The organism is Nocardia sp. NPDC049220, assembly GCF_040647855.1.
In the GTDB taxonomy this organism is placed as follows: Bacteria; Actinomycetota; Actinomycetes; order Mycobacteriales; family Mycobacteriaceae; genus Nocardia.
This window is the reverse complement of sequence record NZ_JBEZDA010000009.1, coordinates 115,344-173,014: the sequence shown is the minus strand read 5'-3', so window position 1 is coordinate 173,014 and position 57,671 is coordinate 115,344. Positions and strand designations below refer to the sequence as shown.

Annotated in this window: 54 protein-coding genes and 1 pseudogene; 14 read left to right on the top strand and 41 right to left on the bottom strand. The window is 66.3% G+C overall.

Going from position 1 to position 57,671, the window contains the following annotated elements; genetic code table 11:
- Window positions 1–166: 166 nt before the first annotated feature.
- Window positions 167–1,138, bottom strand: coding sequence for a DNA polymerase III subunit delta (gene holA, locus AB0C34_RS20580; RefSeq protein WP_357075119.1), 972 nt, complete (start codon window positions 1,136–1,138; stop codon window positions 167–169).
- Window positions 1,139–1,323: 185 nt separating this feature from the next.
- Entirely contained in the window at window positions 1,324–2,370 is a 1,047-nt protein-coding gene (locus AB0C34_RS20575; protein WP_357075116.1) for an alpha/beta hydrolase, read from the bottom strand.
- 795 nt (window positions 2,371–3,165) lie between these two features.
- On the opposite strand from AB0C34_RS20575, the gene AB0C34_RS20570 reads away from it, so the two are divergent.
- The 3 genes from AB0C34_RS20570 to AB0C34_RS20560 all read left to right on the top strand — a co-directional run bounded on the left by AB0C34_RS20570 (window position 3,166) and on the right by AB0C34_RS20560 (window position 6,076).
- Window positions 3,166–3,843 (top strand): HEAT repeat domain-containing protein, encoded by a 678-nt coding sequence (locus AB0C34_RS20570; protein WP_357075273.1) that lies wholly within the window; start codon window positions 3,166–3,168, stop codon window positions 3,841–3,843.
- Window positions 3,837–4,871 carry a MerR family transcriptional regulator gene (locus AB0C34_RS20565; protein ID WP_357075113.1) on the top strand — a complete coding sequence of 345 codons (1,035 nt, stop codon included), beginning with the start codon at window positions 3,837–3,839 and terminating at the stop codon, window positions 4,869–4,871. Before AB0C34_RS20570 ends, AB0C34_RS20565 begins: the two co-directional genes overlap by 7 nt.
- Window positions 4,872–5,062: 191 nt before the next feature.
- Window positions 5,063–6,076, top strand: a complete 1,014-nt coding sequence (locus AB0C34_RS20560; protein WP_357075110.1) for an aldo/keto reductase — start codon at window positions 5,063–5,065, stop codon at window positions 6,074–6,076.
- Window positions 6,077–6,443: 367 nt separating this feature from the next.
- Here AB0C34_RS20560 and AB0C34_RS20555 read toward each other — a convergent pair whose 3' ends face one another.
- The 16 genes from AB0C34_RS20555 to AB0C34_RS20480 form a co-directional block, all read right to left on the bottom strand.
- The gene (locus tag AB0C34_RS20555) at window positions 6,444–6,977 is read right to left on the bottom strand and encodes a hypothetical protein (RefSeq protein WP_357075107.1); all 534 of its coding nucleotides are present in this window, start codon (window positions 6,975–6,977) and stop codon (window positions 6,444–6,446) included.
- 371 nt (window positions 6,978–7,348) lie between these two features.
- A complete protein-coding gene (locus AB0C34_RS20550; protein ID WP_357075104.1) occupies window positions 7,349–7,696 on the bottom strand; it encodes a hypothetical protein in 348 nt (115 codons plus the stop codon).
- A gap of 529 nt (window positions 7,697–8,225) precedes the next feature.
- A complete protein-coding gene (locus AB0C34_RS20545) occupies window positions 8,226–8,450 on the bottom strand; it encodes a hypothetical protein (RefSeq protein WP_357075101.1) in 225 nt (74 codons plus the stop codon).
- Between the two features lie 102 nt (window positions 8,451–8,552).
- Window positions 8,553–11,468 carry a ComEC/Rec2 family competence protein gene (locus AB0C34_RS20540; RefSeq protein WP_357075099.1) on the bottom strand — a complete coding sequence of 972 codons (2,916 nt, stop codon included), beginning with the start codon at window positions 11,466–11,468 and terminating at the stop codon, window positions 8,553–8,555.
- Entirely contained in the window at window positions 11,465–12,469 is a 1,005-nt protein-coding gene (locus AB0C34_RS20535; RefSeq protein WP_357075096.1) for a helix-hairpin-helix domain-containing protein, read from the bottom strand. The genes AB0C34_RS20540 and AB0C34_RS20535 overlap by 4 nt, the downstream gene beginning before the upstream one ends.
- Before the next feature lie 115 nt (window positions 12,470–12,584).
- Window positions 12,585–12,809 (bottom strand): IclR family transcriptional regulator C-terminal domain-containing protein, encoded by a 225-nt coding sequence (locus AB0C34_RS20530; RefSeq protein WP_357075270.1) that lies wholly within the window; start codon window positions 12,807–12,809, stop codon window positions 12,585–12,587.
- Between the two features lie 590 nt (window positions 12,810–13,399).
- The gene (locus AB0C34_RS20525; RefSeq protein WP_357075093.1) at window positions 13,400–14,242 is read right to left on the bottom strand and encodes a DegV family protein; all 843 of its coding nucleotides are present in this window, start codon (window positions 14,240–14,242) and stop codon (window positions 13,400–13,402) included.
- Window positions 14,243–14,245: 3 nt separating this feature from the next.
- Window positions 14,246–15,793 (bottom strand): diglucosylglycerate octanoyltransferase, encoded by a 1,548-nt coding sequence (gene octT, locus AB0C34_RS20520; protein ID WP_357075090.1) that lies wholly within the window; start codon window positions 15,791–15,793, stop codon window positions 14,246–14,248.
- On the bottom strand, window positions 15,783–16,481 hold the full coding sequence (locus AB0C34_RS20515) for a histidine phosphatase family protein (RefSeq protein ID WP_357075088.1): 699 nt from the start codon (window positions 16,479–16,481) through the stop codon (window positions 15,783–15,785). The genes octT and AB0C34_RS20515 overlap by 11 nt, the downstream gene beginning before the upstream one ends.
- Before the next feature lie 22 nt (window positions 16,482–16,503).
- A complete protein-coding gene (gene rsfS, locus AB0C34_RS20510) occupies window positions 16,504–16,917 on the bottom strand; it encodes a ribosome silencing factor (RefSeq protein WP_357075085.1) in 414 nt (137 codons plus the stop codon).
- A gap of 28 nt (window positions 16,918–16,945) precedes the next feature.
- The gene (gene nadD / locus AB0C34_RS20505; RefSeq protein WP_357075267.1) at window positions 16,946–17,584 is read right to left on the bottom strand and encodes a nicotinate-nucleotide adenylyltransferase; all 639 of its coding nucleotides are present in this window, start codon (window positions 17,582–17,584) and stop codon (window positions 16,946–16,948) included.
- Window positions 17,585–18,266: 682 nt separating this feature from the next.
- Entirely contained in the window at window positions 18,267–18,536 is a 270-nt protein-coding gene (locus AB0C34_RS20500) for a hypothetical protein (protein WP_357075082.1), read from the bottom strand.
- Complete coding sequence (locus AB0C34_RS20495; protein ID WP_357075079.1) at window positions 18,533–18,877, bottom strand: cupin domain-containing protein; 345 nt, start codon at window positions 18,875–18,877, stop codon at window positions 18,533–18,535. The genes AB0C34_RS20500 and AB0C34_RS20495 overlap by 4 nt, the downstream gene beginning before the upstream one ends.
- A complete protein-coding gene (locus AB0C34_RS20490; protein ID WP_357075076.1) occupies window positions 18,874–19,560 on the bottom strand; it encodes a DUF2848 family protein in 687 nt (228 codons plus the stop codon). The genes AB0C34_RS20495 and AB0C34_RS20490 overlap by 4 nt, the downstream gene beginning before the upstream one ends.
- A 23-nt stretch (window positions 19,561–19,583) precedes the next feature.
- The gene (locus tag AB0C34_RS20485; protein ID WP_357075074.1) at window positions 19,584–20,513 is read right to left on the bottom strand and encodes an ABC transporter substrate-binding protein; all 930 of its coding nucleotides are present in this window, start codon (window positions 20,511–20,513) and stop codon (window positions 19,584–19,586) included.
- Complete coding sequence (locus AB0C34_RS20480; RefSeq protein ID WP_357075071.1) at window positions 20,513–21,997, bottom strand: 4-hydroxyphenylacetate 3-hydroxylase N-terminal domain-containing protein; 1,485 nt, start codon at window positions 21,995–21,997, stop codon at window positions 20,513–20,515. Before AB0C34_RS20480 ends, AB0C34_RS20485 begins: the two co-directional genes overlap by 1 nt.
- A gap of 164 nt (window positions 21,998–22,161) precedes the next feature.
- Between AB0C34_RS20480 and AB0C34_RS20475 the strand changes: the two genes are divergently transcribed.
- Window positions 22,162–22,980 (top strand): carbon-nitrogen hydrolase family protein, encoded by an 819-nt coding sequence (locus AB0C34_RS20475; protein WP_357075068.1) that lies wholly within the window; start codon window positions 22,162–22,164, stop codon window positions 22,978–22,980.
- 45 nt (window positions 22,981–23,025) lie between these two features.
- Here AB0C34_RS20475 and AB0C34_RS20470 read toward each other — a convergent pair whose 3' ends face one another.
- The 11 genes from AB0C34_RS20470 to AB0C34_RS20420 all read right to left on the bottom strand — a co-directional run bounded on the left by AB0C34_RS20470 (window position 23,026) and on the right by AB0C34_RS20420 (window position 31,966).
- Window positions 23,026–24,594, bottom strand: a complete 1,569-nt coding sequence (locus AB0C34_RS20470; RefSeq protein ID WP_357075065.1) for a UbiD family decarboxylase — start codon at window positions 24,592–24,594, stop codon at window positions 23,026–23,028.
- Window positions 24,595–24,610: 16 nt separating this feature from the next.
- Window positions 24,611–25,387 (bottom strand): ABC transporter permease subunit, encoded by a 777-nt coding sequence (locus AB0C34_RS20465; RefSeq protein WP_357075062.1) that lies wholly within the window; start codon window positions 25,385–25,387, stop codon window positions 24,611–24,613.
- A complete protein-coding gene (locus AB0C34_RS20460) occupies window positions 25,384–26,208 on the bottom strand; it encodes an ABC transporter permease subunit (protein ID WP_357075059.1) in 825 nt (274 codons plus the stop codon). Before AB0C34_RS20460 ends, AB0C34_RS20465 begins: the two co-directional genes overlap by 4 nt.
- Window positions 26,205–27,056, bottom strand: coding sequence for an ABC transporter ATP-binding protein (locus AB0C34_RS20455; protein ID WP_357075056.1), 852 nt, complete (start codon window positions 27,054–27,056; stop codon window positions 26,205–26,207). The genes AB0C34_RS20460 and AB0C34_RS20455 overlap by 4 nt, the downstream gene beginning before the upstream one ends.
- Complete coding sequence (locus tag AB0C34_RS20450) at window positions 27,053–27,760, bottom strand: isochorismatase family protein (protein WP_357075053.1); 708 nt, start codon at window positions 27,758–27,760, stop codon at window positions 27,053–27,055. The genes AB0C34_RS20455 and AB0C34_RS20450 overlap by 4 nt, the downstream gene beginning before the upstream one ends.
- Before the next feature lie 22 nt (window positions 27,761–27,782).
- Complete coding sequence (locus AB0C34_RS20445) at window positions 27,783–28,511, bottom strand: isochorismatase family protein (protein WP_357075050.1); 729 nt, start codon at window positions 28,509–28,511, stop codon at window positions 27,783–27,785.
- Window positions 28,508–29,389, bottom strand: a complete 882-nt coding sequence (locus tag AB0C34_RS20440) for an ABC transporter substrate-binding protein (protein WP_357075047.1) — start codon at window positions 29,387–29,389, stop codon at window positions 28,508–28,510. The genes AB0C34_RS20445 and AB0C34_RS20440 overlap by 4 nt, the downstream gene beginning before the upstream one ends.
- A gap of 329 nt (window positions 29,390–29,718) precedes the next feature.
- Window positions 29,719–30,270 (bottom strand): MarR family transcriptional regulator, encoded by a 552-nt coding sequence (locus AB0C34_RS20435; RefSeq protein ID WP_357075045.1) that lies wholly within the window; start codon window positions 30,268–30,270, stop codon window positions 29,719–29,721.
- 16 nt (window positions 30,271–30,286) lie between these two features.
- On the bottom strand, window positions 30,287–30,790 hold the full coding sequence (locus AB0C34_RS20430; RefSeq protein WP_357075042.1) for a hypothetical protein: 504 nt from the start codon (window positions 30,788–30,790) through the stop codon (window positions 30,287–30,289).
- Entirely contained in the window at window positions 30,787–31,383 is a 597-nt protein-coding gene (locus tag AB0C34_RS20425; RefSeq protein WP_357075039.1) for a UbiX family flavin prenyltransferase, read from the bottom strand. Before AB0C34_RS20425 ends, AB0C34_RS20430 begins: the two co-directional genes overlap by 4 nt.
- A 1-nt stretch (window position 31,384) precedes the next feature.
- A complete protein-coding gene (locus AB0C34_RS20420) occupies window positions 31,385–31,966 on the bottom strand; it encodes a flavin reductase family protein (RefSeq protein ID WP_357075037.1) in 582 nt (193 codons plus the stop codon).
- Window positions 31,967–32,564: 598 nt separating this feature from the next.
- Between AB0C34_RS20420 and AB0C34_RS20415 the strand changes: the two are divergent.
- Window positions 32,565–32,726: pseudogene (locus tag AB0C34_RS20415) on the top strand (IS1380 family transposase); the annotation flags it as partial.
- A 211-nt stretch (window positions 32,727–32,937) separates the two neighbouring features.
- A complete protein-coding gene (locus AB0C34_RS20410; RefSeq protein WP_357075034.1) occupies window positions 32,938–33,627 on the top strand; it encodes a DUF4272 domain-containing protein in 690 nt (229 codons plus the stop codon).
- 161 nt (window positions 33,628–33,788) lie between these two features.
- On the opposite strand, the gene AB0C34_RS20405 is transcribed toward AB0C34_RS20410, so the two are convergent.
- The 3 genes from AB0C34_RS20405 to AB0C34_RS20395 all read right to left on the bottom strand — a co-directional run bounded on the left by AB0C34_RS20405 (window position 33,789) and on the right by AB0C34_RS20395 (window position 37,479).
- Window positions 33,789–35,216 (bottom strand): VWA domain-containing protein, encoded by a 1,428-nt coding sequence (locus AB0C34_RS20405; RefSeq protein WP_357075031.1) that lies wholly within the window; start codon window positions 35,214–35,216, stop codon window positions 33,789–33,791.
- A gap of 3 nt (window positions 35,217–35,219) precedes the next feature.
- Window positions 35,220–36,101, bottom strand: a complete 882-nt coding sequence (locus AB0C34_RS20400; protein ID WP_357075028.1) for a MoxR family ATPase — start codon at window positions 36,099–36,101, stop codon at window positions 35,220–35,222.
- Between the two features lie 94 nt (window positions 36,102–36,195).
- Complete coding sequence (locus AB0C34_RS20395; protein ID WP_357075264.1) at window positions 36,196–37,479, bottom strand: glutamate-5-semialdehyde dehydrogenase; 1,284 nt, start codon at window positions 37,477–37,479, stop codon at window positions 36,196–36,198.
- A 113-nt stretch (window positions 37,480–37,592) separates the two neighbouring features.
- Here AB0C34_RS20395 and AB0C34_RS20390 point away from each other — a divergent pair, with 113 nt between their 5' ends.
- The 6 genes from AB0C34_RS20390 to AB0C34_RS20365 all read left to right on the top strand — a co-directional run bounded on the left by AB0C34_RS20390 (window position 37,593) and on the right by AB0C34_RS20365 (window position 45,791).
- Window positions 37,593–38,471: a ribokinase gene (locus AB0C34_RS20390; RefSeq protein ID WP_357075026.1), complete on the top strand. Its 879-nt coding sequence runs from the start codon at window positions 37,593–37,595 to the stop codon at window positions 38,469–38,471.
- Between the two features lie 38 nt (window positions 38,472–38,509).
- Window positions 38,510–39,883 carry a glutamine synthetase family protein gene (locus AB0C34_RS20385; protein ID WP_357075023.1) on the top strand — a complete coding sequence of 458 codons (1,374 nt, stop codon included), beginning with the start codon at window positions 38,510–38,512 and terminating at the stop codon, window positions 39,881–39,883.
- A gap of 1 nt (window position 39,884) precedes the next feature.
- Window positions 39,885–40,967 carry an amidohydrolase family protein gene (locus AB0C34_RS20380; RefSeq protein WP_357075020.1) on the top strand — a complete coding sequence of 361 codons (1,083 nt, stop codon included), beginning with the start codon at window positions 39,885–39,887 and terminating at the stop codon, window positions 40,965–40,967.
- A gap of 90 nt (window positions 40,968–41,057) precedes the next feature.
- The gene (locus AB0C34_RS20375) at window positions 41,058–42,281 is read left to right on the top strand and encodes an RtcB family protein (RefSeq protein ID WP_357075018.1); all 1,224 of its coding nucleotides are present in this window, start codon (window positions 41,058–41,060) and stop codon (window positions 42,279–42,281) included.
- 154 nt (window positions 42,282–42,435) lie between these two features.
- Complete coding sequence (locus AB0C34_RS20370; protein WP_357075015.1) at window positions 42,436–43,365, top strand: alpha/beta hydrolase; 930 nt, start codon at window positions 42,436–42,438, stop codon at window positions 43,363–43,365.
- A gap of 302 nt (window positions 43,366–43,667) precedes the next feature.
- Entirely contained in the window at window positions 43,668–45,791 is a 2,124-nt protein-coding gene (locus AB0C34_RS20365) for a DEAD/DEAH box helicase (protein WP_357075012.1), read from the top strand.
- A gap of 195 nt (window positions 45,792–45,986) precedes the next feature.
- On the opposite strand, the gene AB0C34_RS20360 is transcribed toward AB0C34_RS20365, so the two are convergent.
- The 7 genes from AB0C34_RS20360 to AB0C34_RS20330 all read right to left on the bottom strand — a co-directional run bounded on the left by AB0C34_RS20360 (window position 45,987) and on the right by AB0C34_RS20330 (window position 53,782).
- A complete protein-coding gene (locus tag AB0C34_RS20360; protein ID WP_357075009.1) occupies window positions 45,987–47,063 on the bottom strand; it encodes a nucleoside-diphosphate kinase in 1,077 nt (358 codons plus the stop codon).
- Window positions 47,064–47,233: 170 nt separating this feature from the next.
- Entirely contained in the window at window positions 47,234–47,878 is a 645-nt protein-coding gene (locus tag AB0C34_RS20355) for a hypothetical protein (protein WP_357075006.1), read from the bottom strand.
- A 41-nt stretch (window positions 47,879–47,919) separates the two neighbouring features.
- Window positions 47,920–48,837, bottom strand: a complete 918-nt coding sequence (locus AB0C34_RS20350) for a diiron oxygenase (protein ID WP_357075003.1) — start codon at window positions 48,835–48,837, stop codon at window positions 47,920–47,922.
- A 371-nt stretch (window positions 48,838–49,208) separates the two neighbouring features.
- On the bottom strand, window positions 49,209–49,487 hold the full coding sequence (locus AB0C34_RS20345) for a PqqD family protein (protein WP_357075001.1): 279 nt from the start codon (window positions 49,485–49,487) through the stop codon (window positions 49,209–49,211).
- Window positions 49,484–50,242, bottom strand: a complete 759-nt coding sequence (locus AB0C34_RS20340) for a nucleotidyltransferase domain-containing protein (protein ID WP_357074998.1) — start codon at window positions 50,240–50,242, stop codon at window positions 49,484–49,486. Before AB0C34_RS20340 ends, AB0C34_RS20345 begins: the two co-directional genes overlap by 4 nt.
- A 20-nt stretch (window positions 50,243–50,262) precedes the next feature.
- Entirely contained in the window at window positions 50,263–52,464 is a 2,202-nt protein-coding gene (gene asnB, locus AB0C34_RS20335; protein ID WP_357074996.1) for an asparagine synthase (glutamine-hydrolyzing), read from the bottom strand.
- Between the two features lie 46 nt (window positions 52,465–52,510).
- On the bottom strand, window positions 52,511–53,782 hold the full coding sequence (locus AB0C34_RS20330; RefSeq protein ID WP_357074993.1) for an MFS transporter: 1,272 nt from the start codon (window positions 53,780–53,782) through the stop codon (window positions 52,511–52,513).
- A 937-nt stretch (window positions 53,783–54,719) separates the two neighbouring features.
- Between AB0C34_RS20330 and AB0C34_RS20325 the strand changes: the two genes are divergently transcribed.
- Together AB0C34_RS20325 and AB0C34_RS20320 are read left to right on the top strand one after the other, a co-directional pair.
- Complete coding sequence (locus AB0C34_RS20325; RefSeq protein WP_357074990.1) at window positions 54,720–55,763, top strand: nucleoside-diphosphate kinase; 1,044 nt, start codon at window positions 54,720–54,722, stop codon at window positions 55,761–55,763.
- Window positions 55,738–57,066, top strand: coding sequence for a hypothetical protein (locus AB0C34_RS20320; RefSeq protein WP_357074987.1), 1,329 nt, complete (start codon window positions 55,738–55,740; stop codon window positions 57,064–57,066). The genes AB0C34_RS20325 and AB0C34_RS20320 overlap by 26 nt, the downstream gene beginning before the upstream one ends.
- Before the next feature lie 37 nt (window positions 57,067–57,103).
- Here the strand turns inward: AB0C34_RS20320 and AB0C34_RS20315 are convergent, their stop codons facing one another.
- Entirely contained in the window at window positions 57,104–57,412 is a 309-nt protein-coding gene (locus AB0C34_RS20315) for a hypothetical protein (protein WP_357074985.1), read from the bottom strand.
- Window positions 57,409–57,648 carry a DUF6364 family protein gene (locus tag AB0C34_RS20310; protein WP_357074982.1) on the bottom strand — a complete coding sequence of 80 codons (240 nt, stop codon included), beginning with the start codon at window positions 57,646–57,648 and terminating at the stop codon, window positions 57,409–57,411. The genes AB0C34_RS20315 and AB0C34_RS20310 overlap by 4 nt, the downstream gene beginning before the upstream one ends.
- Window positions 57,649–57,671 lie beyond the last annotated feature (23 nt).

Genomic DNA, 57,671 nt, shown 5'->3' with positions numbered 1-57,671 from the left:
AACCCGGGACGCTTCGACCGAGCCGAGCCGTGTGACCAACCGGCCGGATCGAGCAAGACGGACGATAGTCGAGCCCCGCAGAACCCACGCGATTGGATGACCATCACCCGATCCGACAGTTACCCAGGCGAACCCCGCCATCGCGGCGTGGTTTCTGCGATCCGGATCAGCCTGTGCCGTGTAGGTCCAGGATCCGGGTGAGGGCACGTTCGAGGGCGTAACCGGCGTCGGCGGCACCTCCTTTGACGTCGGCGTTGAGGGCGGCGACCACGTGGAGGGCCGAACCGATGGTCGCGGGAGTCCAGCTGCGGGCTTGGGCCTGGGCCTTTTTCACTTTCCACGGCGGCATACCGAGCTGCTGGGCCAGTGCGAACGGGTCACCACGGCCGGCCGAGCCGACCCGCGCGATGGTGTGTACAGAATCGGCGAGTGCGTCGGCGAGCAGGACGTGCGGGACGCCACGGTCGTTCGCCCAGCGCAGTGCCTCCATCGCGCCAGGGCGATCCCCCGCCACGGCAAGCTCGGCGACGTCGAACCCGGACACTTCGGCTTTGCCCGAATAGTAGCGGCGCACGGCCGCGACATCGACCTTGCCGCCGGTGTCGGCGGCCAGCTGCGCGCACGCGGCCGCCAGCTCACGCAGCTCCGAGCCCACCGTCTCCAACACGACCTGCACGACCTCGCCGGACACCCGGACCCCGGCACGCCGGAACTCGCCGCGGACGAACTCGACTCGCTCGGTGGCCTTGGTCAATTTGGCGCACTCATGGGTGACCGCCCCGGCCTTCTGCAGCGCGGGCACGAGAGCCTTGGCCCGTCCGCCGCCGGAGTGCAGGACAACCAGCACCACCCCGTCGGGCGGGTCCTGTGCGGCCTCGGTGATCACCGCGACCGCGTCTTTGCCCGCCTCGGCCGCCGATTCGAGCACGATCACCCGGTCCTCGGCAAACAGTGAGGGGCTCAGTAGTTCAGCCAGCTCGGCGGTGCTCGCATCCCCGGCACGCAGTCGGTCCACCGGTACCGCGTCAGCGTCCGGCGCCGACGCACGCACCCGCGCGGTCACCTCCCCCAACGCACGCTCGATCAGCAGTTCTTCTTCTCCGAGCACGAGGTGGAGCTGCGCCGGCCGCTCAGTCACGACGGCGCCTTTCCGAAACTCGACGTCGTCGCGCCCGAGGGCCTTGCCTGGATGGTTCGCTCGCAGCGCTCGCTCACGGCCTGATCCTACGATCCCCGACCGACACGATTCGCCGAGTACCCAGCGCCCGTGTCGAGCAGTCGACACGCTGTGTGTCGACGAGCCGTGAAAGGACCGCAGCGCGGCTACGCGCTGCCGGTCTCGATCCAATTGTTGATCTTCTGGAAGGACGATGGCGCCGACGGGTGCAGTGGCAGGTTATGGGCGGTACCCGGCACGACGAGAGCATCGAAATCCGCGGCGCCGCTGTAATAGGGAGCCTCATTCGCCACAATCGAATCCGCGGTCTGACAACTCACCACCAAGTTGCAGAAGATGTCGTCGTTCGCGCCCATGACGATCAAGACCGGCGCAGTGATCGAGCGGGCCGAGCTGAGTGCCACCGGCGCCAACAGCGCGGTAGCCGACTCACTCACTTCACCGACGGTCGCCAGATCCTTGTTGCTTTCGTCGTAGGCGATCACCGTGGAGTCGGCGGTTTTCGGATCGTAGAAGGCGGGGCCACGCCGATCGGGCACGGTGGTGAGATATCCGGGGTCGAGGCCCTTTCCGGCAAACTTGGGATCGAGCGCCGCCGGATACAGGCTGGCAAAGAACGCGGTCGAAGTCAGACCCACGGCAGGCAGATGAATTATTCCGGTCACGACAAGTCGGTCCAGATCGTGCCAGCGAGACGCCTCGTTCGTGAGCGTGACCGAGCCCAGCGAATGTCCCGCGCCGTTCACCTGCGAATAGCCCTGCCCGCGAACCCAACCGATCAACTGGTGCAGCACATAGGCGTCGCTGGATACCGTGAGCGCCGAACTCGCCGGACGGCTACTGGATCCGGTGCCGAGCCGGTCGAAATTGAACGTTGCTCGACCGGCTGCCAAGGTGAGATCGACGTACGAATCCGCCTGCGGGTCTTGCGGCCAATCCCAATACGTCCGGTTGTAGGTGGCGCCGGCTACGAGCACGTCGATTCGATGCTCGCCGGGAGCCCACGCGCTCGGCGTACAAAGTGTCGCGGCGACGGTATTGTCCTGTGGCCCACCGTCGGACAGCGCAACGGGAACAGCAATATCCCGGCAGGTACCGGGCTTATCGCTCGCCGCCGAAGCCGGCGCCGCCGTGACGAGAAAAGTGGATGCGAACACAGCAGCGGCCGCAACGGCCACGCGGCGGAAATTCATAGCACCTCATCGAGGTCGAAATCTGCGGAAAAACCGAACTCGGCTGACATCGTCAATCGCATACATCCGTGTTCGGCGTTCTGCATCGTATGTTGCCGACCGGTCGAGCACAATGCCTCGCGGACCGCTTCCACCGTTAGCCGACTCGGCCGCATTATCGGGGCGATCCCGCGCACCGAAGCCGCAGTTCGCCAGGATTTCTCGATGAATATCGGTGATGGCGCGGCATTTCACGACCTTCACCATCGGCGCGGGTGTGAAGGACGAGGCCGCCACGTCGGTGCTGCGACGCACCACCGACGAAACCACCAAATGAGCAGGTGCACGACAGCGTCGATGTCACAACGACATTCGCGAACGTGCTATGAACACCGCTGTCTACCAATACCGCACCGCCACCATGCTGACCTTCCCGGTGAGCGCCGCCATGATCGGCAGCGTGACCACCAACGCCGTGCGGACACCGCACGATCGCGGCCAGCACCCCTGGCACGCGGCCAGTCGGCCGAGGTGGGTGCCAACAGGATCAGGCCAGCGGTCGCGACCACCGACATCGCGCAACCCGCGCTGACCGCGAGCCCAGGCGACAGTGCAGGCAGCGCGCCGACTCCTGCCAGAGCATGGCCCGGCAGATCCCGCACCGGGAGGTGACGTTCCATCATCGCTACGCGAACTGCGTTAGACGGGCCAGGTCACCGATGCGATCGTGAATACAGCGATGTCGGCGGCGGCTCACTGGCGAACTTGACATTGTCACTGTGACAAGGCGTTCACTGGCGGTCGGAGGTGGTACCCATCAACGCGACACACAGGAACCCGCAGAACACGCGACTACTCGACGCCTTGGCCGCGCAGAACTCATCGACTCGGCTCGCGGCCGCCCTGGCAGTCGGCACGCGTCCCGAGCCCGATTTCGTCGATGTGCTGGTAGAACGCTGCGCGATAGAGCCGGACTTCTTCGTGCGGGACATGCTCACGTGGGCGCTGACCCGGCTGCCGACGGAGATCACGGTTCCGAGACTGCGCGCGGAACTCCGTTCCGAGCGTGCCCAGGCCCGCAGCCAAGCGCTGCACACGCTGTCCAAGATCGGGGACAGGAACGCATGGCCCTCGATCACCCGGTCATTGCTGCATGATGCCGACGACCAGGTCGCGCGCAGCGCGTGGCGCGCTGCCGTTCTCCTCGTGCCCGACGGCGAGCAGGCAGAGTTGGCCGCGCAGCTCGCTACGCAATTCGGCCGCGGCGACCGGGAGGTGCAACTGAGTCTGAGCCGTGCCCTCGTCGCGCTCGGCACCGTGGTCGAGCCGGTCCTGCGAGCGGCGAGGGCAAGTCACGACCCAACGGTGCGTGCGCATGCGAGCGCCACAGAGCGACTCCTGTTCGACCCGGATGCCGGATTCGACCTCGCCGTCGATGAGGCGAGACGGGTCCTCGCGCTCGGTCCGGACCGGGAGGAGGAAACGGCGTGCTGATCGGCGAGGTGGCGCGCCGCTCGGGGGTCAGCGCGCGGATGCTCAGGCACTACGACTCCCTCGGGCTGGTACGACCGACCGGCCGCACCGTGGGTGGCTACCGGGAGTACTCCCCCGAAGACATCCGGCGGATCTTCCATGTGGAGGGGCTGCGGTCACTGGGGCTGTCGCTGAGCCAAATCGGACGCGCACTCGACGATCTCGAATTCACCCCGTCCGCACTGGTCGGCCACCTTATCCGAAAGACCGAGGAACGACTGAACCGGGAGCGAGAACTCCTCGAGCGGCTCCGCACAGTCGATGCGGCCGAGCCCTCCGGTTGGCCGGACGTCCTGCGCATCGTCGAGTTGCTGCACGGACTCGGTTCGCAAAGTGCCGACCGGCGCCTGCGCACCGTCCTCGCCCCGGCCGAGGACGTGCCGGTGTCCGCCGCGCTGCTGGCCGAGGCAGTTCTCACCGAATCCGACCCGAACGTTGCCGGGGCACTGCGGTGGGCCCTCGCGCGCGCCGGCGGCGACGCGGTGGCGAGTTTGGCCTCAGGCATGACCTCGGAGGAGGTCGACGTCCGTCGGCGCGCGGTGCTGGCGCTCGCCGAGCTATCTGGCGACGAGGCAACCGCGGCGCTCACGGACGCGCTCGAGGACGCGGACACGACAATCCGCACACGTGCTGCTCTCGCACTGGGTGCGCGAGGCGTGCCCCTGGCTGTACCGGCACTCGTCGGCACGGTGGTCGAGGGCCCGAACGATGTCGAGGCGGCCGAGCTCCTGGGAACGTTGGCGCGGGATGCGCAATGGGCAGACCGGATCCTGAGTGCGCTGGTCGACGAACTCGCCGCACACACCGCCGACTCGGCGGTGCGGCGACGACTGACCCAGGCCCTCGCCGAGCTACCAGGGACCATCGCGCTCGACATCCTGCGGCACCTGGCCGATGACGACGATCGGGCGGTGGCTCTGCTCGCCTCGGCGCTGGTGGAAACGCTCGAAGAACAGCCGGAGGGGAACAGCCCCGGCCACCTCGGTTAGTGCCCCGACCAGCGCGCCGTAGTGGATCACGGCACGGTTGGCGAAGCGACCTCGCCGAACGTCTGATCGATCACCCGCGTGGTCGGATGTCGCAGCCGATCAGGCCAGCCGCACTTTCGGCTGAGTTACATTGGTTCGAGCAGGACGAGTGGAAAGGTCAGGTCAAGAGGGTCTGTCACACGGAGGCGCCGATGCGTTTCAGTGAGTTCCTTCCCAGCCCGCTCGGATTCGGCACGGCCCCGCTGGGCAACATGTATCGCGCGATCCCGGCGGATGAGGCAGCCGCAACCCTGGACGCCGCGTGGGAACAGGGCGTGCGGTATTACGACACCGCCCCGTTCTATGGCGCGGGTTTGGCGGAGCAGCGGCTCGGCGAGCTGCTGTCCACCAAGCCCAGGGATTCTTTCGTCTTGTCCACAAAGGTCGGGCGCGTCATCTACGACGGGGTGGAGAGCCCGAATGCTCGTGATCTCGGTGAGAAGGGCGGGCTTTTCGAACACGGTCGTCCCAACAAGATGGTGACTACCTACACGTCCGATGCCACGGAGCGGTCGATCGAGGACAGTCTGAAGCGACTGGGTGTCGACCGATTGGACATCGTCACGGTGCATGACATCGCTCAGGACTTCCATGGCGACGCCTGGTTACAGCAGTTCGAGGTCGCACGCACCGGAGCTTTCCGCGTTCTGGACCGGCTGCGGGATGAAGGTGTCATCAAGGCATGGGGCACCGGGACCAACCGCACCGAACCAGTAGAACTGACGATTGCCTTGGACGAACCACGCCCGGACGTGTTCCTGCTGGCAGGCCGATACACGCTGCTGGATCACGAACATGCTTTGGAACGACTGCTGCCGATGGCCGCCGCGCAAGGCTTGGAGATGATCGTCGGCGGGCCCTACAACTCCGGGGTGCTCGCGGGCGGATGCCATTTCGAGTACCAGACGGCATCGGCCGAGATCGTCGATCGGGTCCGGCGCATCACGGAGACCGCCGACCGGCACGGCATCAGTGTGAAAGCAGCCGCCCTACAGTTCTCGCTCGCCCACCCGGTCGCAGTCGCCACCATTCCCGGAGCGTCGCGGCCCAGCCGAATCGCCGAGGACCACGCTGCCGTACGAGCGGATATTCCGGCGGCGTTCTGGGCCGACCTTCGCGCGTCCGGACTGATCAGCCCGGACGCCCCGACCCCGCGCGGCGTCTGACCACTGCCGGCTCGATCTGCGTCCCGCACGGCATACGATGCGGTCAGCGAGTCCGAGTTGGCCGATCTGATCACCAGCATCTTTAGCAATTGCCTCGACGGTGTGAGCAAGGCGGTGATGGTACGCGCGTCCTGAGCCTCGGCCTCGGGCATTGCTTGTAGAAGCCGGACACCGCCACCATCTCGGCGGGCGCACGCCACCACCCCCGCGCCCGCAACCAGTCGGCCCAGCTGGGCGCCAACAGGATCAGGCCCGCGGTCGCCACCACCGACAACGCGAAGCCCGCGCCGACCGCTAGTAGCGATCAGTGGTTCTCCGAATACAACGTGTCGCCCGGCGGCTGCCCCGCGAGAGGTGAGCCACGTCGCTATCCGATCGACGGCGACAGCGCCGTGGGTGATCGGATCAGATAGATCGCCCCAGAGTAGACATCGTCGTGCGCGATCTCGTCGTCACTTCGGTAGTACCGGACGAATGCCGAATCGACTGGAATGTCGACGACGCTGCGGGGATCGAATGGATATCGGTGGTCCTCGTCGCGGTCCGACCATTGGCTAAGACTCCCGGCAGGAAGAAGGTAGAGGCCAGGAGGTTCGTTCCGATCGAGATACGTCCGCAGGAAGTCGATTCCGGCGAGCACAGACCTCGGCGAAGGCAACGTCTGTGTCACTTCCAAAGGGAGAACCAGGCAGGCGGCGATACCGGCCCGATTTGGCCAGTCGACCCCGTTACAGAGTGCACCAAAAGCGCTCGCGCTGCTCGCGAGTAACCGGGACGGGTCCCGCATGCTCTCCGCGCTGAGCCCGAAGTCATCGATATGGCGGGAAAACAGGCGCTGATCTGCTGCGGCGGAAACCTCTGTGGCCCACTGCCCGATCGCGTCCAGATCAAGATCTACCAACAACCGACCGTCCGTTCTGCTCCAAACACCGTGCTGGATCATGCCATCGACCGCAATGGCGGGCTACCCGGTTTCGTTCCGACCGAGCACACGCGCCGGAGCCAGGGGCCTGGCAGGGCCGACCGATCGCCCGCCACGAGACGTTCGGTGCGATCGAGATCTCGAGATGTACTAGTCCGGCATGAACCCTGTGACCGCCGAGTCACTGTGAGCGCCTTCGACTTGACGAACTCAGCATCAGACGGCGGTCGTGGGCGCTCTCATCGGCATTTCCGGACGTTGGTGCCGCTCATAGTTCGTTACACAGGTGTCTCGAACCGCTCCCGACCATGTCCAGCGGTAGGACAGCGCCCAGCGGAATGAGCGGACATTCAGCCCGCGCTTTCACGTTCTGCCAGGAATTCATCGAGCAGGTCGAACAGCACCTCGAGGATGCGGGTTTCCTGCTCGCGATTGAGATCGGTGACAAAGTCCCAGTCTGGCAGTGCGATCTGCTTGATCACCCCTGACCAGGCGAAGCTGCTCTCGCGACGAAGGCGGTTGGCGAGCAACCAGTCGCGAAAGCCGTCCAGTCCTTGCCCGCCAGACCGGCGCGCGGCGTAGTCGTAACCGTCGAGGAAGCATGTCACGCCACGAACAGTTGTGAAACCGATGAACATGCCTGGGCGCGCTGCAAACTGCCGCAGGTATTCACGTTCGGTAAGGCTGTTCGGGTCCATCGGTTTCCGCATGTTCGCTCGACCCCGCTCGGCGAAGTGCCCATCGAGGCCCGCAGGATTCTCCATCCCGCTACTTCACCATGCCGACAGTGACCTGAAATAGTGCTGGTCCCCGGCCCAACGCAAATGCACCAACTCGGCATTACCGGACGTTGGTGCTGCTCACTACTCGTTACACATATATTCCAGCCCTCCGCGCTGGACTCGTCGGCCACCCGGCAGATCGTGCCCGCGCAACGTCGCGCCAGCGCTTTGCTTGCCCGGCAGCATGAGCGGACGTCGTCGACGCCCTCGTGTTCCGTATGTGACGATCGATAGATGTCCCGGCAGCACTACCGGGTTGATAGCCGCGCGGTCCCGCCCGGCGAACTCGTACGCGGTCGTCAACTGCACTGGGTAGAACCTGAAACGCCAAGAAGCCGCCCCGGACTCTGTCGGATGAACTGCTCCCCGAAAGTTGGACCGCGAAATTGTGGTCCTGACTTCTGGGGAGCAGTTCAGGAGTCCGGGGCGGCTCTTTTGTGCTTGGTCAGCTGAAGTAGATGAACGTATTCGGTGCCCCAGCCACGAGCGTTCGCGTTGCGCCGAACGCGGTCGTGTAGGCGGCCCACACTGTGTCTCCGCTGTCGAGGTTGATCGACTGCGGTGTGAGTGTGGCTGACGACACGCTGAAACCGATGCTCAGTGTCGCGATGGTGGTCGAGTTCTTGATCAAAGAAGATTTCCCCGGACCACGGCCGACGTTAACAGGCACAGGTTGAATGCTCGCCGCCGCAGATATCCGTCGGAAACGTCGAGTTGCCCGGCGTAGTCAGCCGCTTCGAGATCCGGCTCCGACCCGCCGAGTCACCCGCACTCACCGTGAACTCGCGATGCGCAGGCTTCCTCTGTCCCCGAAGACCGCGATGTCGCCGCGCCGGTCGGTGCGGGCGACCGTGGCGCCGAGGGCGGACAGATCCGCGAGGACAGCAGGGTTCGGGTGACCGAATGTGTTATCGGCACCGACGCTGACGAGGACGAGGCGGGGGCCTACGGCGGTGAGGAATTCTTTTGTGGTTGTGCGTGATCCGTGGTGTGGGAGTTTGAGGATGTCGGCCTGGATGGGAATCCCGGCATGCATCAGCGCGCGCTGGGCCGGCGCTTCGATATCCCCGGTGAGCAGGACGCGACCGACCGGGGTTCGGGCGGTGACGACCACCGAGCGGTCGTTCGCATCGTCCGCTTCGGCTCCGCGAGTGGGTCGCGGTGTATTCCTGGTAGGCGCCAATACCTCGAGTTCGACCGCACCGAAACTCAACACGTGTCCGGCCGACAGCTCCAGTAGTGGAATTCCAGCGTTTCGGGCGGCGGCCACCACCTGCGCCAAGCCGGTCACCGGCGCACGCGGATCGTCCCCGGTTCGGTCCAGCCCCGACCCGGCTCCCGACCCAAGGGAAGGGCACCGACCATGCACCAGCACCGAAGTGTCACCGTCGGTCGTTCGCTGGTACCCCGCGGACATCACCTCGCTGGTGCGTGTCGGTCGATCGCTGACCAGACCCCACCCACTCTCATCGTCAGCCGTACGGTCCTGCCCACCATCGGATCGGCCATCCCTGACTCCTGGCCGATCGGTGACTCGCCCTCGCCGATCCTCCCGGTCATCGATCGCATGATCGTGTGGATCGGCCACTCGCCATTGCGCCGGGGCTGGCTGTACCAGCGACCGTGGGTCACTACCCGTGTGGTCGTCGGTGTCCCACTGTTGAATTCCCGCCGGTATTGCGGGAACGCCTGACGCACATTCGGAGTCACCCGCACGGACCGCGGGACCGTTGGCGGATGAGGAGGCCGGTGGCAATCCGTCGAGTTCGTGCAGGCCAACGGCTATCGCCCCCACCGCACGGTGGCGCAAGGCGCCGGCGAGACCGCCGATATGGTCCGCGTGCGGATGGGTGAGGATGAGTAAAGGGACCTGCGAGACGTGCAGACGATCCAGACAACTTCGGATCGGACGCGGGTCAGGCCCGACGTCGATAACCACGGCGGCGCCGGGACCGACCGCCAGGACGAGGCCGTCACCTTGACCCACGTCGCAGGCTGCGAGGATCCAACCGGTCGGCGGCCAACCGGGATGCCAGATGCGAACCGGGATCAGTACCGCCGCGATGCCGAGCACCGCCGCCGCAGTGAAACGGCGTACGACCCGCGAGCGCAGGGCGGCGACAGCGAAGGCGACGAGGACGCCGGCGATGAGCCCACCCGCCGTACCACTTGTTACCGTGACGGACGCACCCGGCAGACCGGCCGCGTGTTCAGCGACGCGCAGCAACCACCACGTCGGTGGTGTGGCGCACCGCAAGACCAGGTCGGCGAGTGGCGACCAGGCACACGACAGCACCGCACCACCCGCACCGATGACGGTGATCGGCGCAATGACCGGCGCCACAAGAACATTCGCGAGCACCGCGACCAGGCTTATCTTCCCGGTGAGCGCCACCATGATCGGCAGCGTGACCACGAACGCCCCCGCGGACACCGCAACCATCTCGGCGGGCGCACGCCACCACCCCCGCGACCGCAACCAGTCGGCCCAGCTGGGCGCCAACAGGATCAGGCCCGCGGTCGCCACCACCGACAACGCGAAGCCCGCGCCGACCGCTAGTCCGGGTGACAAAGCAAGCAGCGCGATAACGGCGCCGCACAGCGCGGGCAGCGCTTGCTTCCGACGACCGGTGATCAACGCCAACACCGTCACCGCACCCATCGCCCCGGCGCGCAGCACACTCGGGTCCGGGCGCGCAATGACCACGAACATGAGCAGCGCCGCCGACGCGGCAGCCGCGGCGGCCCGTGGACCGACCGTGAGCAACCGCATGGCGAACAACACGATGGACAGCAAAATGGTGAAGTTCGCCCCGCTCACCACGCAGAGGTGTTGCAGCCCCGCGATGTCGAAGTCTTCGCGGACATAGTCGGGCAGTGCCGAGGTGTCACCGACGACCAGCGCGGGCAGCAGTCCTGCCGCATCGGCCGGCAGGGCCCGCACCGCCGCCGCCGCGAAATCGGCGCGTACCGAACTCGCGACACGCTGCCACCACGGCAACCGTCCGATGGCTTTCGGCGGTCCCTGAGCGCGCAGCGTCGCCACCGTGAGGTCAGCTCGCCGTGGCTGGTCCACCCGAGCCCGGAACTCGATCGCCCGGCCGGGCGACACCTGGGCCCACTCCTTTCCCGCCGCCAGGATCACCACCGCACCACCGGCCCGCACGGGCGCATCACCGCGCTGATATTCCCGCAGATTCGCCCGGACCAGCCACTGCCGTCCACCGCCGATGCCCGTGCCGCGCAGCGGTTCCGGATCATCGGTCGGTGACACCACCACGCGCAGCGACAGCTCCGACGCCGTCCGCAACGGATGGGTCGCCACCCGATACTGCCGCCAGGCCGCGGCGGCCGCGAAACCCGCGCCGAGCAGCACGGCTGCCAGCGCTACGATCGCCACGACTCGCCATCGTTCATCTCGGTGGGCGATCGCCCACAGCAGCAGCAACCACAGGCCTATGGCCAGCACCGCCAATGCGGCGGCGAGCGTCACCCCGACCTGCCAGCCTGCTGTCAGCGCCACAATCGTTGCGGCCCAGCAGCACAGGGCCGCGGGCAACAGTCTGGCATCGAGCACCTGCGCGGCGCTGGGATCGTCGCTGACTGCCCGGGAGCGATCGGCGGCATGACCGGACCCGTCGAACTCACCCGAGTACGTATCCGACGTGCCCGTGCGGTCGGCCCTCATATCCGCACCAGGTCGCGCAGACGCGCCAGACGGGCCGGACCGATGCCGTCGACCTCGCCGAGTTGTGTCACGGAGGTGAAGCGCCCGTTGGTGGTACGCCAGGCGATGATGGCGCGGGCAGTGACGGGCCCCACTCCGGGTAGGGCATCGAGGTCGGATTCGGAAGCGGTGTTGAGGTCGACCTTGGCCGCGGGGCTCGAGGGGCGGCCGGGCGCCGATGCCGAGCCGGACGAAGGGCGGTCGCCCGCAGCGATCGTCGCGCTGCCAAGCTGAGGCGGGCTCTGATTCGATCCGGCTGGGCCGACCAGCACTTGGTCTCCGTCCGACAGGCGCTGAGCCAGATTCAAGCCGGTGGTATCAGCGCCGTCGCTCGGGCCGCCTGCCGCGGCGAGGGCGTCGGCGACCCGCGATCCGGTGGGAAGCCGGACCAGACCGGTGCGATGGACCAGGCCGACAACGCTGACGACCAGCTCGGTCGGCACGGCCGGATCGGTGTGCACCAGCGCCGCGCCGGGTTCCGCGGCAGAGTTCGCCGCAGGAACCGTCGTAGGCACTTGCGCGAGGGACGTCGACCGGATCGCGGGCACAGGGGCAACCGATCGCTCGATCGGACGCTCACGGAATGCGACAACCGCCGCGACCATCATCGCGGCCAGCCCGACCAACGCCAGCGTGCGCACACCACGCCGACCCGGATCGAGGCGGACTCCCCGAAACCTCTCCGGCACGAGACGTTTCCGCCAGCCCGGTCCGGCAATCGGCTCATCCAGCCAGTCCGGCGACCGCACATCGCCGACCGCATCATCGACCGCCGGAGCAGGACCCGAGTCGGCAGGCAACTGCTCGAGGTCCCATCGCCCCGGTCTGATCGGTCGACTCCCCGCATCGCCACCCACCCCGTCACCCGGCAAGGCCGAGGCGGCCGCTGTGCTCGTACCGATCCGGGCGGTCAGCGTGCCGAGCCGCCGCCGCACTCGCTCGCGTTCGTCCTGTCGTGACATGGCGGCGACGGTAGTCCCGCCGTGCCCTGGAAGACCGTGTTCGACCAGTGGATTCGATAAACCTGTTGATAACCGCGACGCTGTGGACAACTCCCTCCCGAGCTACTCCGGCACGTCATCGCCTCCAGGCCGGACCCGCTGCCTCAGGCCTCGCGGTGGCCGAGAGCGGCCGAAAGGCGCGCGGCGTCCGCCGGACAACCGGGATCAGACCGCGCATACATTCGGGTGGCATATAAGGCGTCGTGGCCGAGACACTGATGGCACCGACGATGGCGCGTGCGGCGTCACGGACCGGTGCGGCGACACAGTGAATGCCGAGTTCGTTGTCGTCCACGTCCATCGACGCTCCGGCACGGGCGTTTGCCTGCATGCTTGTTGCGTCGCGGATTCTCCCTCGGCGTTGCCCGAAAAAGACCCATCACCGTCGGGCTGCTGTTGACGACAGCGATGATGGGTGCGAACTTCGTCGACTCCACCGCGCTGGTGATCACGTTTCATTCGATCGCGTTCTTCGGCAACGGATTGGCGTCGATCACCTGGTCCCTGGTGTCGGCACTCGCGCCGAAACGCCCTGATCGGGTTGACCGGTGGGATGTTCGACTTCATCGGCAACCTGTCGTCGGTCGCGACACCCATGGTCATCGGCTACCTCGTCACCGACGAGAGTTTCGAACCTGGGTTCCGCTACATGACAGTCGTGACGGTGATCGCCATCGCCTTGTACGTCCTGTTGGTCGGCCGGGTCGAACGCGTCGAAGAACAAGTCGGCGCACCAGCGGCTGTAACCCGTCGACAACCAGCGTCTCGACACATGCCATCGAATCAGGGATCGAGTGCGGTAGCCGCCGTCGCGTGCACCCGGTACAGGGCATGCCGGGCGGCGACCATCGCGGCCACGCACGGGTCCTCGATGAGACAGTTCGGCTCGGATCAGACGCAGGCGCCGGGCAGAACGAGGACGCCGACCGCGCCGAGCCCGAGGTGTACCGCCAGCGTCGGACCGAATTCCGCGACGAAGAGTTCCCGGACGGCCGGGATGAGTTCACGCAGCTGTGTGGCGACGGTGTGTGCCGCCTCCTCGGCGCCGAGGTGTTGCACGGCAACCGAGGCGCCGTCCTCCCCTGCCGCGTCGACCGCCGCCGCGACGAGTTTCGCGTACGCCTTGGAGCGGGTACGCACCTTCTCGCGGAGTTCCAGCCGCCCCTCGACCATCTGCAGGAGCGGCTTGGTGACCAGTTCCGTACCGAAGAAGGCCGCCGACGACGACAGTCTGCCGCCGCGGCGCAACTGCTCGGTACGGTTGACCAGGATGAACGATCGGGCGCGGGTGGAAGCGGCCACCGCCGTGTCATAGACCTCGGCCAGCGACGCACCGGCTCGAGCCCGCCGCGCGGCGGCCAGAACCGGCAGCCCGGTCCCGAGCCCGGCACCCAGCGAGTCGACCAGACGCACCCGGTCGGCGGCTTCCATGTCGCGCACGGCCTGCCGTCCGGCCTCCCAGGTTCCCGACAACTGCCGGGACAGATGCACCGCGACGACACCGTCGCCGCGGCTGCGTGCCAGCGCCTGCTCATATACCGCGCGTAGCTCGCCCGGCGATGCCGCCGAGGTGGTCACGGTATCCGCGGCGTAGTCGATGTCGACCGGATCGACACCCTCCCTGATCGTTCGGTCACCGACCAGGACGTGCAGCGGAGCGACGGCGACTTTCAGCTCATCGAGATGTTCGGCAGGGAGGCTGGCCGACGAATCGGTGACGACCACAACGCCCACGGACTACCGAACCTCCTGCAAGGTCTTCACCATCGCGTTGGCGACAGCGGTGTGCCCGTCCCAGCCCCAGTGGATGCCGTCCGGGTTCGCCGCACCCGAGAAGATGTTGTCGCGCACCGCTTCACCCAGATCGACCAGCGGCACCGAGGTGCGCCCCGACCAAGCCCGCATCGCCTTGACGGCACGATCGCGTCCGGAGTGCACGCGGCCATAGGCATCGCAGTTGTGCACCGAGGGAAGCGCCGCTACAAACGGCAGGTCGGGCCGCAATTGCGTCACCGCGGTGCGCGACTGCTCCAGGTAATCGACACTCACCTTCGGCGGAAGCGCCACGGGACGACCGAGTTTCGCGAGTTTCGGCTGCAACCAGTTATAGGTGGCGCGAACGATGCGACGCAGCGCGGGTGGACGCACGTAACGAATCAGCTCGCGCAGGGCAGTCGGCAGCGGCGAGGGCAGCGTGTCCATCCCGCCGACCGCGAAGACCACCGCGCCCGCGCGCGGCACCGCGGCCCACACCCGCGGATCACCGATCAACGCCCAGTAGGCGTCACGGCAGGTCCAGCCGATCCGGGCGACCAGTTCGACGTCCCAATCCAGTTCGGCGGCAACCAGGTTCGGCCAGATTCGCGGGTCATCGGCGGGCAACCCACCCTGAGGGCCGAAATAGGCGAGCGAGTCGGCGATCACCAGGAGCACCGGGCGCGGGGATTCCCGTACCTCGGTGGGCTTGTCCGCGACCATCGATTCCGCCGCGGGAGCGGCGGACCGAGCCGCGACGGCCTCGGCTTCTGGGATAATCGCGTCGACGACAGTCTCCGCGTCTGCGATGACATCCGTGGCTGCGACGACATCCACGGCCGGGACTTCATCCGTGCCTGCGACTTCATCCGTGGCTGCGACGACACTCACGTCGACGTCGACATTCACACCAGTGGCGGCAACCACGTCGACAGCCGGCTCGGCGTCCGCGGCGGCCTGCGCTGCGCTGGCGATGTCCGCATCGCTCGACTGGGCCGCGGTGGGCGAGCCGACCTCGGTGCCTACGATCCCGGTGGAATCGGTTGCCGGAGTAGCGGAATCGATCGCCGTGGACGACTCGTCCGGCGAGCCGGTCACGGCATGCTGTGCACCGGCTTCCGCGACGACCGACTCGGCGGCGGCAGCGGTTTCGTCGTCGGCCGCATCGGCAGGCGCGCCGGCGTCGTGTCCCACGACACCAGCATCGTCGACACGAACCGCCGACTCCGCTACGGCCACGTCCTGGTCGGTACCGTCGGAACCGACGCCTTCGGCAGACTGCGCAGCAGTCTGCCCGATTACTGCGTCACGCTCCGCGTGCGTCCCGTCGGATTCCGAGCTGGGCGATCGGTCCGCCGCACCCGAGTCCCCAGTCGCACTAGTTGATTTCACCTCGGGCCGGACCTCGGGCTCCCGCCGGGGCGGCGGCGGGCCGCCGAACAACGCGTCGGGGAGGTGCCGTTCGGCCTTGGCCGACACCTTCCGGAACAATTCATCCGGGACCGATCGAATCGGTTCTTCAGAGGACATCGGGTGCTACCTTCGCCGCTGCGTTCCACACATCCAGACGCCAGCCGGGCTGTTCGATACTCGGGCCGTGACTGCTGAGCTGCACCCAGCTGGTGTTGGCCAGTCCTCCGAGGATCGGCCAGTTCTGTGGCGGCAGATCGAGCAGCGCAGCCGTGAGGGAAGCGATCAGCCCGCCGTGCGCCACCAGGATAATAGTCCGGCCGGGCCAGTCCTGCCGCTGGACAAGCAATTCCCGCACGACCGGCAGCGATCGCGCACCGACCTCGAGTTTGCTCTCGCCATTCGGCGGAGTGTATTTCGCGTCGAGCCGCCACGCGACGCGCGCACCCGGGTAGTCGGCATCGACTTCGAGGTGGGTCAAGCCCTCCCAGTCACCGAGGTTGGTCTCCCGCAGTCGAGCGTCTGGGACGACGGACAGCCCGGTATGGTCGGCCAGCGCGGACGCGGTGTCGAAGGCTCGGCGCAGGTCCGAGGAAACGATCGCGATCGCGTTGCGCGAGACCAGTTCGCGGGCCGCCTCTTTGGCCTGCCTGCGGCCCAGCTCGGTGAGATCGGTGTCGATCTGCCCTTGCATGCGGTCGGCGGCGTTCCATTCGGTTTGCCCGTGGCGCAACAGGATCAAGGTGCGCACGCCGGCATATTTGTTCACTGTCTCGCCTCGCCGATGACCGGTCGCACGCCGAACCATGACGCTGTGACGATTCGTTCGCTCACCGGGTATGGTCCTCGACCGCCGCACCCGCGTGTGGCTCCGGCGAGGCGCCGGTGATCCCCTCGACCGGCACGACCGGGCAGTCTTTCCACAAGCGCTCCAGCGCGTAGAAATTGCGCTCATCATTGTGCTGAATGTGCACCACGATATCGACGTAGTCCAGCAGCGCCCAGCGGCCTTCGCGGGTGCCCTCGCGTCGAACCGGCTTATGCCCGGCAGCACCGAGCTTCTCCTCGACGTTGTCGACGATCGCGTTCACCTGGCGCTCGTTGGGCGCGGACGCGATCACGAAGCAATCGGTGATCACCAACTGCTCCGACACATCGAGCACCACCACATCGGAGGCCAACTTCTCGTCTGCCGCCCGCGCCGCGACCTGCGCCATCTCGACCGACTCGCTCGACGCACTCATCCCCGCACCTCGCTGCGCTCGCTCACGCTCAGCTACCTTCCGCTGCTCCGGGCACATACAGGTGCCGCTTCGATATGTATTGCACTACGCCGTCCGGGACCAGGTACCACACCGGCCGGTTCTCGGCGGCGCGGCGACGGCATTCGCTCGACGAGATCGCCAATGCCGGGATCTCGATCATGGTCACGGCATCGGCGGGAAGATCCCGTAGATGCTCCTCGAGATGATCGGTATTGAGTTCATAGCCCGGACGGCTCACCCCGACGAACTTCGCCAGTTCGAACAGTTCCGCCCAATCCTGCCATGTCAAAATACTGGCCAGCGCGTCCGCACCGGTGATGAAGTACAGCTCGGCATCGGGACACTGCGTTTGTATCTCTCGCAAGGTATCGACCGTGTAGGTGACCTTGCCACGGTCGATGTCGGCACGACTGACCGAGAACCGCGGGTTGGACGCGGTCGCGATCACGGTCATCAAATATCGATCCTCGGCCGGACTGACCTGCTTATCCGCCTTCTGCCATGGCTGGCCGGTCGGGACGAAGATCACTTCGTCCAGGTCGAAGCGGTTCGCGACCTCGCTGGCGGCGACCAGGTGACCGTGGTGGATGGGGTCGAACGTACCGCCCATCACACCGAGTTTGCGGCGCCGACCTGTACCGTGCATGACTGCCGAGCTTAGTGGGTCGGCTCCGACCTGCTCGGGGCGGTAAGCGGAGCCGACGTCACCGGTGAACGACTGCCCCACGTCGGCCACCTTGCCCAGGCGGACAGGATGCGCTGGGCGCTCGGCCTCGGGACTGCCCACACGAGCATCCAGGGCCAGGCGATCGCGCTTCCCACGATACCCAGCGACCCGTTGAAATCCAGGTCAGAGGGCACAACAGCACCACCCCCTTATCGGGCTTCCCGATAATTCTGGCGGCCGACTCACCGCCCGCACGCCAGCGGTCCCATCCCTGGGTGCAGATCAGCTCGGCCAGTCGGATTCGTTCGATCGTGGAACCGGACACGGTCCCGGTCGGGCAACGCGACGTCTACCCGATTCGCCCCGGAATTTGCCCGGTTACCGCGCCCGGCCGACGGTTCGATGCCGGCGCACCACAACGGTCGGATACGGGTCGGCGACAGCGGGATCGGAGCTTGTGAGAAGAGCCCTTCGGGCTCCCACCCGATATCCATCCGGCACGCGAATCCCGCCGCGCCCGCGGATATTCCGACCTGAAGACCGATGCGACAGTCTGCACCCGCGAGGCGCCGTCGCCCGGACGGACACCGAGCCTGGGGCCGTCCACTATGCCTTGCAGGACAGGCACTTTCGTGCACCACATCCGCTCGACATCGAGGTTTCACGAACGCTCTGGCCAGCCTTGGGCAAAACGAGTCATTCCCAGCTGTCGGTCGTGGCATAGCACTTCGGGACCTGTCCCGGAATTGGGCGACGGCTCGCTCTCGCCATCGCATTCGCCGGTTTCGCTCGGGCGGCCGCCGGCCAGGGTTATCGGTGCTGGGATGCCGATCTTCGCTGAAATCGACCGCGCCGACACGTTGCACAGCCGCGCATCGCACAGCTCGAACAATGCGTCCGCGGCGATGCGAGGCCCGGCAAGCGGAATCACCGGTAGCGGACCTCGAAGGTGAGGCAGCCCTGGGGACCGCTCGTCCAGGGCCCGTGCGCCATGCCCGGCGGCCGGCACGCGTACTGGCCGGCGGAAAAGATCTGGCCGAGCCGGAGATCCGTCATCTCGCCCTCCAGGATGTAGACCTCCTCCCAGAAGTCGTGGACCTGCACGCCGTTCGGAGTGGTGTCGGTATTGGGTGCGAACCGCAGGATCCGAGTCGCGGTCCCGGATTCCGGGTCGGTCGCGAGGATCCGCTCGGTCAGTCCGGGCACGTGCCCGCTGCACAGGGTGAAGTCCGTCTTCTCGACCGGAGTGAACTCGATCTCGGGCTTGGTCATGCTTTTGCTCCTTCGGCAGTGCCGACATCGACGACGGCGACGCGATAATTCAGTTCGAGTGCCGGACCGCCGGCGGGCCGCAGAGTCATCTCCCAGGAGGCACCCATGACGAAATCCCCACCGATCACCGGAACAGTCCCGCCGAGCAGGACCACGTCGCGGCCGTCATCTCCCGCCGCGAGGTACAGGGCGAGCACCTCCGTCGGGATGCGCAGCGCTCGCAAGTACCCGTCCTGGTAGGGCCGGCCGTCGACGCTGGACCGCACTGCGACGGAATCCCAGTCGAGGTCGGCGGGCAGCGGCAGCACCGTCGGGCCGAGCGGCTTGGGGCAGGCGGCCTTCGAGCCGGCGACGCTCGTCCGCTCCAGCTCGCGGTCCGTGTGATCGGACGCGACGCCGAGATAGAGCCGGCCCCCGGTCCGGACCAGCAACGGTTCCACCTCACCGGAAGTCCCGGCCCCGGTCACGGTGATCTCGTCGGCGACGACGGCCAGCGAGCGGTCGAGCGGGTAGAAAGCGGGCACCGAGTCCGGCTCGGGCACTCCGATCGCGGCGAGTTCGTCGATGTGTTCGCGCACCGCTGCCTCGTCGCGCCCGGTATATCCGGCGACAACCAGGTCGAAGTCGGTCAAGACGAGCGTCTCGTCCGTTCCCGCGATCGCGAGGACAAGTGGTGCGGACATGACGGCTCCTGTCGGGTCGGGCCTCACCGGGATGTTCCGGACGAGAAGAAATCGGTGACCACGACGTCATCGAACGCGACGTCATGCTCCAGCAGGCCGGCGTGCCGGCCGAAAGCGTTGAGGCCGGCGACCGCCTCGGGGGAAATCTCCGTCCCGTACCACGGCGCGTCCCGACGGACGAGTTCGGCGATCAGCCCGGCCTCGCGCGGCGGGAAGAGCCGACGGCCGACCTCGGTGGCCCGCTCCGGGTCATCGGCAAGGACCTGCTGGGCCCGGCCGAGTGCGCGCACGACTGCGGCGACCGCCGCCGGGTCCCGGGCGATCAGGTCCTGAGTGGCGGAGATCGCGGGGAAAGTGAGTCTCGAGCCGAGGCCTCCGTCGCGGCGAGCGTCGACGACCACTGTTCCGGTCCCGGTCGACTCCGCGACCTCTGCGCCCATCCCGTTGGCCCAGAAGGCGTCCACCCGGCCGTCGGCCAGCGCCTCGGCGGCCGCAACGCCGAACGATATCGTCCCCGGCGCGACCCCCGGTATCGGTCCGATCCGCAGGCCCTGCCCGGCCAGGTCCACACCGGAGCGGACGAGCAACTGCCGCAGTCCCTCGTCGACTCCGGGAGCAGCACCGATCCGCAGGTCGAGTAGTGCCTTCAGGTCGCCACGCGCGACGCCGAGATCCGACCGCACCACGAGGAACCAGTACGTGTTGCGGGAGATCGCGGCGACCAGCCGGGCGTTCCGCCAGCCGGGGAACGCGTAGAGCGGGGCATGCGCGGCCCCGGCCAGCAGGTCCAAGCGGCCGTCGCGCAGCGACGTAGCCGCATCGGTGACAGGGAAGACCAGCTCGATCGTGCCTTCGACCCCCTCGTCGGCCAGCAGGCCCAGTTCGACCGCGGCGATCGCGGGGAAATAGGACGGGGAGACGAGGTCCGGTACCCCGATTCGCAATCCTGCCATCAGGCCGCCGATCCGTCCGATGCGATCCGGCCGGACCGGTCGTAGGTACTCATCACCCGGTCCACCAATGCCTCCGCAGCGGCGAAATCGTAGACCTGCGCCATCCGTGTGCGGACGAGGAACGGGGCCCCGGCGTAGAACATCTCGTACTGCTCGTGCCGGCCCGCGAATTCCGAGCCGACCAGATCCCAGACCAACTTGAGCAGTTTGACCCGCTCAACACTGCTCCAGCCCGGTGACTGGACGTAACGCTCCAGGTCGGCCGCGGCCTCTGGGTTGTCGTAGTCGCGGATGTCGGACGGCAGCTGGATGACACCGCCGCCGCACAGCTCGCGGACCATCTGCAGCAACTTCGGGTAGAACTCCGACTGCAGGGTCTGGATGGCGAAGTTGGGCGTGCGGGCGGGCCAGGCCACGCCATGCTCATCGATCTCGCACTCCTGCTCCTGCGCCGCGACCAGCCCGCTGACCATGGCCGCGTGCGCGGCCAACTGGCCGAGCGTGCCGCGGACGGGCGGGAACGTGTCCGAGCCATTCATCGCCGCGACGCGTTGCGCCAGCCCGGTGAGCAGGTCGAGCTTCACCGAGAAGCGGATCTGTGCCTGGTTGTTGCCCAGCAGGTGCGCGGGAGTGCGGTTCCAGGAACCGGAAAGGACATCGCGGTTGCGGAAGACGAAGACCCGCTCCCAGGGCACGAAGACGTCGTCGAGCACGATCAGCGCATCGGTCTCGTCGAACTGGCTGGCCAGCGGGTAATCGAAGACGCTGGTAGCACCTTCGGCGTAGCTGCGCCGCGAGTAGACTTTCAGCCCCTGCGCGCCGAGCGGGATGGCAACCGAAATCGCGTAGTTTTCGTCTCCCTCCCGCAACGGCACGATGCAGGAGAGGATCAGGTAGTCCGAGATCGCCGCACCGGTGCCGAGCATCTGCGCGCCGGCCAGCACAATGCCATCCTCGCGCTCTTCTTTGACACCGGCATAGAGGTGCGGATCAGCCTGCTGGTGAGCGGGCTTGCTGCGGTCGATTTGCGGCGGCACGATTGCGTAACTGCAGTAGAGGTCGTTGTCACGCACGTGCTCGTAGAACGCCGTGATGTTCGCGGCGAACCGATCCCCACCCTCGGCGAAGACGTCCGCCCGCCCGGCCCAGCCGGCGAGGAACCCTGCCACGTGCTCGGGACCCCGGCCCATCAGTCCCGCGGTTGTCTCGGCCGAGAGACGCAACGCGGTGCGCCTGCGCCGCAGGTCGTCCTCGCTGCGCGGAATCAGGAACGACAGATTCACCGGATCGCCGGTGGTAGGCGACGGGTACGTCATGACCTCGCGGTTCGCGGGCGCGTTGGCGTTGTCGTAAACGTTCGCTATCGACGCGACGGCACCGGCGAAAGCCGGGTGCGCGGCGACGTCGGAGACGTACTCGCCGTCGATGAACACCCGACGCCCGTCCTTCAGGCCCGAGATGTAGTCCTTGCCAGACCGGGTCATCGCCCGTCCCTCCTCATTCCAATGAGCAGGTCCTGCCCGCCCGAGATCAATATTCAGCAAGAACAGGCAACCAAAATATCTAAGCTAAGTCAAGTGTTTAGATACTTCATCTATGTCATGCTGTATTCGTCAACGTCGCCGTCACGATCGTCAGGAGCACTCCCATGACCCAGCCTGAGCGCGCTGTCCGCGTCGCGGCCGCCCAGTTCGCGCCGACCACCGATCCGGACGCGAATCTGGATCGCATCGCGCGGTTCGCCAGGGAGGCGGCAGCCGCCGGCGCGCGGGCGCTGGTGTTGCCCGAATACAGTTCGTGGTTCGCACCGGTGCTCGACGAGGCGTTTCTGGCCGGAGCCCAACCGCTCGATGGCCCATTTGTCCGGGCGATCCGCGCGCTGGCCGCCGAACACGATCTGCTGCTCATGGCAGGCATGGTCGAGGCAGCGACCGACCCTGCGGACCGACGCGTCGCCAACACCCTGGTCGCGACGGATGGCCGGTCCCCACTAGTGGTCTACCGCAAGATCCACCTCTACGACGCCTACGGCGCGCGCGAATCCGATTGGATGCGTCCCGGCGATATCGGCGCGCCAGGGACCATCGGGCTGGGAGACCTCACCGTGGGTCTGCAGACCTGCTACGACCTGCGCTTCCCGGAAATCAGCCGGCGGCTGGTCGATGCGGGTGCCGATCTGCTCGCCGTCCCCGCCGAGTGGGTGGCGGGACCGCTCAAGGAAGATCACTGGACCACCCTGTGCCGGGCCCGGGCGATCGAGAACACCTGCTACTTGGTTGCCGCCGACCACACACCGCCGGTCGGGGTCGGCGCCAGCATGATCGTGGACCCAGTGGGCCGGGTGCTTGCCCACGCCGGACAGCATGAGGGGCTCATCACCGCAGACCTCGACCCGGCGGCAGTCGTCGCGGTCCGCGACACCAACCCCGCGCTTCGGCTGCGCCGGTTCACGATGACGCCAGCGTGAACAGTCCGCGCGGGGGCCGCGCTCACGCCCGGCCCCCGCGCGGACTCACGCGCCGTGCAACTTCGCACCGGTCTCCAGATAGCGGCCCAGTACGGCCAATGCCGCCTCTTCGCGGTTCTCCTCCGTCCAATCTCCTAGTTCATAGCCGTGGACGGGGGCGGCGAGATCGAGTGGTCCGAGGCCGAGGTCGTTCCAGCGCCGCACTGCGGCGTCCATGTACGGTTCAGCGGGCAGTGACGTCGGCGGGTACGGGTGCGACCGGGTCGCGTCGATGAGCATGGCCGAACCGCTCGCCACCGGATCCGCACCGAGCGGCAGTGGCATCGACGGGTCGAGCCGGGGCAACTTGTCCCCGAGAACCTTCACGTCATGCGCGGGCTGCGTGCGGAAACTCAGTGCCCACACCACCGACCCGAGATCGGACGGATCGACATCGTCGTCCACCGCCACGATGTACTTACCCATCGACGGCTCGTACCCCGAGGCGGCGTACAGCGCCTGCCACGCCTGGCCCGGTGACGGGTCCTTCATGCGGATGACGAAGAACATGTTGCAGGTTGCCATCTCGTAGAAGGTCACGTCGACGACCGAGGAGATGTTGCAGGACTGCTGCAAGAACCGCCGATAGACGTTCTCGAACCCGATCTTGCGCATCAGCGTGGACTCACTGGGCGGAAACTCGCTGATGAACGCCTGCACCACTGGCCGCTCGCGATGCGTGATCGCGGTCAGCTCCAGCACCGGCGACAACGTGCGCGGGCCCATGTAACCGCTGGCCTCACCGAACGGGCCCTCCGGCTCCAGGTGCGTCGGGTCGATCCGGCCCTCCAGGATGATCTCCGCCGTGGCCGGAACCTCCAGGTCCACTGTCTCGCAGCGTACGACCTCCAGTGGGCGGCCCATCAGCCCGCCCGCGACCGCGTACTCGCTGACCCCGAACGGCACTTTCTGCACGCTGGCGAGGCCGACCGCCGGGACGGCGCCGAGTACCACCGCGACCTCGAGCGGTTTCCCCAGCTTCCGCGCCTTGCGAAGGTGGATGGCGATGTGCTGACTCGGGGTGTCCATCTGCAGGCCCACCACACCCGGCCCCTTGATCATGCCGCGGTAGGTTCCGACGTTGTACTCGCCGGTCTCCGGGTCCTTGGTGACCCAGTACGGCGAGGTCAGGAATGGCGCGTTGTCGAAGCCGGGCGTCGAGATGGGATGGGGAAACGCGTCGACCCCACCCGAGGACACGATCTCATCCCCGAGCAGAATCCGCTCCTTGCACGGCCCGGTCTCGACGATCTCGGGCTCGATCGGCTCGGACAGCGCCCGCTGCCAGACCTCACCGAGCCGGTCCAGATCGGCACCGAGTGCATGGGCGTAGACGCGACGCGACGCTGCGAAGGTGGCGATCGCCACTCCGCCGTCGAACCGCCTGCCCCGGCTATCGGTCACATTCTCGAAGAGGAAGGCCCGGCGCTTCTCCTCCGGCAGTCCGCGGAACTGTAGGCGGACCAGCGGCACCAACTCGGTATCCTTGTCCACCGGTGCGGTGACCCGCACGAGCAGGCCCGACTCGTCCAGTGAATTCAGGTAGTCACGAAAGTCCTCGTACGGGTAGGTCATGTGGTCCTTCCTCGACTCAGGCGACATAGCGACGGGTAGCGCGGGCAACGACCGCGGCCACCAGGTTGACAGCGAGCCCGATCAGACAGGTGACAGCCACCAGCCCGTACACCGTCTCACTCTGGAACTGGGACTGGGCGAGGCTGATCTGCTTGCCGATCCCGTCGACCTGGGTGATCAGCTCGACGACGATGGTGATGATCAGTGCCAACGGGGCGGTGATCTGCAGGCCCAGCACGATACTCGAGCTCAGGGAGGGCAGCACGATCTTGCGGAAGGTCTCGAACCGGCCCAGATGCATTACCCGAGCCGCTTCCAGCCGAGCGACATCGAGCTCGCGAGCAGCCGCGCGAGTGGCCAACAGCACCGGCCACAGTGACGTCACGACCACGACGGCGACCGTCATCGAGCGCGTGTAGCCGATGACCAACACCGCGACCGGCACCATCGCGCCGGCCGGGATCGTCCGGATGAACTCGAAGGTCGGACCGAGGACTCGGTCGGCGACGGGAGCGCGACCCACGCCGACACCCAGCGCAGCCCCGACCACGACGGCGATCACCAGAGCGAGCACGAAACTCAGCAGGGTGGTGAATATCGATGGCCACAGTGCGCCCGCCGTACCGAGATCGCCGAGCGCCGCGAACCAACGGCTCGGTGGGGGGAAGTAGGGATCGTCGGGCGAGACCAGCAGCTGCCACAGTACGAGCAGCACGACCAGTGGCAGCAATCCGCGAAGTGGCGGGATCCCGGACGTGCGCCGCCGCTGGCGCGCCGGTGCCGCGCTACTCACAGCGACCCCGCAAACCGCGGCGCAAGCAGCCGCACCGCGGCGGTGAACAGCGCGTTCAGCGCCCAGCCGACCAGCCCGATCGTGAACAAGTAGGCGAAGACCTGCCCCGGCTGAAAACCGCGCTGCACGAACACGATCCCGAAGCCCAGGCCCTCGGGGTTGCCGAGCATCTCGGCGATCACGGCGAGGGAGACCGCGAGGGCGAGAGCCAGCCGGACGCCGACGAGGATCCGCGACACGGCTGCGGGCAGCACGATGCTGCGCCACACCTGTACCCGGCCGAGGTTGAACGTTCGGGCGGTGTCGATGAGGCCCGGATGTACCCCGCGTACGCCCTCGATCGTGGCGATCAGCACCGGCCACAGGCACACGTACATGATCAACACGAGCTCCATTTCCTGGGAGAACCCGAAGACGAGGAGCGCGATCGGCACGAACGCGATGGACGGTAGCGAACGGAGGACCTCGACGCTGGCCATCGACCAGCGCCAGGCGACTCCGGACAGCCCCAGCCAGACGCCGATCACCACACCGACCGCGGTGGACACCACCCAGCCGATCATGGTGACGCTGAGGGTGTGCCCGATCTGCGCGGCCAAGTCGCCTTGCCCGGCCAGCTCACCGAACGCGCGGACAATGTCCGAGGTCGGCACGAAGTTCTCGAAGGAGCGGAGAACCGTGCGAGCCAGCACCTCCCACAGCACGGCCAGCGCCACCAAAAGCCCGAGCCCCGGCAGGTTGAGCCACCGCCGCCGATGGCGGCGAGCCGGCTGCTCCGGCGCGGCCCCGTCCGAGGGGGCCACCGCGATCTGAGCACTCACCGTGCCGCACCCTTCCGCTCGCCTCGCACTGCGGCGTACAGCTTGTGCCGCAGTCGCAGGTACTCGGCGGACTCCTTGGTGGCGACCTGGTCCCGGTCCGGCCCGAGCGTGCTGCGCAGGTCGTGCCCCACTGCCGACGGCCTACCCTCGAGCACGACGAGGCGGGTACCCAGGTAGGCGGCCTCCTCGATGTCGTGGGTGATGAATACGACCGTCATCGAGGTCCGCGCGTGGATGCGCAGCAGCTCGTCTTGCAGGCCTTCCCTGGTCATGGCGTCGAGTGCGCCGAAGGGTTCGTCCATGAACAATACCCGCGGCCGAACGACCAGCGCCCGCGCGATCTGCACCCGTTGCTGCATGCCGCCCGACAGCTGTGCGGGGTAAGCGCCATGCCGGTCGGCAAGCCCGACGAGTCGCAGCGCCTCCATCGCCCGTTCCCGGCGCACGCCACGATCGCGGACCGTACTCTCCAACGGCAGTTCGACGTTGGCGAGGGCGGACCGCCACGGCAGCAACGACGACGCGTAGTTCTGGAACACCATCACGCCGGCGGACGGCGGGCCGTCCACCGGGATGCCGTCGATCTCGAGCACCGAGCCCTCGGTCGGGGCGACCAGTCCGCCGAGTGCCCGGAGCACCGTCGTCTTGCCGACGCCGGAAGCACCGAGCACACACACGAACTCGCCCGCCTCGATCCGCAGGTCCAGTCCCTCGACGATCCGTCGTGGACCGGTGTCGGTCGGGACGTCGATGCACACATCGCGACACTCGATGGTCACTCCGGTGGTTGCCGAATCCGCGACCGACATCGAATTGGTCGCAGTGACGCGGTGTCTCGGGGCACTCATGCTTGCCCCTTCGCAACTACGCGTAAGTACTGGCAAGCGTCGTCCAACGTAACGACCGAAGCGTACTTTTGGTTCATCTCGTAGAGGTTCACCGCGTGCGAGGTCGGTGCGCGGTCGAAAACGCAATCCTCCACCACCCAGACGCGGTAGCCGTGTGAGAACGCGTCGACGACCGACGCACGCACGCACCCACTGGTCGACGTGCCGCAGACCAGCAGAGTGTCCACGCCGTGTCGCTGCAGGAAAGACGTCATCGGAGTGCCGAAGAACGCCGATGCCTTGGTCTTCTCCAGTACGTACTCCGACTCCAACGGCGCGATCCGCGAGACGATCGGGGCGCCGTAGACGCTCGCGATCTCGTCCGGCCGGGTGCCCTTGACCGAGTCGCCCGCGTGAAACTTGTCGACGACACTGCCCTTGGTATACACGACCGGCACGTCGGTCTCGCGGGCCAGATCGAGCAGCGTTGCGATCGCGTCGATCGCCCCCTCGCCCGCCGGCCCACAGCTCGTCCGGTATTGCTCGATAGCGTCGAGGATGCCCTCGCCGGCGCGGCCGGCGAAGGACTCGACCACGTCGATCACCATGATCGCAGGCCGGCTGCCCGGCTCGAGCAGGCCGCCGAAGCGCGCGGCCTCGTAGATACGGCGTTCCTCTTCGGGAAAGACCGTCCGCCAGTCCGGGACCTGTACAGGGTCTGTCATGGTTGTTCCTCTCGTCCGTGGCTCATGCGCCGGGCCGCAGCGTGGCGAGGTGTTCGAGCACCTCGCCCGTGTCGACTACGTCGCCGTACTTCATGTCGATGTCCAGCAGGGCCGCCCAATGCGGGGAGTCGACCCGGTCGAACGAGGCTTCCCGCGCGACCGTCACCCGGTAGTTATGGGAAAAGCCGTCGACCGCGGTCGCGTAAACACAGCCGCTCGATGTGCCGCCGCATACGATCAGGGAATCGACCCCCCGGGCGATCAGATACGCCGCGAGCCCGGTGCCGGCGAAGATACTCGGCTTGTCCTTGGCAAGCACCAGTTCACCCGCCCGCGGCGCGATCTCGTCGAGTACCTCGTTGTCCCTACTGTCGCCGCCCGTGCCACCGTCCTCGACACCGCGGGTGTTCTTGGCACCCCACAATCCCGGCTCGTACGCGGGACTGGCGGGATCTCGCATCGTGCTGAACACGATCGGCACCGCCGCGGCCCGGGCGGCGGTCAGCAGCTCGCGGATCGGTCCGAGCGCCGCCCACGCCCGGTCACCGCAGGAGCGCCGGTTGACCTCGATCGCGTCGAGTATGGGCAGTGGCTCGGGGCCACAGAAGCTGTAGGTTGCGTCGACGACCAGCAGCGCGGGGCGGGACCCGAAGCCGAGCCGGTTACCGTAGCCGGCCTTCGCGAGTGTTTCCAGCTCCTCGCGCGGAAAGTGCGCCTCCCATTTGCGGATGACATCGGCCGGCCGGGTCATTTCGCCCACCCCGGCAGGACGTCGGCGGGACTCACGCGACCCTTGAAATTCCCGAACTCCCGGAGCAGCTCGATCCAGGTCTCGGTGTCGGCGCCCTGCACCGACGCGAGATCGGCCGCGGTCGTCTGGAACCTATAGTCCGGGATCCGGGTCTTGGCGAGTACCGCCTTGCTGGCACCCGTGTACGTGCCCATCAGCTCCAGGGCATCCGCCTGGTTCGCCGTGATCCAGTCCGCGGCCTGGGCCAGTGCGGTGTTGAACTTCAGTACCGTCTCCTCGTTGGCATCCGCCCAGCCCTTGGACGCGAGGAAGATACCGAGGAACGCCTCGTCGCCGAGCGAGCGGAACGGCGAACCGAGTGAGACTCCACCGTTGGCGACCGTCATGCTCGCGAACGGCTCGATCTCCTCGATGCCGTCGGCCCGGCCCGCCCGAAGGGTGTCCGGCAACTGCGGCACCGTACCGACGACCCAATTGGCCTTGTCCAACGGCGCACCAGCCTGTTTGGCCGCGTTCAGCACCGCGTAGTGGATGTTGCCGGTGAGCGAGAGCGCCCCGAGGTTCTTCCCCTCCAGCTCGGCGTAGGACGTGATGCCGCTGGCGGCCGAGGCGACGAAGTCGGTCTGCGGGTTGGCCTTCGAATCGATCGCGCCGCCGGTGATGTTGGCGAGCGCGATCCGATGGGCGGCAGCGGTGATCAGCGCCGGCTGCGTGCCCATCGCGACGTCGAACTGCCTGCCGAGCGTCGCGAGCTGGTCCGAGATCGAGACGTTCGATACCTGGAAGGTGACCTTCAGGCCCTGCGCCTTGAAGAAGCCCTGTTTGTCGGCGACGACGACCGGCAACGCGGTGCCGGTGGGCGCGATCGCGACTCGCACTGTGTCGGATGGACCGGACGTGCCCGACGATCCGCTCCCACAGGCCGCGAGTGCCGGAACCAGGGCTGCGCCCACGAGGGCCAGAGCGCGTCGCCGCGTCAGGATTCCCCGCGACGCGAGCCTGCCGAACGGCCCAGTGGGTCCTCGGTGCTCCATTGCGTACCTCTCCTCATGCTGGGCGTGTAACACGCCTCACTAATGAGAGAAGACGCTAACTTCAGTACTAGACTCAAGTCAAGTACTTTGGCCAGTTGCTGTGCTGCGCTCGCTGTCCGGAACGGACCCGGCTCACCACATACACCAGGGCGAACTCGCGCCCAGGGCAGCAATCAGACGTTCTCCGGTTGGATGCGACCCTCGCGCAGCGCCTCGGCGATCGGCGACTCCGCGTCGATCCCCACGTAGAACGCGAAAATCGACAACGCTGCGATGCGCTGATGTTCGCTGAGGGAATGCTGGAAGTAGGCCACGTGGCGATGTACTTGCTCGTCGATTTCACGCAGCACCTGCACGCCGGCGTCTGTGGCCTGGACGAAGGTGACTCGCTTGTCCCGCTCGGAATGCATGCGGGTGACGTAACCCTCGCTCTCGAGCTTACGGACCAGCCGTGAGGCGAAGGCCGCGGGAACATCGAGTCGCTCGCCGAGCCCACTGATAGTCAGTTGCTCACCGTCACGGATGCCGTAGGTTTGCAGCAATGCCTGGTGTTGCAGCGGATCGAAACCGCGTTTCTTGGCTTCCTCGTTGATGATCCGAGTGACCCGACGCATCACGTAGCGCGCTTCGGCGATGTTGAACGTGTAGGAGCGGAACTCGGTCGCCCGTTGGCTCGCCCCGATGTCCGACCAGGTCGCATACGCCCGCAGTGCTCCGTCGTCCATCAGTCACCACCCCCCTCTAATCGGAACCGTCCTGGAGGCCCAGCGCAACGGCACCGAGGCGCCGTGCGACATCCTCCCAGCGGGACATTATCTCCTCCGGTTCGTGGACCGCAAACATCAGGGGCGCGGTCAGCTCCGCATAACCGACCTCGTCCACACGCACATCCACAACCCGAAGAGTGAGCGCGCGCAGCGCGCGTTCTGCCAGCTCGCCCGATGGCGCCGCGGCGAGGGGCCTGCTACCGGCACACCGCAATGAGGCCGACACCGCGGCCCCGTCCACGACCCAGAACAAGGTGGCCGCGCCGGAGCGCTCGATATTGGTCGCCGATCGACTGCCAGACCACACCGCCACCAGCAGCAGACTGTCAGCGACGACGTGCACCTCGGCGCGGCTCAGCAGGGCGACCCGCGGCGTCCCCGCTTCATCCACCGACAACAGCAGCAGCGCCTGGTCGCGAGGCTGAGCAGAGGCAGTCAGGTCGGCGATGTGTTCAGCGGACAATCGTGTCCCGGTCATATGCCACCGCCGGGGCTCTGCGGCGGCCCATTCCAGCGGTTGACGAGATCGTGCTCGATGTCGAAGAGGTCGAGGACACGCCCCACCACGTGGTCGACCACGTCCAGCACGGTCTGCGGCTTGTAATAGGTCCCGATCACCGGAGGCACCGCGATCGCGCCGAGTTCAGTCGCCGCCAGCAGATTGCGCAGGTGGCCGAGGTGCAGTGGGCTCTCCCGTGGGACCAGCACGAGCCGGCGACGTTCCTTGAGGGTCACGTCCGCGGCGCGTGCCACCAGGTCCGGCGTGGCGGAGTGGGCGATGTGCGAAAGGGTGTTCATCGAGCATGGGACGACGACCATGCCGCGCACCCGAAACGAACCGCTGGCGATCGGCGCAGCCATGTCCTCCGGTCGGTGCACGAAGTCGGCCAGCGCCTCGACGTCGGCCAGACCCCATGAGGGCTCTTCCAGCGCGAGGGTCCGGCGCGCTCCGCGGGAGATCACGAGATGGGTCTCGATCCCAGCCGCGCGCAGCGCTTGCAATGTCCTGATTGCGAGGATCGGAGCGGACGCACCAGTGACGCCGACGATCAGTCGCCCCACAGTTCCCATCTCAGGAGGCCACGGCGGCCAGGACCGCCGGGTCCCCGCCGTCCCAGGCGATCGGAAGCGGAAGCGGCGACCGATACTGCACTTCGGGGTGCAGCTGCTGGTAGCGACCGCCGAAGTACAGCAACGGCTCGCCGTGGGTCGCAATGCCGACCCCTGTCACTCTGCCGACCAGGATTGCGTGCGTGCCTGCGGAGGTATCGCTGTCGACCGTGCAATCCAGGAAGGCAAGGGCATCCTTCAGGGCCGGCGATGACCAGCCCGCGTCCGTCGCCAGCCACTCCGGGGCCAAGCCCTTGTCCGAGCCCGGTCGCGCGCAGTGGTTCGAGATGGAAACTGCCGCCGATCCGAGGATGTTGACGCCGAACCGGCCGCCACGCGTGATGTGCCCGTAGGTCCGGGTGGCACGATTGACGCAGATGAGCACCAGCAACGGATCGTCGGAGACCGAAGAGAAGGCTGTGGCGGTCATGCCGATAGGCCTGCCCTCCTCGTCCCACATCGAGATCACGTTGACGCTCGACGCGAAGCGGCCCAGCGCCGAGCGGAAACCGGTGCGGTCGAGATCGACTGCCCGCAACTGCATGAGTCCTCCCTAGAACGACTAGGAGAAAGTATATATAAGTACCGTACTTGAGACAAGTAGTTGCACGGTAGCTGCCCTGAACATCGCCGGGTGACCGGTTTGCCGGGCGTCCGGGCCAACAAGCCTGACTACCGAATGGCGTACGGCACCCTCCACACACCACGACATACGCGAACTTACAGTCGAATTTCAGACGCTGGTTCGTCGACGACGGAGGCGTCGTCACGGCCGTCCCCACATAGCGTGGCCGAAGCGAGCGAGTGCTGCCATTCGAGCCCAACCTGAGCCAACCCATAGGGGGTGGTCGACAGGCGGTTGCGTTGCAGTGCTCAACCTGGAATTTCCGCGAAAGTTCGCTCGTCGGGGCGGATGGAACGCGAAAGCGCCTGTCCCGCAAGGCATAATGGTTCTCAACGGTTCCACAAACCTGAGTGAAAGGCACTTCGCAGGTGAAGTATCGCAACGCTGGGCCGGATACGAGCGAAACCCTGCGGTGACCGTTCGCATGCGTTCGGGGTGGCCGCATCGACGACCACGATGTGGCGGCTGGTCGACCAGCGGATCGTCCGCCATGCAGTCGCCCACCCGCCGGTCTGGAACTGGGGCCGAACTCATCGGCTACGTCGACCACCCCGATCTGGCGACCCGCGAGATCGACACCGTCCGCGGCCGTGTGCCGCACATCGACGCCCGCCGCACCCGACGAGCCCGGCTTCGCATCGACACCATCTGGCGGTGGGCCACCGCCATCGCCGCCGCCTCCGCGCCGCATTCACCTGACCCCAACCCCACCGTCCACTCGACCCGAAAGACCAACCGGACCTGGCGAAACCCACCCCACCTGGCGAAACAGGCGGCTTCGTCGTGTCAGACAACAACCCGAAATCAGACCCCACCAACCACCCCTCTCGACCACCGACAACAGACCCACCGGCACGCGATATCGATGCTAGTTGACAGAAAGGTGTGCAATGACGCTGTCCACACGAATTCGATTGGAACAGCACGGCGTGAGATTGAAAGCGGAACACCTTCCTGAAATCGACGAGGTTTTTTCCGTCCGTCTCCGCTCTCCTACCGAAATAGCCAAACGAATAATTGCGCTACACGCATTGCTCGGGGTCATTTTCCACCGCGACCCCCGGGAGGTCAAAGAATGGATGGAGAAAGAGAATTTCCTGCATGAACTGACCGAGCGAGAAAAATGGGCATTCGAATTGACCGAGTTGCCCGAAGCGGAGATGCTGTGGCGACAGCGGGCGATGCAAACGAACCTACTGACCTGGCGAGCAGAGTCCCTCTACGTACTACTGTGGGCTTCGGGAACAATTCCGACCATGATCGAACCCGATGAAAGAATGGACGGCTCATCGGTTATCGACCACTTGCCCGGATTAGGCGATCCTTTGCAGCCATTTATCCGAAGCGTCACACTCCGCCCGCGGCAGGAGATAGCCGAAGAGCTACACTATTATCTTGCCCTACGCCTATGCGAAGGGGTCATGGATAACATCGACCCTCAGGTGGTGGAGGAACGATATTATGCATTGTATTGGATTGCATGCGCGGACGATTCAGAATGGGATGAAGTCGAAGACGACGATGAAAACGTAGTCGAATTCGAATTCGAGGTAGAGGTCGAGGTCGAAGAAAAAGACTAGCGGATACGATCGTTCGTCCGGAGTCTGCGGCCGCAAGACCGCCTGACATCGCCTGGACCGCTCGATCAGCCGGACGAGATCGTCGCTTATCCAGAAGATCGTCTTGCCCGTCGCAGTCCAGCGACCGGCAAGACGACCTTCGCCCGTTCGAGGTCGACTCCTCAGACCGGCAGCAGCCGGGACACCACGGCGGTCAACTGCTTCGCCGACCGGCATTCGTGCATCTCGATCACTTGCCCGTATCTGTCGGCGGCGGAATCGCCCGAACCCCACTGGTTGCGCGGCTCCGGGTTGAGCCAGTGTGCATGCTTGGCGATATCAACCAGTGATCGCAGCGTCGTCAACTCCGGATCTCGGTAATTGGTGCGTGCGTCACCGAGAATCAGCAGCGAACTTCGGCTGGTGACGGCATCGGGATAGTCCCTGACGAATCCGGCCAACGCATTGCCGTAGTCCGAGTGCCCATCCACGCCGACCACACTCGCCTCGGTGAAGATCTTCGTCATCGCCGTGTCGAGTCGGGTGTGCGGATCGAAGAACCGGGTCACCTCGTCCACCTGGTCGACGAATGCGAAGATCCGCACCCGGGAGAACTGTTCGCGCAGCGCGCTCACCAGCAGCAACGTGAAGTTACTGAAGCCTGCCACCGACCCCGACACATCGCACAGCAGCACCAACTCAGGGCGACCGGGACGCGGTTTGCGGTGCACCAGGTCGATCGGCACTCCGCCGGTCGACATGGATTTGCGCAGGGTACGCCGCAGATCGATCTCGCCGCGCCGAGAGTGCCTGCGCCGCGCGGCGAGGCGCGCCGCGAGGATGCGCGCAAGGCGCTGCGTGCCACGCTTGAGCTCGGCCAGTTCGGCCTCGGAGGCGCGCAGGAAGTCGACATCCTCGGCTTGACGGGCGACGCCGTAGGTCGCGACACGTTCCCGGCCGATCCGTTCAGCGGCGCGCCGCCTGGTCTCGGCCTCCACGGTCGCGCGGAACCGGTCGATGCGTCGGCGCACCGTACGGCGGGCGATCTCGGTGTCGAAAGCATTGGCGTCCGGTCCGGCGGCCAGCCCGGCGACGATCTCGGCCAACAGGGTCTGCGGCTGCACCTCACGTAATGCCTGATACGCCGAAAATGAAGGGCCACGGGCAGATTGGTACTGACCGAGCTGTTCGACCAGCTGCGCGGCCAGCGCCGCCAGCTGCGCGGTGGCTGCCTCCTGCCCGAGCAGGCGCGCGAGCAGCTCACGCAACGCCGGAATGTCCACGTCGCCCAAGCGGGTGTGCGGAATCTCGACCTCGTCCGGCGCCGAGGTGCGTTCACCTACCGCGGCCGGAAACCACAGGTCGAACATTCCATCGAAGGTCGCGCGGTGCGTGGTGCGCCGCAGCAACGCACAGGCCAACCCCTCGCGCAGGACTTCGCGGTCCATCAGGTCGAGCACGGTCACCACACGACCCGCGTCCACCGTTTCCGAGGGACCGACCGGAATTCCGCGCGCCCGCAGCGCCGCCACGAACCCGACCAGATGCCCGGGCAGTCCGTTCGACGCAGCCAATGGCGCAAGATCCGCGGGGACCGATCCGGTCGCCATCGCTCAGGCCAGCTTCAATTCGGCCAGTGCGCGCTGATGGTCACTGCGATGTTTGAGCACGACGCCGAGGGTGGCACGAACGGCGGTGTCGTCCAGATCCGTCAGCCCGAGCGCGAGCAGCGTGCGTCCCCAATCGATCGATTCGGCGACCGAGGGCAGCTTCTTCAGTTGCATGCCGCGCAGGACGTGCACGATCCGCACCAGCTGTGCGGCGATCGCGGCGGACAGCTCAGGGACCCGGCTGGCCAGGATCCGTCGCTCCAGCTCCTCATCCGGGAAGTCCAGGTGCAGGTAGAGACAGCGGCGCTTGAGCGCCTCGGACAACTCGCGGGTGGCGTTCGAGGTGAGCACGACGAACGGCTTACGGCTGGCGGTGATGGTGCCCAACTCCGGGACGGTCACCGCGAAGTCGCTGAGTACCTCGAGCAACAATCCCTCGATCTCGACATCGGCCTTGTCGGTCTCGTCGATCAGCAGCACCGTGGGATCGGTACGCCGGATCGCGGTGAGCAGCGGCCGGGAGAGCAGGAACTCCTCGGTGAAGACGTCGGCCTTCGTCTCCGCCCAGTCGTTCTCGCTGGAAGCCTGGATACGCAGGATTTGCTTGGCGTGGTTCCACTCGTAGAGCGCGCGGGCCTCGTCGACGCCCTCGTAGCACTGCAATCGGACCAGCTCGGCACCCGAGGTCTGCGCGATCGCGCGGGCCAACTCGGTCTTGCCCACACCGGCCGGTCCCTCGATCAGCAGTGGCTTGCCCAGCCTGTCCGCAAGAAATACCGACGTAGCGGTGGCCGTGTCCGCGAGGTATCCCGTCCTCGCCAACCGGTCGATCACGTCATCCACCGATCCGAAGACCGGTTCCTGCCCCGCACTCTCCGATGCCACTCGCTGCCTTCCTTCCGAACCACCACTCACGCTACGGGAGCGCGGACCGACTCGACGTCGGTGTGCGCCGCACGGGGCGCCGCGCGCCGGAACGCTAGACCGGCCGAATCTGGCCGTCTCCCCAAACGATCCACTTGGTCGAGGTCAGTTCAGGCAGGGCCATCGGACCGCGGGCGTGCAGCTTCTGAGTGGAGATGCCGATCTCGGCGCCGAATCCGAACTGCTCGCCGTCGGTGAACGCGGTGGAGGCATTCACCATGACGGCCGCGGCATCGACGCGACCGGTGAACTCGCGGGCAGCGGCCAATTCGCCGGTGACGATAGCCTCGGTGTGGCCGGTACCCCAGGTGTTGATGTGCTCCACCGCCGCGTCCAGGTCGGCGACCACTTTGAGTGCGATGTCGAGCGTCAGGTATTCCTCGCCCCAGTCGGCGTCGGTGGCCGGAACCTGGCCGGGCAGGTCGCCGTGGATGGTGACGCCGTGCTGCTCGAGCGCGCTGGTCAGGCGAGGTAGCGCGCGGTCGGCGATGGCGGCATCGATGAGAACGGTTTCGGCCGCGTTGCAGACGCTGGGGCGGCGGGTTTTGGCGTTGATCAGGATCTGCTCGGCCATGTCCAGGTCGGCGGCGGCATGCACGTAGACGTGGCAATTACCGGTCCCGGTCTCGATGGTGGGCACCTGCGCGTCCCGGACGACCGCGTTGATCAGACCGGCGCCGCCGCGCGGAATGACCACGTCGACCAGGCCGCGCGCCTGGATCAGATGGGTCACGCTGGAGCGATCCTCGCTCGGCAGCAGCTGCACCGCGTCGGCCGGGATGCCCTGTGCGGCAAGCGATTCCCGGAGCACCTCGACGAGGGCCGCATTGGAGCGAGCCGCCGAAGCAGAGCCGCGTAGCAAGGCCGCGTTGCCGGACTTGAGCGCGAGCCCGAAGGCGTCGACGGTGACGTTCGGCCTGGCTTCGTACACCATGCCGACCACGCCGAGCGGGACCCGCACCTGTTTGATCTCCAGGCCGTTCGGCAAGGTCGAGCCCCGGACGACCACGCCCACCGGATCCGGCAGCCCGGCCACCTGGCGCAGCCCGGAGGCGATGCCGTCGATGCGCGCCTTCGTCAGCCGCAGCCGATCCAGCAACGACCCCTCCGTACCCGCCGCCTGCGCCGCGGTGACATCGTCGGCGTTGGCAGCGAGTACCCGGTCGGCGGCGGCCAGTAGCGCGTCGGCCGCGGCATCCAACGCGTCGTTCTTCTGCGCGGTCGTCAACTGCGCGAGCGTTCGCGACGCAACCCGCGCCTTGCGGGCGGCCTCGTGCACCGCCGCGCGAACATCCGGCCCGGTCGTCGTTCCTACCGTCATGCGTATCAGCCTACGCACCGGGTTCGGCACCGATTTCACCCGCTGGGCAGCCTAGACCGCGCCGAAGGCGCTGACGACGCGAGGACGATGGTGCGTGCGAGACGCGCGGTCTGCGACTAGCGTCCGGCACTATGACGGCCGAAACGGGCGCACCGATGATCGTGGTGCTCGGCAGTATCAACATGGACCTGGTGACGACTACCGCGCGGCGGCCCGTCCCCGGTGAGACGGTTGTGGGCATGGAATTCGTGATGGTGCCGGGAGGGAAGGGCGCCAACCAAGCCATCGCCGCGCAGCGCGCCGGTGCGACGGTGCGGTTCCTCGGGGCCGTCGGCGACGACGTGTGCGCCACCGAACTCCGCCGTGCGCTGACGGATTCCGCGGTGGCGGTCGATCGGTTGCGCACCGTCCCCGGGCCGAGCGGCGTTGCCACGATCATCGTCGACCGCGCTGGTGAGAACAGCATCATCGTGGTCGGCGGCGCGAACGCGCGGATGACCGAACTCGACGACGACGACCTGGCGGCGATAGCGGCTGCCGACATCCTGCTGTGCCAGTTGGAGCTCCCGATCGACACGGTGACCGCCGCCGCGGGTCACGCTCGCGCGAACCGGACGACGGTCGTGCTGAACCCCTCGCCGGCCCGCCGGCTTCCGGCCGACCTTTCGGCGAATGTCGATGTGGCCGTGCTCAATTCGGGTGAATACGACCAGCTTCGCCCCGACCTCACCCTGGTGCCGCACGTGGTCGTCACCCGCGGCGCGGCCGGCGCCACCTATCGCGGGCCCGACGGCACGCTCCGATCCCAGCACAGCCCGAAGGTGACGGTCCGCGACACCACCGGCGCGGGCGACGCCTTCACCGGTGCACTCGCCGCCACCTGGCACCGTGGGCCGGAATGGGCGCTGAACTGGGCCTGCGCGGCCGGCGCCCTCGCGACGACCAAGCTCGGCGCGAGCAGCGCCATCCCGACCGAAGCGGAGATCGCCGCCGCGGTGGCCGCCGAGTAACGACCCGCGGCGCACTCGTCGCGCTTATCGTGGTGCGCATGGCCCCGACGCCGGATCGCATTCCCGTCGACGGCGACGCCGACACGGCGCTCGGCGGGTTGACCGCGTCCATGGTCGCGCTGAGTTTCGTCGACAACGCGGGTATCGCCCGGGTGAAGGCGGTGCCCGCGCAGCGGCTCACGCATGCGGCCCGATTCGGAGTCGGTGTGTCCCCGTGCTTCGAGACCTTCGCCTTCGACGACCTGATGACAGTCGGGCGATACCTCGGCGGTCCCGACGGCGATCTGCGGCTCGTCCCGGATCTATCGATGCTGACCGAGCTGGCCTGTCAACCGGGCTGGGCGTGGGCGCCCGCCGACAAGTTCACCCAGGACGGCACCCACTTCGTCGCCTGCCAGCGCCATTTCGCGGCGCGTCAAGCCGAGGCGGCGCGCGCGATCGGGCTGCGGTTGTCGATGTCCTTCGAGACCGAATGGTCGGTCGGCCGGGAGGACGACACGGACGACTTCACGCCGGCCGTGTACGGCCCCGCCTATGGCATGATCCGGCTCGGCCAGGTCGCCGATTACGGCAAAGACCTGGTCGCGGCGCTGACCGAGCAAGGCATCACAGTCGACCAGTTCCACCCTGAATACGCACTCGCCCAGCTGGAACTGTCGATCGAGCCGTCCGATCCGGTCACCGCCGCGGACGAAGCGGTGCTGGTCCGGCACACGATCCGCCAGGTGAGCGCGCGGTATGGGTGGCGCGCGTCGCTGGCGCCGTGCCTCGAGCCGAGCGGCTCCGGTTCCGGCGCGCACCTGCACCTGTCGGTACACGACAATGAGGGCCCGCTGTTCTCCGGTGGCGACCGGCGGTACGGCATGCGGCGGGCCGGCGAGGCTTTTCTGGCTGGAGTGTTGCGGGAACTGCCGGCGCTGGTCGCGGTCGGCGCGGGCAATCCGGCGAGCTTCCTGCGGCTGGTGCCCTCGCGCTGGGCGGGCGTGTGGCAGTGCTGGGGCCGCGAGACCAGGGAGGCGGCGCTACGTTTCATCACCGGTGTGCGCGGAACAGAGCAGTGGGCGGCCAATGCCGAGATCAAGTGTTTCGATGCGACCGGAAATCCGTACCTGATCATCGGTTCGGTGGTCGCGGCCGGACTGTCCGGCATCGCCGACGAACTTCGTCTGCCCGCCGAAATCACCGGGGATCCCGTGACTTTCGATGCGGAAGCCCGCATGATGTCGGGTGTGCGCCGATTGCCGACCACCCCGACCGAAGCCGCCGACCGACTCGACGAATCGGGGGTGCTCGCCACCGCCATGGGCGTGCAATTACACGATGCGCTGCGCACCGTGCGCCGCGCCGAGGCCGAGCGCTACGGCGCCGCGAGCGCCGACGAGCTCGTCGCCCTGACTCGTTGGCGGTTCTAGCGTGCTCACCGACGGTGTTCAGCTCACCGACCAGCACTGCCACGGTGTGGTCACCGACACCCTGGATCGGCCCCGTTTCGAACGACTGCTCGGCGAAGGCGCCCGAGGCAGTTTCGATTCCGCGATCGGGCTCGCGGTGCGTCGCTGGTGCGCGCCCGCCCTCGACCTGCCCGCGCATGTCGGCGCGGATGTGTACTTGCGACACCGCGCCGGACTGGGCGGACCCGAGGTCGCCGCACGGCTGCTGCGCGCGACCGGCGTCACCCGCTGGTTCCTGGATACCGGTATCGGCGGTGGCACCGAAAATTTCGCCCGGCTGGTGAACGGTACGGTCCGCGAGATCGTGCGTGTGGAAGACGTGGCCGAACAAGTCGTTGCCCAAATCGGCCCGGTATCGGGCGTCTACGACCGGATCGAAGCGGAGCTGTGGGCGCGGGCACGCAACGCCGTGGGGTTGAAGACGATCGTGGCCTACCGGTGCGGTCTCGACTTTCCGCTGCGCGATCGGCCGCCGACGAGCTTCGCGCCCGAACGCAGACTCACCGATCCGCACCTGCTCGGCTGGCTGATCGGTCTCGCCGCGCGCATCGGCGCCGAACTCGGCCTCCCGTTGCAATTCCACACCGGATTCGGCGACCCGGATCTTCGACTGCACCGGTCCGACCCGTTGCTGCTCACCGACTTTCTGCGCAGGACCGCCGGCACCGGGCTCTCGGTGCAGCTGCTGCACTGCTGGCCCTACCACCGTCATGCCGCCTACCTCGCGCACGCCTTCGAGCACGTCCACCTCGATCTCGGCCTCACCATCCCGTACGTGGGACATCGTGCCGGCGCCGTGCTCGCCGAGACGCTGGAACTCGCCCCGTTCCGCGCGCTGTGCTACTCCTCGGACGGCTACGGACTGCCGGAACTGCACTACCTCGGCGCCCTGCTCTGGCGGCGCGGGCTCGGCGCGTTGGTCGACGAGTGGATCGCCGACGACGCGATCACCACCGCCGACGCCGAACGCCTGGTTCTCGCGGTCGCACACGGGAACGCCGAGCGTGCCTACCGCGCGGCGCTCGACCCGCCCAACGCCGACTGAGGCAGCGGTTTCCGGCCGCTCGATATTCGGGTGCGGTGCGTGCCTTCGATGCCTACCGTTGATCACGAAGGCAACGAGAGGATCGAGACCATGTTCCCCGTCGAGCTGCGCGGCACCAGGGCGCAGACACTGATGTGGGCCGACGAGGACGACGTCGGCCAGGCAGCGCTCCAACAGCTGCGCAACATCGCCGCGCTGAAGTGGGTCCACGGCGTCCGGGTGATGCCGGATGTACACCTCGGCAAGGGCGCCACGGTGGGTTCGGTGATCGCGATGAAGGACGCGGTGTCACCCGCCGCGGTCGGCGTCGATATCGGGTGCGGCATGGAGAGCGTGCGCACCGATCTCACCGCCGCCGACCTGCCGGACAACCTGCATTCGCTGCGGTCCCGGATCGAGGCGGCGGTGCCGGTCGGCTTCCATGCACACCGGGACGCCGTCAGTGTGCCGAAGCTCGGCGCCGAGGTGGCCGCGCTCGGCGCGAGCACCGCGACGCTGCGCGCCGGCTGGGATCGGTTCTGGGGTTCGTTCGCCGCACTCGACGACCGCGTACAGGCACGAGAGTCCAAGGCGCACAAGCAGATGGGCACGCTAGGCGGCGGAAACCACTTCATCGAGGTCTGCCTCGATCAGGACGACCGGGTGTGGATCCTGTTGCACTCCGGCAGCCGCAACATCGGCAAGGAACTCGCCGAGCGGCACATGGCGATCGCGCGAACGCTCCCGCACAACGTCGATCTGCCGGACCGCGATCTGGCGGTTTTCGTCACCGGAACGCCGGAGATGGTGGCGTATCGGCGCGACCTCGGCTGGGCGCAGGAGTACGCCGCGCGTAACCGCGCGGTGATGCTCGCCCTGGTGTGTCGCGCGGTGCGCGACGAATTCGCCGAGCGCAAGGTGCGTTTCGAACAGCCGATTTCGTGTCATCACAACTATGTGGCGGAGGAACTGGTCGACGGCATACCGATGCTGGTGACCCGCAAGGGCGCCGTGCGCGCGGGCGACGGTGATCTGGCGTTGATCCCCGGCTCCATGGGCACCCGCTCGTATGTGGTGCGCGGCAAGGGTAATCCGGCCTCGTTCCAGTCGGCCTCGCACGGTGCGGGGCGGCGGATGAGTCGCAACGCGGCCAAGAAGCAGTTCACCGTCGCCGATCTCATCGCCCAGACCGAGGGCGTCGAGTCACGCAAGGACGCGGGCGTCGTGGACGAGATCCCCGCGGCCTACAAAGACATCGATGAGGTGATCGCCGCGCAGCGCGATCTGGTCGATGTCGTGGCGACGCTGCGCCAGGTGCTGTGCGTGAAAGGATGAATACGCGCGAGATCTCGCGCCGGGTGAGCGGTACTCGCCTGGTGCGAGATCGGCAGGTGTTCAGCGCCTGCGTTGAATAGCCGCGATGCCGGCCGCTATCACCAGCCCTTCCGATGACGCGCGAAACCGTCGATCGACCCGATACCATCCGACTATGCCCTGGCGGCCGTCGTTCTTCTCGCCCCCGGCGGATTCGGACCCGGAAGCCGGTCCGCCGCATATCAGCGGCGTGCGGCGATCGTTCGTCACCGCGCGAGGCGTCCGTTTCCACGTCACCGAGGCGGGGCCCGTCGACGGGCGTCCGGTGCTCGCACTGCACGGCTGGCCACAGCATCACTACGCCTACCGCCACCTGCTCGCGGATCCGCCGGACGGACTGCGGATCATCGCACCGGACCTGCCGGGATACGGCTGGTCGGGTCCCGCTCCGCACCGATGGACGAAGGAAGACGTCGCATCGGACGTAGTAGCCCTGCTCGACGCGCTCGGCCTCGATCGCGTCCTGTTGGTCGGACACGACTGGGGCGGCTACATCAGCCACCTGCTCGTGCTGCGGGCGCCGGAGCGGTTCGACGCGCTGCTCGCGCTGAACATCGCCCATCCGTGGCAGACGCCGCGCGGTTTCCTCCCACACGCATGGCGGTTCCTGGTCTATCAACCGCCGGTCGCGGCGTTCGGCAAGTACTTGCATCAGCGCACGCGGTTCCTCGAACATCTGATCTTCTCCAAGGGAGTGCGCAATCGCGACGAGTTCGGCCCCGAGGTAGTTCGGAGTTACGCCGACCGCTTCCGCGATCCGGACTGCGCGCGAACCGCGACCGACACTTACCGCACCTTTCTGCTGCACGAAGTGCCCCGGGCCGCGGGACACGGCGAACGACGCCACGCGACCGTTCCGATCCGCGCCCTGTTCGGCGTCGAGGATGCGGCGATCCACCCGTCGCTCGCCGCCGAGGAGACAGCACGAGCCGACGACTACCGCCTGGAGCTCGTGGCGAACTGCGGCCACTTCATCGCCGAGGAGCGGCCCGATCTGGTCCGCGCCCGATTGGTCGAATTGGCCGCGGCGACCAGGTCCGATTGACCTTCGCTGTCGCTGAGGCAGGCGAGTGAGGCCCACCAGGTTCCTCTCGCGCCGGAGATACGACGACGTGAACCCAACGGTTCGCGGCGTATGGGTTCACACACAGCGAGCCGTGGTGACCGGCGCGCAGGCGGATACCGTTTCGTGCCCGCGGCGGCACCGTCGCCGTGGCGTTGCACCCTGGTCGAAGGCTGGCCCGCGAGCTCGGCGAGGTGCGCCACCGTGACGGTGCACGGTCGTGGCACGCTGCCTCCGCGTCGGTTCCGTCGGCGGTGTCGGTAGCGTCGGGCACGATGAAGCGCATGACCACGGCGACCGATGTCCCTGAGATCGATCTCACCGCCCCTGACCTACGCGAACGCGCGGAGCACCTGCTGCGCGAATTGGCCGGGTCCGGCGCGCGGCTGCGGGAAGACCAGTGGACGGCTATCGAGGCGCTGGTCGTCCGGCGGCGCAGGGCGCTGGTCGTGCAGCGTACCGGCTGGGGTAAGTCCGCGGTCTACTTCATTGCGGCCAAGTTGTTGCGGCGGGCCGGTCGCGGGCCGACGGTGATCGTCTCGCCGCTGCTGGCGCTCATGCGCAACCAGGTAGCGGCGGCCCAACGCGCCGGGGTGGTCGCCGCGACCATCAACTCGGGCAACGTCACCGAATGGGACGAGATTCACGCGCAGGTCGCCGCGGGGGCGGTCGACGTGCTGCTGGTCAGCCCGGAGCGGCTGAACAATCCGGACTTCCGTGACCAGGTGCTACCCAGACTCGCGGCGGACGCCGGGCTGGTCGTGATCGACGAGGCGCACTGCGTATCGGACTGGGGCCATGATTTTCGGCCGGACTATCGGCGCATCCGCACCCTGATCGCCGATCTCGGTTCGGACGTGCCGGTGCTGGCGACCACGGCGACCGCCAACGACCGGGTGGTCACGGACGTCGCCACCCAGATCGGCACCGACACCCTGGTGCTGCGCGGCACGCTCGATCGCGAGTCGCTGCATCTGTCGGTGGTCGGATTCGACGACGCGGTGGAACGCACCGCATGGCTCAGCGGCCAGCTGCACCGGTTGCCCGGCTCCGGGATCGTCTACACACTGACCGTCGCCGCCGCGCACGATCTGGCCGACGTGCTGAACTCGCACGGCCACACGGTCGCCGCCTACACCGGGCAGACCGATCCGGCCGAACGCGAGGCACTGGAAGCCGCGCTGCTGAACAACGAAGTGAAGGCGCTCATCGCGACCTCCGCGCTGGGTATGGGATTCGACAAACCCGACCTCGGGTTCGTCGTGCATGTCGGCGCGCCCTCCTCCCCCATCGCTTACTACCAGCAGGTCGGGCGCGCTGGTCGCGGCACCGACCGCGCCGAAGTGGTCCTGCTGCCCGGCGCGGAGGACACGCGGATCTGGAGCTACTTCGCGTCGGTCGCCTTTCCGCGCGAACACCTCGTGCACGCGGTGCTCGACGCGCTGGATTTCGACCGGGCACTGTCCACCGCGGCGCTGGAGCCGCTGGTGGAACTCAACCGCTCCCGGCTGGAGATGGTGCTGAAGGTACTCGACGTGGACGGCGCGGTGCGCCGGGTGCGCGGTGGTTGGATCCGCACCGGTCAGCCGTGGACCTACGACACCGAGCGCTACGAACGCCTCGCGGTCGCCCGCGAGAGCGAACAGCAGGCGATGCTCGACTATCAGTCGACCTCCGAGTGCCGGATGGAGTTCCTCCGCCGTCAACTCGACGACCCTGGACTTCCCGCGTACCAGCCGGATTCGCCCGGCTGTGGACGCTGCGACAACTGCACCGGCACCCGTCCCGACCGCAGCGTGGCCGCCGATTCGCTCGCCGCGACGAGGGCTCGCCTCGATCGCCCCGGCATCGACCTCGCCCCGCGCAAGCAGTGGCCGACCGGCATGGCGAAGCTCGGAATCCCCTTGTCCGGCAAGATCACCGGTGGCGCCGAGACCGGCCGCGTGCTCGGCCGGCTCAGCGACCTGGGCTGGGGACAGCGGCTACGGGCGCTGCTCGACAAACCGGATGATCCGATCCCCGACGCGGTCTTCGACGCATGCGTCGCGATACTGCGCGAATGGGATTGGGCGGCACGCCCCACCGCGGTGCTGGCGTTGGAATCCCCGCGCTATCCCGTACTGACCGCGACCCTCGCCGCCAGGCTCGCCGAGGTCGGCCGCCTGCGCGATCTCGGAACGCTACGGACCCGGCCGGACCGGCCACCGGTCTCCGCGGCGAATTCCGCGCATCGCGTCGCGGGATTGTGCGACTCGTGGGATATCCCCGACCTCACCGCTGTCGCGGGCCCGATCCTGCTGGTGGACACCCGCACCGACACCGGTTGGACGTTCACCGTCGCCGCGCACGCGCTGCGTGCCGCCGGAGCGGACGCGATCCTGCCGTTCGCGCTGGCTACGCCGACGTAGCGGCGGGCAGGGCCTGCTCGGGCGTCCGCCTCATGATCAGGTGCCTGCGGGCACGGATCGACCCGGTGTCCGGCGTGACCCCCGAGCACAGCGCACTGGTATGGCGAACACGTTGGCGCACAACAACATCCGTATACTCACCGGCTGAGCGCAGCCCGCGAGACCTGGTGCCGAGGTATGCGGCGTCGACCGACGTCAGGACAATGTCGCACTACTTGGGCACCCGCGGGAAAACCTCAGCGAAAGCCATTCCGTCTCCAACACAAGCCGGTCTCGGACGTCCAGAGTGATATTCGCTGCCGAAGCCGACCGATTCAAGGAATCGAGACCGAATGGCATGCCGAATAGCGCGTGCTCAACATCGTCGAAAAGGGAGAGAAGACCCCGCATCGGAACGAGAGATGCCTGAAGCAACGGGTGAACAGGGCTGAAACGGGCACGGAACGCGTGCAGTGCTTGGACGGGTCGAGCTGGGTCCTGTCGCTGTGCCCATTCCATCTCCGCGGCAAGCAGGTACTCGACCTCAGCGAGCCGGCCTGTTCGCGACGACATCGGGGTGCCGATGTGCCGCAACAGTTCTGCGCGCAACGCGATCGCCACATGGGCCAGCGATATTCCTCCGGGGATGGCAGCTGTCGGAATCCCGGCCAATGCCTCGTCGAGACCCGGCGGGGAAGAAGAGCCGGACAGTGAGTCGGATACGCATCGCCACAGGGTCGCCAACTCGGTATCGGTCAGCATCACTGCGCATTCCCGCATCACCTCGACGGGCCCATCCGAGGTGTGCACGAGATTGTTGAACATGTTCGCCGCACCCAGGTGGGTTCTGAGATGTTCGGGCGAGCAGCGGTGCGGATTCGAAGGCCCCTTGAGCGTTCGAAGCCGGGACGCGAGCGGCAGGCCATCCACCTCCGTCCCGGTGACCAGGACCAGGAGGCATGGCCCGCTGGTCATTAGGTCGCAGACGATGCGCACACGCTCCGCGTCGTATTCGACGGGTTGGTACTTCCAGATCCGTCGGACTTGCCCTCGATCGAGACGGACACGGCAAACATATCCGACACTGAATCCATGAGCGGTGAGCCATTTCAGCCCGGCACGAACGCGAGCCGCGCGCAGCGCAAGTGGGGAGAACAGCAACATCGCAACCGAGTTCGCGGCGGCTGCCTCGTCCACACCGAGCGCCTGCCTCGCCGCGGCGAATCCTCGAATGAAGTCTTGGTCATGCCGGTAGCGTGTGAAGCCATCCATACTGATGCTTGTTGACGTCATGTTCGCTTTCCAAACGGTGAACTGGGTTCATCTCTCGCCGACAGCGAGCACATTGAGCGACCCCGGGCGTCGCACGGGAGAATACGCCCACCGACGCATGAGTACGCGCCGGTCAGCGACAAGCCGAATCGCCGGGTTAGACACGCGAACCGATATCGCTCGGCACCGGATCAGCCGCGGATAGCGGCGGCTCGGCGACCGACCTCGGCGTGATCGAGAACCTCCCCGTCCAGGACGATTCCAGCAAACTCTATCAACGGGATGCGCTCGAACGACGGTGTCCCCAACGTGGAAAACACTGCTTCTGGCACGAGTTTCAGAGATGTGGTGACGACTACCGTCGGGAGGCGTGCTGCCAAAGGCCGAGTTCCCTGGATGTTCAACACGGTAGTTGGACCGATAGCGTCAGCTCCGGCGACAGCGGCGCGTGCTGGGCCGCCCGTAACCCGGCCGCCGAGTCGCGCCAGCACTTGGCTGACGATCGAACTACTCGGCGCGGACGCAACCGGACCGGGATACGAAGATAACCATGCCACCGCGGCTTCCACACTCTTCTCGACCGAACGGTCCAACTCGAGGCGGATGGCTCTGAGCGCATCAGTCGGCCGGTCACCGCGGGCGGCATTCGAAATGTGCCAAATCGGCGCATAACCCGGGAGTCGTCGAGTAAGCCAGGTGGCGGCCTGTTGGAGTAGCTGTTGGTCGTGACTCATCTCCAACAGGCCATCGATCACCAGGCGTGCCACCCCGGACGCGCCGGCCGTCCTTGTGATGAGGGCTTCTTGTATCGAGTTCGGAAGGGTGGACTCGTCCATCGCTGTCATTCCTCCGGTAGATGATGCGGGCTTGATCGGACTCAGCCGTTTGCTCGACGTGATCGCCGTTGGCCGCCATTGTCGGCGCATCCACTCGACGAGGTTGCTGGCTCTGCCAGGAGGCCAGCGGCGAGGAACGCCTCATTGGTCGCGGGATCGTCGAGCGCGCCGACATCGCGGAAGCTGCGTATGGTCGAGCGGGCGGCATGTCGGACGCCGTAGACGTCGGATCGCACGGGGTAACAGTCGCCGAGGATCTCGGCTACTTCGGGCTGTGTGAAACCCGAGGCCGTAAGCGTCGCGGCGACCGCGCGGAGATCGGGGCGCAGGAACGCACTCACAAGTTCAGGGATGCGCGGCCCGATGATCTGCCGTTCACGTTTCGGCAATTGCGGCCACAGATACCGTAAGAAGTTTCGGAAGTAGGCGTGGTGCCGTCCCTCATCAGCCGCATGATCGGCGACCAGTGCGCGAACCGGCCCCGGTAGCCTCGCGTCGTTGGGAATCTCCGATAACAGGGCGGAGACGAGGGTCTCGCTTACCGTGGCGGCGACCAGATCGAGGGCACGTCGAGTGCCTGGTGTGTACACGTCGCGGATGCTGTCCAGCAGACACACAAAATTCGGCTCAACCATGGCTGTCGCTGAGACTCCACTGCAGCGCTCGACCTCTTCGATGAAGTCATAGGAGAACTGCGCATGCCAGGCCTCGTCGGTCGTTATCTTGAATGCGTCCGCGAGCATTTCCTTCGGCACCTCTACCCCGCTGCGATTGCTCGAGATCTGCGCTGTCACCGGCAAAATGGAGACCTGTTCCAGCACTGTCGTGAAATGAAGGTATTGGTACAGCGAATGCAAGAGGATGCGATGCCTGACCTCTGGACCTCGACTATCGACGAGGGGATGCCACACGGCCAGCACGAACTCTGGCGGAAAGAATAAGGAGCGGGGATCTTCCATTTCCATCGTTCGACGGGACTTGTTTCTTACACTTGCCCGCCTCTCCCAGTTGCCGAATTTGCTGTCGTACGAGTCCGGCATGCCCGCAACGCCTTTTTCCACACCGTCGGAAGAACTAGCCGATCCCATGATTCACCTGCTCCCGCGTGTTGCCGATGGCTTCGTCGGTGGCGACACCGCGCTCGCCGATCCAGAAATTCGCCGGTGCCATCGGTCTGTCTGGCGCTGTCGGTGTCGCACGATCGACACGACTGACCTGGTGAATTTCGGGAGTCTCCCGTTGGCCGGCGACGAGCAGTGCGTCAGGTCCTGGCCCGACTCCGATCACCAGCCGCACGTGCGGTAAGCGTCATCGACCGACATGGTTGCGATCACGAGTCCAGGTCGACAACTTGTGCCTCGACGAGTTCCTCGATAAGTTCGGCTGCATCATCCGTGGCCATATCTGCGGGAATCTCGTATTTCTCGGCAACCAATGCACCGATCTGGCCGACGGTCCGTCTGCCGTCGATACTGCGGAAAATGAACTCCGCCGACTCGCTCAACTCGAGTTTGTGTTCCTGGCTCGCGACCAACAGCTTGCCTCGAAACTTCCGCATGCGGGCAGTGAGCCGTAGTCGTGGTGTGGCATGCGGGGTGATCGGGCTCATATTTCCACCTCCATACTGATTTTCTTACAGAGTGACACCACGCGATGCACCCATTCCGCCGACTGGAGCGGGTCGTAGTCGCGCATGGTCTCAATGGACCAGTAGTCCTCGAACGACAGCGGTAAAGAGGCGAGGAGTTCGAGCTTGTACGGACGCCACTTGACCCCCGCGTCGTGTTCCCGACGTCCGAGCAGCATGGCATCCACGGCGAAGCCGAAAGCCTGCCGCGCTGACAACACGGCGCCCTCGGTTTGACCGACGGCGAGCAGGCCGACCGCGTCCTCGGCCGCACCATCGGCATCATTGAGGAACTGGAGGGTCAGGAATGACCAGAAAGCGCTGTCCTCGAGCTGTCGGCGCCGACGCTGAACCCAATCGTCACCACCGAGGGGGACGCAGGTGCGTAGGCGGCTGAGGAAAAGGCTTTCATCCACAACGAGCCTCGCGCCGACCTTACGGTCGTTGTCGAATGCCGCCCAGGTGACCTTGCCGAATAGTTCGTCCACTTGACTGTCCAGCCAGTACTTGACTTCCCAGCGCCGGCCCTCGTGGTGGAAGGTCACCGTCTGCAAGGTGCCCGGGGCAAGCGGGACATTCAAGTCCATCGCCCGATCATCGGTAAAACGCTCGGTGGACACCAGAACCAGGTCGATGTCGCTGGTGGCGTGGGCCCAGCCGCGCGCCATCGATCCGACGAGGAATATCGCCAGTTCAACAGGCGGGATCAAACCACGTTGTCGCAGGACCGCGACCATATCGGGCAGATTCTCGATGGTCATGCCGGCATTCCTTGCAGTAGGCCAGCATCAATGCTGGCAAGAAGCATTTCTTCGACGGATGCATACGGGTGGCCGCAGAGGTCGAGCAGCTCGCCGAGCGTGCGGTTGCCGTCGACCGTTTGCAAAAAGGCGAACCACGCCGCGTCCACAGACGCATCGACGACGTACTCGAATGCGCCGTCCACGACCAGATACAAGCGGCTCGGGAACTGACGCGCCTGCACCAGAAGGACATTCCCCGAGAAGGCCACCACGTCGTCCGGCGAAGGCCGGCTGTGGTCCCTCACCCGCTCGGCAATCGTCGGTTTCTCGGAATCCCAGTCCTTTATCGAGATAGCCGTCAGCACGGCACGCTGCGGCGCGTCCAGCGGCACAGCGGGAAGCTGACGTGTCATTTTGTCGAGGAGACCGAGGTTGACAAGGCTGAGCAGCGACTGGACATCTGCGGGTTGCCGTTCGGAGCGCAACCTGCTCAGCATGGCGCGCGCCGCGTCCGGGCGCAGGAACTGTCGCGCGCCCGGTGCGGCGAGCGCCTCTTCGAGCAACGCGCAGTCTTGTTGGCTGAGCAGGCGAACGATCATGCGGTGGGTGAAACCGGCACCCTCGCCCCAGATGAACGCCCCCTTCGGCCTAGCGGCAATCTCGCCGGGAACGATGTCGCGCACCGCCTCGCGCAGGATTTTCTTGTCCCAGAGCAGTCCGGCACGTTGACGCGGGGGAATCCTCATGAGCAACTCGATAATTCGATGGTCGAGGAAGGGCACCCTGGCCTCGATCCCGTTGCCTGCCGCGGTGCGATCGTCGTGCCAGCAGTTGTACTGCTGTAGGTAGCGATGGCGCGAAGCGACGTAGGCTGGGTACGGGTCGACAAGGGGGCCGGTCGCATGACTGCCGAGCAAGGCACCCTCGAGCAGTGGGCTGTCCCCGCACTCCCACCATGGGGCTACAGCGGGCGTTTTGTGTAGAGCGGCGTTCCTGGCCATCTGCCGGATCCCCGACTCGAATCCAGCCCAATCCTCACCCACGTTGAACACGGTGGAGAACCCGCCGTTGTACTCGTCGGCGCCGGCACCGAGTAGCATGCCCCGCAACTGTGGACGCGCCTGCTTGGCATACCGGTACAGCTCGTACTTGTAGTACTGCTCCGGGCCGCACAGCGGCGTCTCCAGCAGCCACAGCAACCGCTTCCACTCGTCAACCGTCGGCACGGTCTTCGCGTCGAAAACCAGTTGATGGTTTGGCATTCCCAGTGTCGACGCGGCACGGTGGCCGAACTCGGAATCCCCTGTCACCAGGGTGCCGCCGCTGAGCACAGTGAAGGTATGGATGGGACTTCCCGCGGCGGCAGCGAGCGCGGCCACAGCTGTGGAATCGATGCCACCGCTGAGGAACAAGCCCAACTCGGCGTCAGCGGTCGCGGCGTCGCGCACCGCACCGGTCAGCAGATCGCGATAGGTGCGAACGAACTGCTCATCCGAGATGTCTGCCTCGCCTTCGAAGCTCGGAAGACTCCAGTACTGGTGCCGGTCCACCTCCCCGTTGCGCAGGTCGATGGACACAACGGAGCCCGCGGGGACGATGTCGATTCCCCGGAACCAGGTGTTGACCGGCTCGTCGGTGAGATACGGGGACAGCGTCAAAGACTGGTCGGCCAACGCACCTTCCCAGTCCAACTCTCGGCGACAGCCAGGATGCGCGAACAGCGCTTTGATCTCCGAGGCGAACAGTACGGCGCCGTCGACTCGCGTGTAGTACAGGGGTTTGATGCCGAAGCGGTCGCGGGCGAGCACGAGTCGATTTCGCATCCGGTCCCACAGGGCGATGGCGAACATGCCCACGACTCCGTCGAGGAACCGCACGCCGTCGCGGGCGTAGAGGTGAGCCAGCACCTCACAGTCGGAGTTGGTGCGCGTTCGCACGCCGGCGAGGGACCCGGTCGCCAGTTCTCGGTGGTTGTAAACTTCGCCGTTGGCGATGAGGACCACCTTCCCGTCCTCGCTGAACAGCGGCTGGTCGCCGCTTTCTGGGCCGACCAGCGCCAGCCGCCGGAAACCCAAGCCCACCGGGCCATCCACATACACTTGTTCAGCGTCCGGGCCGCGGTGGCCCACTGCCCGCGACATACCCGCCAGGATCGTGCCGGCACCGGGAGTGAGAGTGTCCGCGCCGACGGCAGCGATGCCCGCTAGTCCGCACATCTGTTGTTCCTATCCCTGAATCTGTCGTCCTGGTACGAGATCGACATCAACCGCTTCCTACCGGCTGCGGCGGAGCGGCTGTCGCATCGTCCATCAGGGCCTGCAGAGCGCGTGGCGACATGAACGCGATCGGCAACGCGCTCAGCAGCATCAGGCCGGACACCACAGACAACGCCACGCGAGGACCCATCAACTGGCCGAGCGATCCGCCGATGAGCGCACCGATCGGCAACACGCCCCAGGAGACGAACCGGACAGTTGCCGTGATCCTGGCCAGCAAGTCGGGCGGCGCGGTCAACTGCCGGATAGTCCGCGCCAACAGACTCACGATCGCAATGCCTACCTCTCGCCCGAGCAGACCGATCACGAATGCCACCAGCCCGACCCCGGCCCGCGATGTGGGCACCAGGAGTCCGAGCAGGGGCCCGGCGATGGCCGCGACCACCAGCACACGCGCACCGCCGACCTTGTCTGCTAGCGATGGGCCCACCGCCGCCCCCAATAGCGCGCCCAGTCCGCCGATAGCAAGCAATATGCCGATCGCCACGGCGGATACGCCGACGTCGCGAAGGAGAAATGGCACGACGAGCGTGTCGAAAGCCGCACCGAAGAGGTTCGAGATTGCCGCGACCACCATGAGCGGGCGAAACATCGGATCGCGCCAGACATAGTCAAGACCCTCCTTGACCTGCGGCAGCATTCGTTGGGGACCGCTTCGCTCAGCTGGTGCCTCGCGCTTGCCCACTCTCGCCAGCAACACCGCAGAAAGCACATAGCTCAGCACGTCGGCCAACAAAGACAACGAAGCGCCCAGCAACTGGATAAGCGCGCCACCCAATGCCGGGCCCGCGGTCCCCGCGGCGGCGTGGCTGGCTTGCATCCTGCCGTTGCCAGCGAGCAATAGTGACGGCTCGACAATGGAGGGCACATAGGATTGGGCGGCGATGTCGAAGAATACCGAGCAGATCCCCACTATCAGAGCAACGATCACGACGTGAGCGACCGTCAAGATGTGCAGAACGTACGCCACGGGGATGGACGCCAACGCCACCGCACGTGCCAGATCGCAGATGATCATCAACGGCCTACGCCTCATGCGCTCGACCCACACGCCTGCGGACAGGCCGAACAACAGCCATGCCCCCAGCCCGGCCGCGGAGATCACGCCCACCTCGAACGTGTTGGCCCGCAACGCCACCAACGCGACGATAGGCAACGCGATCGTAGTCACTGCGGTACCGGCGGCACTGATCGCACTCGCCGCCAGTAAGCGCGCGAAATCACCGCCGAGCCGATTGCCCAGGACCTGCGAGCACATCACCTTAATCCCTTCGAGAGCAGACTGCGCATTGTGGTCGTGGGTGGCCACTCCGCCGAGCAGCCACCCACGTTCACTCGACTCAAATGCTGCCGCGGAGAACCATGCTGCTGGTCACTTGCGTGGTCGCTGGCTTGACATACTTGGTCATCGAGATCACCCTCCTTTCTTCACTGATGCAGAAGGAAGCACACTGATCGCGAGTCATCGTGGGCTGTGCGACAAGCGGATCCCCCAGCGTTCGGGGCAGGACAGATCAGCGACGCCGAGTGACAACCAGCGAGTCGCGCGGTGGTGTCGCCCACACCGGCAATACCAGTCATGAGGCCCGATGCTCTCCTCCACTCCGGCCGAGCGCGGTGTATCGCAACACGGAAAAGTGACATTGTCCGGCAAACTCGTTCTGCTACAGGAGATTCGCAGAGCGGGCCGCCATGTGCGTACCATACCACCTGGTATACCCACGATGAGATCACCGAACCGGCTAACATTTTCGCCGCCACAGCAGCGTGCCCGACCTCCATCGGGTACCAGTCTTCCCCGCGACACACCAAGATTACCGACGGAGCGGAGGACTCGGACACCCCTGCGGCGTAAGGGTTATGGCGACTATTGGGCGCGCCCAGAGTCGGCTAGGAGTGGCACCTCGAGAGGCGTGCGACCACAGTTGTGCGGCCTTTGCGTCCAGTCTCGCGAAATAGCATGCACAGCAACCACTTCCGTGCAATTTCCACGGCCCGCGAGACGACTTCCATGGCAATAGCTTCGAACGATCGGGTCCAGCGACCACCATCACACGCGCCGGGTTCGCGGGGCGCATCCCGGCCAGTATGCGCGAATCCTCTAGCCAGGCAGCCGATTTACGAGAATCCGGATACTGCGCCGAGCGGACCGTCGGATCTTGACGAGAAGGCGGCGGGTGCAGTACGTTTCGGACGTGTATAGTGGTAAATCCACTCCTGCGATTCCTGGCAGCGGGTCCGAAAAACACAACCCAGTGGATGGCGAGGAATCCGAGTCCGGCCGCCTCGTGCCGAATTACTTATCGACCCTCCCGATGAAACGCTCCCTCTATTCGGCTGATTCATACTTTCTCGACAGCATCGAGGACCTTGCCGTAGTCGCCGCTGGCGATTCGTTCAGGCGATTCTGTCGTGATCACGCGCTATTGTTGCTGAAGCCGGATGCAATTGTTTCCCGCCGCGCCTCCGCTGTGCTCCAGTGGGTAACCGATCATGGTTTTTCGATCGTCGGTGCCGTCCCGGTAATGTTTACGCGCCATACCGTGCGAGCGTTGTGGCAGTATGGATTGAACGCCGCCAGTCGTGACCGACGAGACACCGCCGACCTCTACATGACAGCTGGCGAATGCGTTCTGTTGCTGTTGACACAGGCGGGACAGGCCGAGCCGGCAACTGCCACCTTGAGTCGAGCGAAGGGCCCGGCCGAACCTGAGAAGTGCCGTCCTCACCACCTGCGCTACGCGGTGGGCAGTTTCAACTACCAGCTAAATCTGGTCCATGGCGCCGATGAGCCAGCCGACCTGTTGCGTGAGCTCGGCATCCTGTGCGACCACGATCAGCGCCTGAAACTGTTTTCGGCAGCTGTAGCCGACGTGGACGGCACCACAGATGCCTACGCGCTCGTCGACCGTGCCCAGCACAAGGCCCCTGAGGTAGATCTCGACCTGGGTCGCACCCTTGACGAGATCGCTGACGCCGCCGGACATGTCGAGCCCACGAGGATGCCCGATCCAGCTCCGGAACTGGCGAGTCTGATAACTCGGATCCGCGCGGGCGAGTCTCGCGACTGGCGTCAACTATTCAGACTCGCCGAAAAATATCATGTGCAGATCACGGTGTGGCAGCGCATCGTCATTGCGACGCACCTCCTCGACCCCCATATACCGGGAGCGGTGAGCATGCTCCCGGACGCCTCCACCGGAGTAACACCGAATGCCACTGAAATACAACGTCGTTGACGAGATGCCGGGGTTCGCAGTATCCCCCCGAGATCAGCAGGCGCTGATGAAGATCGTGTCTTGGGACCGGACGCCATCCTTCGCCGTGCCGGGTCGAACCGCTTGGTATGTTCTTTCCGAGCCAGTGATCGATCCCATGACGTCGCGCACGCTCGTCGCCGCGAAGATCAAGGGGGTCGGCGCCTGGCACCCCGAATCGGCAGCCCCACCGTCCCACAGCGACGCTGTCGAGCCGGGTGCGCCCACACCTCCATCGAACAGGGCCTATGCAGAAACCACGCGTAATCCTCATTTCGGGGTGGACGCGAACGGTTGTTTCGCGTCAATCTTCAGCGAGCCGGCACCGTACGGCGGAATTACGTTACCGCGCGCGCAACGCGAGTTCGACAACGCGGCGACGCTGTATCGCGCGGGCGCTCCCTCCATCGTTCCGCTAGCTGTCCTCCGATACGACGATGGCAGGTTGTTCGATGAACATCCCCTCGGCGTAGTCATTTCGTTGGCATGGGACGAGAGCCCCTACTCGCTGGACCTTCTTCGGGTGGAGAACCCTGCCGCAACTGCTGAAGAGAGAGCCCACGCCGTCAGTGTGCGTGAGGCACTGGGCTACTCGCCACACCGATGCGACGGGGCGGCCGATCTGTCGGTGCGGGCACTGGTCGGACGGCAGATCGGGATGAGACTCCGCGAATTGGCGCAGGCCCAGCTCTATCGCTATTCCGCGGGCTGGGACAATTTCTATCTCGATCGCCGCAGTAGCACTGTTTACCTGACAGATCTCGATTCGACGCGCGAACTACAGGAACTCCCGAGTCATGTCCAGGGTATGCAGGTCCTGCGCGACCTCGCCGGCGGTATCTATCAGATCGTCAACAAGATCTACCACCCTTCCGCTATCGATGATTACGACTTGCAGACTCTGCTCGATATCGATCCAATGGCCGCAGTTTTAGAAGGGTATTTCGGGATCGATAAACTTCATGCAATGCGCTTGACGCAACCGCTCTGGGCGTACTTCGTGCCGCATTGGTTCTTACTCAAGCGTCATCGCGGGCAAATTCAGGGCTGGTCGATGGAGTCGAAGGCACAGCGTAAGAGCTACAAGATGGAAATGAATGTGTTCTATGCACTCGCAATTCTCGTCCTAGCCGAGACATACCGCACGTTTCGGGAGCGACTCCATTTGCCTCCATGCCCCTCCGACGCCGATCTGCGCCAGCGCATGAGCCAGCTCCTGGGCGACCGTGTGGACCTCTTGGAGTTCTTGGCGGCGCCTACGGTGGAGGTTGTTCCGCCGGACTGATGAACCGTCCGTCCGGGAATGGGGTACCCGCGCACGCTCACAGGCTGAGCGTAGCCCGCAACCTGGCGTCGAGGGATTCGGTCTCGGCCGACGTCAGGACACCGAGCTGCTCGGAAAGCCACGGCCGGTAGGCACGGTGCAACTCCAGGGTGTCCGCCCACCCGTGCTCTGTCTTGGTGGCCAGCACATGGCCCGGGTCCGCGTCGCGCAAGGGAACGACGTTCAGCCACCGGTAGCGCGAAGTGATCACCGCGGAGTCCGATACCAGCACGACGGTCACCCGCCGCGGCAACGGAGTACCGTCGCGCAGCGCGGGGGCATACCGCCAGACGTCGCCGCGCCTCATGCCGCGCCGCGGGCGTCGTTCTCGGCAGCCTGCGTGAGCTGCATGTCGTCGTACGCGGCGGCCTGCTCGGCCTCCTCGTCGACGGCCAGTGCGGTCAGGCTGTCATGCACGAGCGTGGTGCGCAGCGCCGCGTTGATCACCGAGGAAAGGCTCCGATTCTGACGTTCTGCGGCCTCTCTGGCCCATTCGGCCACTTGCGGATCCAACGTGACCGTCACGCGCGTCGCCTTGCTCATACCTGTATGCATACCAGAACGGT

Coding starts and splice junctions, on each gene's coding strand:
- AB0C34_RS20575 (WP_357075116.1), bottom strand. CDS start 2,370: ATGAATTTCCGCCGCGTGGCCGTTGCGGCCGCTGCTGTGTTCGCATCC.
- AB0C34_RS20560 (WP_357075110.1), top strand. CDS start 5,063: ATGCGTTTCAGTGAGTTCCTTCCCAGCCCGCTCGGATTCGGCACGGCC.
- AB0C34_RS20550 (WP_357075104.1), bottom strand. CDS start 7,696: ATGGACCCGAACAGCCTTACCGAACGTGAATACCTGCGGCAGTTTGCA.
- AB0C34_RS20540 (WP_357075099.1), bottom strand. CDS start 11,468: ATGAGGGCCGACCGCACGGGCACGTCGGATACGTACTCGGGTGAGTTC.
- AB0C34_RS20535 (WP_357075096.1), bottom strand. CDS start 12,469: ATGTCACGACAGGACGAACGCGAGCGAGTGCGGCGGCGGCTCGGCACG.
- AB0C34_RS20530 (WP_357075270.1), bottom strand. CDS start 12,809: ATGGACGTGGACGACAACGAACTCGGCATTCACTGTGTCGCCGCACCG.
- octT (WP_357075090.1), bottom strand. CDS start 15,793: ATGTCCTCTGAAGAACCGATTCGATCGGTCCCGGATGAATTGTTCCGG.
- AB0C34_RS20515 (WP_357075088.1), bottom strand. CDS start 16,481: ATGGTTCGGCGTGCGACCGGTCATCGGCGAGGCGAGACAGTGAACAAA.
- rsfS (WP_357075085.1), bottom strand. CDS start 16,917: ATGAGTGCGTCGAGCGAGTCGGTCGAGATGGCGCAGGTCGCGGCGCGG.
- nadD (WP_357075267.1), bottom strand. CDS start 17,584: ATGCACGGTACAGGTCGGCGCCGCAAACTCGGTGTGATGGGCGGTACG.
- AB0C34_RS20495 (WP_357075079.1), bottom strand. CDS start 18,877: ATGACCAAGCCCGAGATCGAGTTCACTCCGGTCGAGAAGACGGACTTC.
- AB0C34_RS20490 (WP_357075076.1), bottom strand. CDS start 19,560: ATGTCCGCACCACTTGTCCTCGCGATCGCGGGAACGGACGAGACGCTC.
- AB0C34_RS20485 (WP_357075074.1), bottom strand. CDS start 20,513: ATGGCAGGATTGCGAATCGGGGTACCGGACCTCGTCTCCCCGTCCTAT.
- AB0C34_RS20480 (WP_357075071.1), bottom strand. CDS start 21,997: ATGACCCGGTCTGGCAAGGACTACATCTCGGGCCTGAAGGACGGGCGT.
- AB0C34_RS20475 (WP_357075068.1), top strand. CDS start 22,162: ATGACCCAGCCTGAGCGCGCTGTCCGCGTCGCGGCCGCCCAGTTCGCG.
- AB0C34_RS20470 (WP_357075065.1), bottom strand. CDS start 24,594: ATGACCTACCCGTACGAGGACTTTCGTGACTACCTGAATTCACTGGAC.
- AB0C34_RS20455 (WP_357075056.1), bottom strand. CDS start 27,056: ATGAGTGCCCCGAGACACCGCGTCACTGCGACCAATTCGATGTCGGTC.
- AB0C34_RS20450 (WP_357075053.1), bottom strand. CDS start 27,760: ATGACAGACCCTGTACAGGTCCCGGACTGGCGGACGGTCTTTCCCGAA.
- AB0C34_RS20445 (WP_357075050.1), bottom strand. CDS start 28,511: ATGACCCGGCCGGCCGATGTCATCCGCAAATGGGAGGCGCACTTTCCG.
- AB0C34_RS20435 (WP_357075045.1), bottom strand. CDS start 30,270: ATGGACGACGGAGCACTGCGGGCGTATGCGACCTGGTCGGACATCGGG.
- AB0C34_RS20430 (WP_357075042.1), bottom strand. CDS start 30,790: ATGACCGGGACACGATTGTCCGCTGAACACATCGCCGACCTGACTGCC.
- AB0C34_RS20425 (WP_357075039.1), bottom strand. CDS start 31,383: ATGGGAACTGTGGGGCGACTGATCGTCGGCGTCACTGGTGCGTCCGCT.
- AB0C34_RS20420 (WP_357075037.1), bottom strand. CDS start 31,966: ATGCAGTTGCGGGCAGTCGATCTCGACCGCACCGGTTTCCGCTCGGCG.
- AB0C34_RS20410 (WP_357075034.1), top strand. CDS start 32,938: ATGACGCTGTCCACACGAATTCGATTGGAACAGCACGGCGTGAGATTG.
- AB0C34_RS20405 (WP_357075031.1), bottom strand. CDS start 35,216: ATGGCGACCGGATCGGTCCCCGCGGATCTTGCGCCATTGGCTGCGTCG.
- AB0C34_RS20390 (WP_357075026.1), top strand. CDS start 37,593: ATGACGGCCGAAACGGGCGCACCGATGATCGTGGTGCTCGGCAGTATC.
- AB0C34_RS20385 (WP_357075023.1), top strand. CDS start 38,510: ATGGCCCCGACGCCGGATCGCATTCCCGTCGACGGCGACGCCGACACG.
- AB0C34_RS20375 (WP_357075018.1), top strand. CDS start 41,058: ATGTTCCCCGTCGAGCTGCGCGGCACCAGGGCGCAGACACTGATGTGG.
- AB0C34_RS20370 (WP_357075015.1), top strand. CDS start 42,436: ATGCCCTGGCGGCCGTCGTTCTTCTCGCCCCCGGCGGATTCGGACCCG.
- AB0C34_RS20365 (WP_357075012.1), top strand. CDS start 43,668: ATGACCACGGCGACCGATGTCCCTGAGATCGATCTCACCGCCCCTGAC.
- AB0C34_RS20360 (WP_357075009.1), bottom strand. CDS start 47,063: ATGACGTCAACAAGCATCAGTATGGATGGCTTCACACGCTACCGGCAT.
- AB0C34_RS20355 (WP_357075006.1), bottom strand. CDS start 47,878: ATGGACGAGTCCACCCTTCCGAACTCGATACAAGAAGCCCTCATCACA.
- AB0C34_RS20350 (WP_357075003.1), bottom strand. CDS start 48,837: ATGGAAGATCCCCGCTCCTTATTCTTTCCGCCAGAGTTCGTGCTGGCC.
- AB0C34_RS20345 (WP_357075001.1), bottom strand. CDS start 49,487: ATGAGCCCGATCACCCCGCATGCCACACCACGACTACGGCTCACTGCC.
- AB0C34_RS20340 (WP_357074998.1), bottom strand. CDS start 50,242: ATGGTCGCGGTCCTGCGACAACGTGGTTTGATCCCGCCTGTTGAACTG.
- asnB (WP_357074996.1), bottom strand. CDS start 52,464: ATGTGCGGACTAGCGGGCATCGCTGCCGTCGGCGCGGACACTCTCACT.
- AB0C34_RS20330 (WP_357074993.1), bottom strand. CDS start 53,782: ATGTGCTCGCAGGTCCTGGGCAATCGGCTCGGCGGTGATTTCGCGCGC.
- AB0C34_RS20320 (WP_357074987.1), top strand. CDS start 55,738: ATGCCACTGAAATACAACGTCGTTGACGAGATGCCGGGGTTCGCAGTA.
- AB0C34_RS20315 (WP_357074985.1), bottom strand. CDS start 57,412: ATGAGGCGCGGCGACGTCTGGCGGTATGCCCCCGCGCTGCGCGACGGT.
- AB0C34_RS20310 (WP_357074982.1), bottom strand. CDS start 57,648: ATGAGCAAGGCGACGCGCGTGACGGTCACGTTGGATCCGCAAGTGGCC.